This window comes from Pseudomonas sp. BIC9C (assembly GCF_034541995.1).
GTDB classification, from domain to species: domain Bacteria; phylum Pseudomonadota; class Gammaproteobacteria; order Pseudomonadales; family Pseudomonadaceae; genus Aquipseudomonas; species Aquipseudomonas fluorescens_CC.
The window spans coordinates 403351-460412 of sequence record NZ_JAWDGM010000003.1; the positions used below are offsets into that span (position 1 = coordinate 403351).

The window sequence follows — 57062 nt, forward strand, 5'->3', positions numbered from 1 at the left end:
GAGTGCCATGTGCAGCTTTTTGTGCAACGGCTGTGCAGCGCTCAACAGATTGCAGGCGTGTTGCAATGCTCCGACCGGATCGTCGCTCGCCTGTGGGCGATAGCAACCCAGGAGCAACTCCTCCAGGGCCGGGTCGCCCTTGGCCCGGCCAATCAACGCAGCGACTTCGGCAGCGAGTTTGTCTGATGGCCCTTTGTGCCGGCGACCGAACGGGAACACGATCACCCGCAACAGGCAGCCCGCGACTTTGTTCGGGAAGTTGCTCAGCAGTTCATCCATGGCGCGTTCGGCCTGCCCCAGGCTTTCCTCCATGGCCCAGGCCAGCAGCGGCGTCATGTATTGCGGTGAGTCGAGATCGTGGTAGCGCTTGAGTGCGGCGCTGGCCAGGTAAAGGTTGCTCAGCACGTCACCCAGCCGTGCGGACAGACGTTCCCGGCGTTTCAGCTCACCACCGAGCAGCATCATGCTGAGGTCGGCGAGCATGGCGAAAGCAGCGGCCTGACGATTGAGTGCGCGGAAGTAACCCCGGCTGAGTTTGTCGCCCGGGGTGTGTTCCAGGTGGCCGAAACCGAGATTCAACACCAGCGTGCTGGCGGCGTTGCTCACGGCAAAGCCGATGTGCTTGAGCAGCAGGCCATCGAATTCCTTGAGCGCCTGATCCTTGTCTTCACGGCCGGCAAGGGCCATTTCCTCGAGGACGAAGGGGTGGCAGCGAATCGCGCCCTGGCCGAAGATCATCAGATTACGCGAGAGAATGTTCGCGCCTTCCACGGTGATGCAGATCGGCGCTCCCTGCCACATGCGTCCGAGATAATTGTTCGGCCCCATGATGATCGCCTTGCCGCCGTGCACATCCATGGCGTGGCTGATGCACTCGCGACCGCGTTCGGTCAGGTGGTACTTGAGAATCGCCGACAGCACCGACGGTTTCTCGCCGAGGTCCACCGCGTTGGCGGTGAGCATCCGCGCGGCGTCCATCATCCAGGCGTTGCCGCCGATGCGGGCCATGGCTTCCTGAATGCCTTCGAAAGCGGCAATCGGTAGATTGAACTGCTCGCGAACCTGAGCGTATTGGCCCGTCACCAGGCTGGTGAACTTGGCCATGCCGGTGCCCACCGCCGGCAGGGAAATCGAACGCCCGACCGACAGGCAGTTCATCAGCATCATCCAGCCTTTGCCGAGCATTTCCTGGCCGCCGATGAGGAACTCCAGCGGGACGAACACGTCCTTGCCTGAGTTCGGGCCATTCATGAATGCGGCGCCCAACGGCAGATGCCGGCGGCCGATCTCGACACCGGCGGTGTCAGTCGGTATCAATGCCAGGCTGATCCCCAGGTCTTCCTGTTCGCCCAGCAAGTGATCCGGGTCGTAGGCCTTGAAGGCCAGGCCGAGGAGGGTGGCCACCGGGCCGAGGGTGATGTAGCGCTTTTCCCAGTTCAGGCGCAGGCCGAGGACTTCCTGCCCCTCCCATTGCCCTTTGCAGATCACTCCGGAGTCCGGCATGCCGCCGGCGTCGGAGCCGGCCAGCGGACCGGTCAGGGCAAAGCACGGGATGTCGTCGCCGCGTGCCAGGCGTGGCAGGTAATGATTGCGTTGTTCGTCGGTGCCGTAATGCAGCAACAGTTCGGCCGGGCCGAGGGAGTTGGGGACCATCACGGTGGAGGCGAGGTCGCCGCTGTGGCTGGCCAGTTTCATCGCCACTTGCGAGTGGGCATAGGCGGAAAAGCCCTTGCCGCCAAACTCCTTGGGGATGATCAGGGCGAAAAAGCCGTTGTCCTTGATGAATGTCCAGGCTTCGGGCGGCAGGTCCATGGTTTGACCGAGCTGCCATTCATTGACCATGGCGCAGAGTGTTTCGGTCGGCCCGTCGATGAAAGCCTGTTCCTCTTCGTTCAATTGCGCTTTGGGATAGGACAGCAGTTTGCTCCAGTCCGGACGGCCACTGAACAGTTCGCCGTCCCACCAGACCGTGCCGGCGTCGATGGCATCACGTTCGGTTTGTGACATGGGCGGCAGGGTTTTCTGGAACCAGTTGAACATCGGTGCGCTGAACAGTTTGCGGCGCAGGTCGGGCAGCAGCAAGGGCGCGGCGACGGCGGCGATCAAGACCCAGAAGACCAGCAGCAACCAGCCTGGCGCGCGACTGAACGCGCCCATTGCCACGACGTAGACGGCCACGATGGCCAGGGTGGGCAGCGGGGCGATGCGGCGGTGGGCCAAACAAGCCATTCCGACCAGCAGAACCAGTATCCACAACAGCAGCATATTCATTCCTCCGTGAAACCAGGGCGAACCAGCCCTCAGAGCTTAGACGGCATCCGCAAAACAGGCGGGTCACAGCGATGTGATTGGAATCGTGGAAAGCCCCGGATGATTTGCGTGCGACAGACGGGCGGCCGCACACGTGGGAAAAGTGTTTATTGGGCGAGCGGCAAAGCGCCCATGTTTGGCCGAAACGTCGTTATCTCTGTGCTGAAGCTCTCGCTAGACTCGGGGCTTCTCCAGGAGATTATTCTCATGCACGAGTATCTGAGTCCCGGCCGCTTCATCGATAGTGACCATCCGTCCGTGGTGGAGTTCGCCGAAAAACACCGTGGCGCCAGTCGCGATCCGATTGAGCAGGCAATCAGTCTCTATTACGCCGTGCGCGAGGCGGTGCGCTACAACCCGTACACATTCAGTCGCGATCCGCAGACCCTGCGCGGCAGTCATGCATTGGCGACCGGGGAGAGTTACTGCGTTCCCAAGGCCACCTTGCTGGCAGGTGCTGCGCGGCATTGCGGGATTCCCGCGCGGATCGGCCTGGCGGATGTGCGCAATCATTTGTCGACGCCACGGCTGCTTGAATTGCTCAAGAGCGACATGTTCGCCATGCACGGCTACACCGAGTTTTATTTGCAGGATCGCTGGATCAAGGCGACGCCAGCGTTCAACCGGAAACTCTGCGACCTGTTCAATGTGGCGCCGCTGGAATTCGACGGGATCAACGACAGTGTTTTTCATCCCTTCAACCGCGATGGTGCGAAGCTGATGGAGTACCTCGTCGACCACGGCCAGTTCGCCGACGTACCCGAGGCGTTCTTTTTCGAACACCTGGAAAAATGCTATCCGCACCTGTTCGGCGAGCAACAGCAACCGCTGCTGGGTGATATGCAGAGCGATTTGAGTCGCGCCTGATCCGGCGTATGCTGCCTGCCCACTTACTGAAAAAGAGGCGGTCATGCTGAAGATCTGGGGTCGGAAAAACTCATCGAATGTCAGAAAACCATTGTGGGCCGCCGAAGAACTGGGACTGGCCTACGAGGCTATCGATGCCGGTGGCGCCTTTGGTGTCGTCGATACGCCCGAATACCGCGCGATGAACCCCAACGGTCGGGTTCCGGTGATGCAAGACGATGGTTTTGTGTTGTGGGAATCCAACGCCATCGTGCGTTACCTGATGGCCCGTCACGCCGACGGCACGACCTGGTATCCGGCGGATCTGCAAACCCGTGCCAGCGCCGACAAATGGATGGACTGGACCACCTCAAGTTTTGCCGGCCCGTTCCGTACCGTGTTCTGGGGCGTGCTGCGGACCCCGGCAGACCAGCAGGACTGGCCCGCCATCAAGGCTGCGATCAAGGAGTGCGACACGCTGCTGGCGATAGCCGATCAGGCGTTGGCGAACAAGCCCTACCTGTCTGGAGACGAGATCGGCATGGGCGATATTCCCCTGGGCAGTTTCATTTATGCCTGGTTCGAGATGCCGATCGAGCGTGCTCCACTGCCTCATTTGGAGGCCTGGTATGCGCGATTGAAACAGCGTCCGGCGTATCGCAAAGCCGTCATGACCGCGTTGACTTAATGCTCACTATCGACACACTTGACTGTACTTGTGTGGCGGCGACAAGCACCATTGCGCTCATGCGACGTGGTTGCAATGCGCGCCGCCCGCCCTTACCTGACCCTTTCTTCCCTTCTTGGTGCGTAAATCCGATATGAGTTCCGCTCTGTCCATCCGGCAGCTAACCAAAACCTACGGCAACGGTTTCCAGGCCCTGAATGGTATCGATCTGGATGTCGCCGAAGGTGATTTTTTCGCCTTGCTCGGCCCTAACGGCGCCGGCAAATCCACGACCATCGGCATTCTCTCGACCCTGGTGAACAAGACCAGCGGCACAGTGAATATCTTCGGTCACGACCTGGACAGGAATCCTGCGCAGCTCAAACGCTCCATCGGCGTGGTGCCTCAGGAATTCAACTTCAACCAGTTCGAAAAGACCTTCGATATCGTCGTGACCCAGGCCGGGTACTACGGCATTCCCGCGAAAATCGCCAAGGAACGCGCCGAACAGTACCTGACCCAACTCGGCCTGTGGGACAAGAAGGATGTGCCTTCGCGTTCGCTGTCCGGTGGCATGAAGCGTCGCCTGATGATCGCCCGCGCGCTGGTCCATGAACCGCGCCTGCTGATCCTCGACGAGCCGACTGCCGGGGTGGACATCGAGCTGCGTCGCTCGATGTGGAGCTTCCTTACCGAGCTGAACCAGAAAGGCATCACCATCATCCTCACCACCCATTACCTGGAAGAGGCTGAGCAGTTGTGCCGCAACATCGGCATCATCGACCACGGCACCATCGTCGAGAACACCAGCATGCGTCAGTTGCTCAGCCAACTGCATGTCGAAACCTTTCTGCTGGATCTCAAGGGCGTCCTGCCAGCCGCGCCTCAACTGCTCGGCTACCCGTCCCGGCTGATCGACAGCCACACCCTGGAAGTCCAGGTGGACAAGTCCATGGGCATCACCGCGCTGTTCACCCAGTTGGCACAGCAGAACATCGAAGTGCTGAGCCTGCGCAACAAAACCAATCGCCTTGAGGAGTTGTTCGTGTCCCTGGTGGAGAAAAATCTGTCGAAGGTGGCGGTATGAGTTCCGAGCTGCGCCCCAACCTCGTTGCCCTCAACACCATCGTTTACCGGGAAGTCCGGCGTTTCACCCGGATCTGGCCGCAGACCTTGCTGCCGCCGGCCATTACCATGGTCCTGTACTTCGTGATCTTCGGTAATCTGATCGGTCGACAGATCGGCGATATGGGTGGCTTCACTTACATGGAGTACATCGTGCCAGGGCTGATCATGATGTCGGTGATCACCAACTCCTACGGCAACGTGGTGTCGAGTTTCTTCGGCAGCAAGTTCCAGCGGTCCATTGAAGAATTGATGGTCTCGCCGTTGTCGCCGCACACCATTCTGATCGGCTACACCCTGGGCGGCGTGCTGCGTGGCTTGATGGTGGGAATCATCGTGACCCTGCTGTCGCTGTTCTTCACCCATTTGCAGGTGCATCACCTGGGCGTGACCATTCTGGTGGTGGTGCTGACCGCGACGATTTTCTCGCTGTTGGGCTTCATCAACGCCGTGTTTGCGCGCAACTTCGATGACATTTCGATCATTCCGACTTTCGTACTGACGCCACTGACCTACCTGGGCGGGGTCTTCTACTCGATCACCTTGCTGCCGCCGTTCTGGCAGACCGTGTCCCTGGCCAACCCGGTGCTGCACATGGTCAACGCATTCCGTTACGGCATCCTCGGCGTATCGGATATCCGGATCAGTGTGGCCATCGCCTTCATGCTGGTCGCGACCGTGGTGCTGTATTTTGGCTGTGCGCGGTTGCTGGTCAGCGGGCGCGGGATGCGTACCTGAGGGATATCGCGTCGCTTTCAATCGCGCGCAGGCTCGCTCACACAGAGGATCTTCGGAGCACCCGGAGCGAGTGTGGGAGCGAGCCTGCTCGCGATAGCTTTAGTTCTGACGCCACAAAAAAACGGCCTCCCAAGTGGAGGCCGTTTTGCATTCTCACATCCGGCTTTTCTTGCGCCGCTTCCATTGCCTGGCCACCCACCAGCGCCAATACATCATCACAAGGAAGTAGGCCAGTGCACCAAGTGCCAGCCCTGTCACTACCGAGCCCAACAGAAACGGTTGCCACAAGGTCGAGATTTCACCCCTGATCCATTCCCAGGTCAGCGAGTCCGGCAACTGCCGGGCGGGAACGTCCATCAGCCAGGCGCCGGCCTGGTAGGTGCAGAAGAATACGGCGGGCATGGTGATCGGGTTGGTCAGCCAGACCAGGCTCACGGCAATCGGCATGTTGCCGCGCACGATGATGGCGAGGATTGCCGCCAGCAGCATCTGCAGCGGGATCGGCAGGAACGCCGCGAACAGACCCACCGCCATGGCGCGGGCAACGGAGTGGCGGTTGAGGTGCCACAGGTTCGGGTCAAGCAACAACGTGCCGAGAAAGCGTAAGGACTTGTGTTCCCTGATGCTCATCGGGTCTGGCATGTAACGTTTGAATAAGCGCCGGGGCATAAGGCTTCTCGGTCGGTCAGGGTGGCAAGTATGTCTGGATTCTATGAACTGCCCATTCAGACTTTGTGACAATTGATAACGACGCCTGCGCGACGGACGGGCTAAGCCTTGGAGGGGACTCTCAAGGACGGGCTTATGCGCACAGGGATGATGGCGCTGGCGTTGGGTCTGCTGACCTTGCGTTTTTTACCGGCATTGCCGCCGGTCTGGTTATTGCTGGCGATGCCGGTGGCGGGCTTGATGTTGTTGCCGTTCAGGACATATCCGCTGGCGTTTTACGTGTTCGGGTTGAGTTGGGCCTGTGCGAATGCGCAGTGGGCGCTGGATGACCGGTTGCCGCGGGCGCTGGATGGCGAAACCCGTTGGGTCGAAGGGCGGGTCACAGGGTTGCCCCGGTATGACGACGGTGTCGTGCGTTTCGAATTGACCGACATCCAGTCTCGACGTACCCGGCTGCCGCGGCAAATGCGTCTGGCCTGGTATGGCGGGCTGCCGGTGAAAAGCGGTGAGCACTGGCGTCTGGCAGTCAAGCTGAAGCGCCCGGTCGGGCTCCTCAATCCGCAGGCCTTCGACTACCAGGCCTGGTTACTGGCACAACGCATCGGGGCGACCGGAACGGTCAAGGAGGGCGAACGCCTCGCGCCGGCCCAATGGGCCTGGCGCGATGGAATCCGTCAGCGTTTGCTGACGGTGGATGCCCAGGGGCGAAGCGGCGCGTTGACGGCGCTGGTACTCGGGGATGGCGCCGGGCTGAGTCGCGAAGACTGGCAGGTATTGCAGGACACCGGCACGGTACATCTGTTGGTGATTTCCGGGCAGCACATCGGACTGCTGGCGGGAGCTGTGTATCTACTGATCGCCGGCCTGGCCCGCTTTGGGTTATGGCCGAAACGTCTGCCATGGCTGCCATGGGCGTGTGGCCTGGCATTCGCCGCTGCGCTCGGTTACGGGATGCTGGCCGGTTTTGAGGTGCCGGTGCGACGCGCCTGCCTGATGCTTGGTCTGGTGTTGTTGTGGCGTCTGAGGTTCCGCCATCTCGGTGCATGGTGGCCCCTGTTGTTGGCACTCAACGGCATTTTGCTGCTGGAGCCGCTGGCGAGTCTGCAGCCTGGTTTCTGGCTGTCTTTCGCGGCCGTAGCAGTCTTGATATTCACCTTCGGCGGACGGTTGGGGCCCTGGCGGTGGTGGCAAACCTGGACCCGCGCCCAGTGGCTGATTGCAATCGGGCTGTGTCCGCTGTTACTGGCACTGGGGCTGCCCATCAGTCTCAGCGGGCCGCTGACCAATTTGTTCGCCGTGCCCTGGATCAGTCTGGCGGTACTGCCACCGGCGTTGCTCGGGACGCTGTTGCTGCCGGTGCCTTACGTGGGTGAGAAATTGCTGTGGCTGGCTGGCGGCTTGATCGACGGGTGGTTCAGGGGATTGGGGCTCGTCTCCGGTCAGGTCCCCGCGTGGGTGCCCATGGCCGTCCCGCTATGGGCCTGGGCAATCGGTGCCATCGGCGCTTTTTTGCTATTGCTGCCGCGAGGCGTACCGATGCGCCCGTTAGGGTGGCCCTTGCTGTTGATCCTGGTTTTTGCGCCCAGGCCGATGTTGCAGGAAGGCAGGGCTGAAGTCTGGCAACTGGATGTCGGTCAGGGCCTGGCGATCCTGGTGCGCACCCGGCATCACACGTTGCTGTATGACGCCGGACCGCGTTTCGGTGAATTCGACCAGGGGGAGCGGGTGGTGCTGCCGGCGTTGCGCAAACTGGGGGTAAAGGACATCGACCTGATGCTGATCAGCCACGCCCATGCCGATCATGCCGGCGGTGCCCGGGCGATTGCCAAGGGCTTGCCGGTGAAGCAGGTGGTCAGTGGTGAACCGTCAGACTTGCCCGTGGAGTTGCAGGCCGAGCGTTGTGAGAGTGGTCGACAATGGACCTGGGATGAGGTCGACTTCCAGCTTTGGCACTGGCCATTGGCCGGCGACAGCAATCAGAACTCCTGTGTCCTGCTGATCGAGGCCAATGGCGAACGGTTGCTGTTGAGTGGCGACATTGATGCCGCCGCCGAGAGGGCCCTGCTGGACAGTCCGTTGGCCCTGCCCACCGATTGGTTGCAGGCGCCACACCACGGCAGTCGCAGTTCGTCGTCCGGGGCCCTGCTGGATGTCCTGCAACCTAAAGGTGCGCTGATTTCCCGTGGCCAGGGCAATTCGTTTGGCCATCCGCATCCCACGGTGATCGCGCGTTATCAAAAACGTGGAATGGCGATCTACGACAGTGCAGAACACGGTGCCATTCGTCTGCAACTGGGACGCTTCGAGCCGCCGTGGTCAATGCGTCAGGAACGGCGTTTCTGGCGCGATCCGCCGCCCTTGAACCAATAACCGAGCGTTATTAATGCCCGACCGGATGCGACATCACGGTCTTCGGTGCTTCCACCCCCTATGTTAGAGTGGCGCACTTTTTCGAGGGGACTGTCACTGTGTGGGAATTGGTCAAATCCGGCGGCTGGATGATGTTGCCGATCATTCTGAGTTCCATCGCGGCCATGGCGATCGTCGCCGAGCGTCTCTGGACTCTGCGGGCCAGCCGCGTAACCCCGGAGCACTTGCTCGGGCAGGTCTGGGTCTGGATCAAGGACAAACAGCTCAATAAGGAAAAACTCAAGGAACTGCGCGCCAACTCCCCGTTGGGCGAGATACTGGCGGCCGGCCTGACCAACTCCAAACATGGTCGCGAGATCATGAAAGAGTGCATCGAAGAGGCTGCTCAACGGGTCATCCATGAGCTCGAACGCTACGTCAGCGCCCTGGGCACCATTGCCGCCATGGCGCCGTTGCTGGGCCTGCTGGGTACGGTGCTGGGCATGATCGATATTTTCAGTGCGTTCACAGGCTCAGGCATGACCACCAACGCCTCGGTACTGGCCGGTGGTATTTCCAAGGCCCTGATCACCACGGCTGCGGGCCTGATGGTGGGTATCCCTTCGGTGTTCTTCCACCGTTTCCTGCAACGCCGGATCGATGAGCTGGTGGTGGGCATGGAGCAGGAAGCGATCAAGCTGGTCGAGGTGGTGCAGGGCGACCGAGACGTGGACCTGGCCGGGAGCAAAGCGTGAAATTCCGCCGCAAACCACGGGAAACGGTGGACATCAACCTCGCGTCGCTGATCGACGTGGTGTTCATCCTGCTGCTGTTTTTCGTCGTGACCACCACCTTTACCCGTGAGACCCAGCTGCGCGTCGACCTGCCGGAAGCGGTCAGCGGTTCCCCGGCCGAAGACCAGAACAAGCTGCTGGAGATCGCCATCAGCGCCGACGGCGTGTTCTCGGTGAACAACCAGATCCTGCCAAAAAGCGATCTGGCTTCCCTGATGGACGCGCTGCAAAAGGAAGCCAATGGCGACACCAACCGGCCACTGTCGATCAGCGCTGATGGCAAGACGCAGCATCAGTCCGTCATCACCGCCATGGATGCGGCCGGCAAGCTCGGTTTCAGCCATTTGCGCATGACCACTGTCGAAGCGGCACCCCCCGCATCCTGATGGCCATGTCCGAACGATTGTTGGCGGCGTGGTACGCAGGTCATCCTGCCCTGAAACTGTTGCAGCCACTGGAGTGGCTGTACCGGCGCGTGGTCATGAACAAGCGCAAGCGTTTTCTGGCGGGTGAGGGCGAGATCTATCAGCCGCCGGTGCCGTTGATCGTGGTCGGCAACATCACTGTGGGTGGCACCGGCAAGACGCCGTTGATTCTATGGATGATCGAGCACTGCCAGCGCAGCGGCCTGCGGGTCGGCGTGGTCAGCCGTGGCTACGGCGCCAGACCGCCGCAGTTGCCATGGCGAGTCGAGGCCGAGCAGGGTGCCGACGTCGCCGGTGACGAGCCGTTGCTGATCGTCCAGCGCACGGGTGTGCCGCTGATGATCGACCCCAATCGCAGCAATGCTGTTCAAGCGTTGCTGGCCAGTGAGCCGCTGGACCTGATCCTGTCCGACGACGGCATGCAGCATTACCGCCTGGCTCGTGACCTGGAACTGGTGTTGATCGACGCCGCCCGCGGCCTGGGCAACCGCCGTTGCCTGCCTGCCGGGCCATTGCGTGAGCCGGTCGAACGCCTGCAAAGCGTCGATGCGGTCCTCTACAACGGTGCCGCGGCTGACCGCGCTGACGGGTTTGCCTTCCAATTGCAGCCCACCGCGCTGGTCAATCTGCACAGCGGCGAACGGCGTCCCCTCGACCACTTCCCCTGCGGCCAGGCCCTGCACGCGGTGGCTGGCATCGGCAATCCGCAACGTTTCTTCAAAACTCTCGAAACGCTACACTGGAAGCCGATTCCACATGCGTTTGCCGACCACGCCGAGTACAGCGTGGAGGCTTTGAATTTCGCGCCGTCGTTACCCTTGGTGATGACGGAAAAAGACGCGGTGAAATGCCGTGCCTTTGCCGCCATCGATTGGTGGTACCTGGCGGTCGATGCTGTGCCATCGCCGGCCTTCGTGGCCTGGTTCGACACACAGCTGATGCGCCTGTTACCGGCTCGTTTGTTGCCTTAACTCCGTTTTTTCCAGGGAATGCTCATGGACACCAAATTGCTCGACATCCTCGCTTGCCCGGTCTGCAAAGGCCCGCTCAAGCTCAGCGCCGACAAAACCGAGCTGATCAGCAAAGGCGCAGGCCTGGCCTACCCGATTCGCGATGGCATCCCGGTGATGCTCGAATCCGAAGCGCGCACCCTGACCACCGACGAGCGCCTGGATAAATGACCACAGCCTTTACCGTCGTCATTCCATCGCGTTATGCCTCCACCCGCCTGCCGGGCAAACCGCTGCTGCTGATCGCCGGCAAGCCGATGATCCAGCACGTCTGGGAACAGGCGAGCAAAAGCAGTGCCGAGCGGGTGGTGGTGGCCACCGACGACGCGCGCATCGTCGAGGCCTGCAATGGCTTTGGTGCCGAAGTGGTGTTGACCCGTGAAGATCACAACTCCGGCACCGATCGCCTGGCCGAAGTCGCGATGAAGCTGGGCCTGGCGCCTGACGCCATCGTGGTCAACGTCCAGGGCGACGAGCCGCTGATCCCGCCGAGCGTGATCGATCAGGTTGCCGCCAATCTGGCTGCCCACGCCGAAGCGCGCATGGCCACCCTGGCCGAGCGGATCGATGACGTGGACACCCTGTTCAATCCCAATGTGGTCAAGGTCGTCAGCGACCTCAACGGCCTGGCGCTGACGTTCAGTCGTTCCACCTTGCCCTGGGCGCGGGATGCGTTCGCCATGAGCCGTGAGCAGTTGCCGGAAGGTGTGCCGTATCGCCGCCATATCGGCATCTATGCCTATCGCGCCGGTTTCCTGCAGGATTTCGTCAGCTGGGGCCCATGCTGGCTGGAAAACACCGAGAGCCTGGAACAGTTGCGCGCCCTGTGGCACGGCGTGCGGATCCACGTAGCCGACGCACTGATCGCACCGCCAGCCGGTGTCGACACTGTTGAAGACCTTGAGCGCGTTCGTCGCCTGCTGGAGGCGTGATGCGGGTTCTGTTTGTCTGCCTGGGCAACATCTGCCGTTCTCCCACGGCCGAAGGCGTGCTGCGGCATAAGTTGCGTGAGGCGGGGCTGGCTGACCGGGTCGAAGTCGCTTCCGCCGGCACCGGTGACTGGCATGTCGGCAAGGCGCCGGACAAGCGCAGTCAGGCCGCGGCGAAGCTGCGCGGTTATGACTTGTCCGCCCAGCGAGCCCGGCAAGTCACCCGCGCCGATTTCGCCACCTACGATCTGATCCTGGCGATGGACAACAGCAACCTGCGCCATCTCAAGGCCTTGAAGCCGGCCCAGGGCAAGGCCGAACTCGACCTGTTCCTGCGTCGTTACCAGTCGCAAATCGATGAAGTGCCGGACCCGTACTACGACGGCGAACAAGGCTTCGAGCAGGTGCTGGACCTGATCGAGCGCGCCAGTGATCTGCTGGTCATCGAATTGAAGGGACGGTTATGAGTTTGCAGGTTCAATCGCAGGTTTCGCTCAAGCCGTTCAACAGCTTTGGCGTGGATGTCCAGGCCCGGCTGTTTGCCGAGGCCCATAGCGACGCTGATGTGCGTGAAGCCCTCGCCTATGGGCTGGAATACAAGGTCCCGGTGCTGGTGATCGGCGGTGGCAGCAACCTGCTGCTGACGGCGGATATCGATTCACTGGTGCTGCGCATGGCCACTCGCGGGATTCGCGTGCTGAGCGATGACGCCGGCAAAGTGGTGATCGAGGCTGAGGCGGGCGAGCCCTGGCATCCATTTGTGCAACACACACTGGCCCTGGGGTTGTCCGGCCTGGAAAACCTCAGCCTGATTCCCGGTACCGTCGGTGCGGCACCGATGCAGAACATCGGCGCCTATGGGGTCGAGATCAAGGACGTGTTCGCCGGCCTGACCGCCCTCGATCGCCAGACCGGCGAACTGCGCGACTTCAGCCTGGCGGAATGCAACTTCGCTTACCGCGACAGCCTGTTCAAGCAGGAACCGGGGCGTTGGGTGATCCTGCGTGTGCGTTTCGCCCTCGACCGCGCCGCGCATTTGCATCTGGAGTACGGCCCGGTGCGTCAGCGCCTGACCGAGCAAGGCATCGAGCATCCGACCGCCAGTGATGTCAGCCAGGCCATTTGCAGCATCCGCAACGAAAAACTGCCGGACCCGGCCGTGCTCGGTAATGCTGGCAGCTTTTTCAAGAACCCTTTGGTGTCGGCGGCGCTGGCTGCACGGCTCAAGGACGAATACCCGGACCTGGTGGCCTATGCGCAACCCGACGGGCAGATGAAGCTGGCCGCCGGTTGGTTGATCGAGCGGGCAGGGTGGAAAGGTTTCCGCGAAGCCGATGCGGGTGTGCATAAGTTGCAGGCGCTGGTGTTGGTCAACTACGGCAGAGCGACCGGTTTGCAGTTGCTCGACCTGGCGCAGCGTATCCAGAAAGACATTTCAGAGCGTTTCCATGTTGACCTGGAAATGGAGCCGAACCGGTATTGAGCTAAGCTTTCAGGATGGATCAAGAAGCCCTGCACAATGTTTATTGTGCAGGGCTTTTTTGTTAATGCCCGGTTAACTTAGTCAGCTAACGATGCACACACGTGCTCCATCAAAGGCCCGGTGCAGAGCGTTTGTGTCTGCACAAGAGAGCCCATTAGCCTGAGTCGATCTGCGTAATGCCAACCGCCGATGTTCGGGCGGCAGATTGCTCGACCCCATAACCCAATACTATGCGGGCGTGCCCATGATTACCCTGAAGCTCAACGGTCAAGACCATCAACTCGACGTCACCGAGGACATGCCACTGCTCTGGGCCATCCGCGACGTGGCTGGTTACAACGGCACCAAATACGGCTGCGGCATGGGCCTGTGCGGGGCCTGCACCATTCATATCGAAGGGGCTCCGGCGCGCAGTTGCATCACGCCCATCGGATCAGTCGTCGGGCAGAACGTCAGCACCATCGACAACCTGCACGCCGACCCGGTCGGCAAAGTCGTGCAGCAGACCTGGCTCGACACGGCGGTCGCCCAATGCGGTTTCTGCCAGGGCGGGCAAATCATGTCCGCCACTGCGCTGCTCAAAACCAACCCGAACCCGAGCGACGAGCAGATCGAAGAAGCCATGATCGGCAATATCTGCCGCTGCGGCACCTACAACCGCATCAAGATGGCGATCCGCCAGGCCTCCACTCACCTGAAGGAGGCCAAGGCATGAGCCGGTTACCGAGTGATTTCGCCCTGAGCAATCTGAGCCAGCTCAGCCGCCGTGGCTTTCTGAAAGGCGTGGGCGCCACCAGTGCGCTGGTATTGGCGGCGAGTTGGGGCTGGCAAGACGCTTTTGCCGAAGAAAAAGACAAAAAGTTCGGCGCCGACGGCATGCCCCATGGCTGGGTCGACGATCCGAAAGTCTATGTGAGCATCGCCGCCGATGGCACGGTGACCGTGATCTGCAACCGCTCGGAGATGGGCCAGGGCGTGCGTACCAGTTTGACCATGGTGGTGGCCGATGAACTGGAAGCCGACTGGGCGATGGTCAAGGTGCGGCAGGCCCCCGGCGATGAAGTGCGCTTCGGCAACCAGGACACCGACGGCTCGCGCAGCATGCGCCACTGGTACGAACCGATGCGCCGCTGCGGTGCCGCCGCGCGGACTATGCTCGAACAGGCCGCCGCCGCACAATGGAAAGTGCCGGTCGATGAATGTCATGCGCAACTGCACAAGGTAGTCCATGAGCCATCCGGTCGCGAGCTCGGATATGGCGCCCTGGCCTCCGCCGCAGGTGCCTTGCCGGTTCCGGCCCGCGACAGCCTGAAGCTCAAGCAACCAGCGGAGTACCGTTACATCGGCAAGGAAGGCACCAAGGCCATCGATGGTGAAGACATTGTCAATGGTCGCGCCGTGTACGGCGCCGATGTGCATCTCGACGGCATGCTCTACGCGACTATTGCCCGGCCCACGGTGTATGGCGGCAAGGTCAAAAGCTTCGATGGCAGCGCGGCGATGAAAGTCCTAGGCGTGGTCAAAGTGCTGCAGATCGAAAGCCGGCCTTTGCCTTCGGAGTTTCAACCGCTCGGCGGTATCGCCGTGGTGGCGAACAATACCTGGGCGGCGATCAAGGGCCGCGAGGCACTGAAAATCGAGTGGGACGATGGCCCCAACGCCAGCTACGACTCGATCGCCTATCGCAAGGAACTTGAAGCCGCCTCGCTCAAGCCCGGCAAGGTGGTGCGCAGTACCGGCAACATCGATGAGGCGATGAGCAGCGCCGATAGCACGCTGGAAGCGTCCTACTACTTGCCGCATTTGTCGCAGTCGCCGATGGAGCCGATGGTCGCCATTGCACAGTTCAAGGACGGTGCGTGCGAAGCCTGGGGGCCAAGCCAGGCACCGCAGGTCACCCGGGAGCGGATCGCCGAACGCCTGGGCCTGCCGTTCGACAACGTCATATTCAACGTCACCCTGCTCGGTGGTGGATTCGGGCGCAAGTCCAAGCCCGACTTCATCATCGAAGCAGCCATCCTTGCCAAGGAGTTCCCTGGCAAAGCGGTGCGGGTGCAATGGACCCGCGAAGACGACATCCATTGTTCCTACTTCCATACGGTATCGGTCGAATACCTCAAGGCTGGCCTGAACAAGGATGGTCTGCCGTCCGGTTGGTTGCACCGTACGGTGGCGCCGAGCATCACTGCATTGTTTGCGCCGGGCATGAAGCATGAGGCGGCGTTCGAACTGGGCATGGGATTCACCAACATGGCGTATGCGATCCCCAGCATTCGCCTGGAAAACCCCGAGGCAGCGGTGCATACCCGGGTCGGCTGGTATCGCTCGGTGTCGAACATTCCCCATGGCTTCGCGATCCAGAGTTTTATCGATGAACTGGCGCACAAGGCCGGGGAAGACCCGCTGAAATACCAGATCAGATTGCTCGGCCCGGACCGTCAGATCGATCCGCGCACCCTGAGTGAAGAGTGGAACTACGGCGAATCCCCCGAGCGTTATCCGATCGACACCGCGCGACTGCGCACGGTACTGGAGACCGCCGCCAAAGCCGCCGGTTGGGGGCGTGAGTTGCCCAAGGGGCGCGGCCTGGGCCTGGCAGTGCATTACAGCTTCGTGACGTATGTGGCGGCGGTCATCGAGGTGGAGGTAAAAGACGACGGTACGCTGGTGGTGCACAAGGCTGACATCGCTGTCGATTGCGGACCGCAGATCAATCCCGAACGGATTCGCGCGCAGTTCGAAGGCGCCTGCGTCATGGGCCTGGGCAATGCGGTGCTGGGGGAAATCAGCTTCAAGGACGGCAAGGTCCAGCAGGATAACTTCCACATGTACGAAGTGGCACGCATGTCCCTGGCACCGAAAGAGGTGGCCGTGCATCTGGTGACGCCACCGGGCAATGTCCCATTGGGCGGTGTCGGTGAACCGGGCGTGCCACCGATTGCGCCGGCATTGTGCAATGCGATCTTTGCTGCCACCGGCAAACGCATCCGCAACTTGCCGGTTCGTTACCAGCTGTCGGGCTGGCAGCAGGCCGGAGCCTGATGGACAGCGCCGATCTGAACGTCCTGCGCAGCGTGTTGCAATGGCATCGCGCCGGTCAGCGGGTGGTGTTGTACAGCGTGGTCGAAACCTGGGGCACTGCGCCCCGGGCTCCCGGCGCCATGCTGGCCTTGCGTGAAGACGGCATGGTGATTGGTTCGGTCTCGGGCGGGTGCGTCGAAGATGACTTGATCGCCCGGCTGCACGACGGGCGCCTTGCGCTAGACGGGCCACCGGTGCAGTTGATCACGTACGGCGTGACCCGCGAGGAAGCGGCGCGTTTCGGCTTGCCCTGCGGTGGCACCTTGCGCTTGACCGAGGAGCGTATCGACGATGGGGATTGGGTCGAGCAATTGCTCGCTCGTTGCGAGGCCCATGAAATCGTTGCGCGTGAACTGAACCTGGCCACCGGCGAAGTGCTGTTGCAGCCGGCCAGTAAAATTGACGTGTTGACGTTCGACGATCAGACCTTGCGCGCGATCTACGGTCCACGCTGGCGCCTGCTGCTGATCGGCGCGGGGCAGTTGTCGCGCTATGTCGCTGAAATGGCCCGCCTGCTGGATTTCGAGGTGTTGATTTGCGATCCGCGCACCGAGTTCGTCTACGGCTGGGAGGCGCAGCACGGACGATTCGTTTCGGGCATGCCGGATGAGGCGGTATTGGACATCCAGACCGACGAGCGCACGGCCATCGTGGCCTTGACCCATGATCCGCGTCTGGACGACATGGCGCTGCTCACGGCCCTGGATTCCAGGGCTTTTTACGTCGGGGCGCTGGGTTCGCGGGTCAACAGTCAGAAGCGCCGGGAAAACCTGGCTCAATTGGGGTTGGCGCAATCGGCGATTGACCGCTTGCATGGTCCGATCGGTTTGCACATCGGCAGCCATAATCCGGCGGAAATTGCCTTGTCGCTCATGGCGGAAATCGTGGCGGTCAAAAACGGCGTCGAACTGAAGCAGAAAAAAATCCTGCAGGAGAGGGTATGAGCGAGTCCATTGGCGTCATCGTGTTGGCGGCGGGGCAGGGCAGCCGGTTTCGTCAGGTGGCGGGCGTCGAAAAGGATAAATTGCTGGCCGATTGCACCGGTCGTGACGGTGCGGTTCGATCTGTCATTGAACACACATTGGTCAATCTGCCAGTCGCTCTGGACAAGCGCGTACTGGTGACGACCGCTGACCGCCCGCAAGTGATTCGCATGGCTCAGGCCTATGGTTGCGAGATTGTGCTGATCGAGTCGACGGGAATGGGCGACAGCATCGCCGCCGGGGTTGCTGCCTGCAAGCAACTCGGTGGCTGGCTGATGGTGCTGGGGGATATGCCGTTCATCCTGCCGTCCAGTATCGAGCAAGTGGTGGCAGGTATTGGCGGCGACAGTATCAGCGTGCCCGTGCAGGACGGTGAGTACGGGCATCCGGTCGGGTTCGGACGGGACTTCGCGGCGGGGTTGATGGCGCTATCGGGGGATCGTGGCGCCAAACCACTGTTTGCCCAAGGGCGGGTGGTTGAAATGACCGTGGATGATCCCGGCGTGTTGTGGGATGTGGACGTGCCGCAGGCATTGAGCTTCAGCCACTCATAGATCTTCAGATCAACCTGGTTCCCCTGTGGGAGCGAGCCTGCTCGCGAAAGCGGTCTGGCATCCAACAGTGATGCAATCTGATCCGACGCCATCGCGAGCAGGCTCGCTCCCGCATTGGATCGCTGTGAAGTCCAGACATAAAAAAGCCCCGCCTGGATCACCAGGCGGGGCTTTTTAGTGGCCGATGGAATCAGACGAGAGGTTTAGGCTCGTGTTCTTTTTCCTGGGCCTGTTCGTGTTGCTCGACGGCTTCCTGAACGGAGCGTGGTGCTTCGTGGATCACCGACTCGACCGGCTCGGCAGCCACTTCAGCAGCAACCGGTGCAGGTTCGGCAGTAACAACCGCTTCAGCCGGAGCAGCCGCGGCAGCCAGTTCAGCTTCCTTCTGCAGACGCTCGGCTTCACGCTTGCGACGACGCACTTCACGCGGGTCGTTAGGTGCACGACCACTTGGCGTCAGGGCGCTGACAGGTGCGGCCTCGACTACCGGTGCAGGCGCTTCGGCAACGACCGGTGCTTCAACGACTGGCGCTTCAACCACCGGTGCTGGAGTCGGCTCCGCTGCGGCAACTACTGGCTCGGAAACCATGGCTTCAGCCATTTGGGTTTCAGCGGCTGGTGCAGCTGTTTCAGCGACGGCTGGCTCGGCCACCCAGTTGAACGCCGTTTGCTCTTCACGTACTTCGCGAACGGTTTCAGTCACGGTCTCGACGACGGCTTCTGCAACTACGGCTGGTGCTTCAACCACTGGAGCCGGCTCGGCAACTGCTTCAACGGCAGGCTGTGCCTCAGGTGCTGGCGCCAGTTCGATTTCCGGCGACGCGGTGACTTCGACCGGTGTGGTCGCTTCAACGACTGGCGCTTCAACCGGAGCAGATTCCAGGGTCGCGGCAGTGGCGCGTTCGGCTTGCTCGTTGGCCTGTGCTTCGGCTGGAGCACTGATCACGCTGCTGGCAACGGCTGCGGTGACAGCCAGGCCGGCGGCCAGGTCGGCAACGCTTGGTGCTTCAGCGTTTTCGCCGGACTCGGACTCTTCCGAGCCTTCGATCACGTTGCCGTTGGCGTCACGCTGACGCTCGCGACGGTTGCTGCGACGACGCTGGCCACGGGAGCGACGGCGTGGACGATCGCCTTCGGCGGCTTCCTGGCCCTCTTCCTGCAGTTGCTCTTCGTTGGTGGTCAGTTCTTCTTCGGCTGCGGCGGCGGCAGCTTGTTCAGCACGTGGTTGACGTTCTTCACGCGGCGGGCGAGGCGCGCGTTCTTCGCGTGGCTGGCGAGCTGGACGCTCTTCAGCGGTAGCAGCGGCGGCCGGAGCGGCATCCAGAGGCTCGCGCAGTTCACGAACGCGTTCTTCGCGCTCGCCACGAGGCTTGCGGTCTTCACGCGGAGCGCGCGGTGCACGTTCTTCACGAGGCGCGCGTGGTGCGCGTTCTTCGCGGGCGACTGCCGGCGTTTCTTCACGTGCTTCGCGTGGCTCGCGAACTTCGCGTGGCTGACGCTCTTCGCGTGGTGCGCGTTCTTCGCGCGGGGCACGTTCTTCGCGAGGCTTGCGCTCTTCATCGCGGCGACCAGTACGGTTGCGGCTTTGCTGGCGACCGTTGCGACGCTCTTCGTTGCGGGCCGGACGCTCGACGGCAGGTTTTTCAACCACAACCGGCGCGACAGGCTCTTCCTTGGTGGCGAACAGGCTCACCAGCGACTTCACCAGGCCTTTGAACAGGCTTGGCTCTGGCACGGCAACCGGAGCAGGGGCCGGAGCGGCGACTTCGGTCGGAACCGGAGCGTTGGCGCGGGCCGGAGCGGTCTTGACCGCCGCTTCCTGGCGAACCAGTGTGCGGGTTGCAGCGGCTGGCTGGACTTCTTCGACTTCGGCAGCGGCAGCGGCGATTTCGTAGCTGGACTGGTTGGTCGCCGCTTCCGGGCTGTCATCACGCAGGCGCTGCACTTCGAAGTGCGGCGTTTCGAGGTGATCGTTCGGCAGGATGACGATGCGGGCGCGGGTGCGCAGTTCGATCTTGGTGATCGAGTTGCGTTTTTCGTTGAGCAGGAACGCCGCCACCGGGATCGGCACTTGTGCACGAACTTCGGCGGTACGGTCTTTCAGGGCTTCTTCTTCGATCAGGCGCAGGATCGCCAGGGACAGCGATTCAACGTCACGGATGATGCCGGTGCCGTTGCAACGCGGGCAGACGATGCCGCTGCTTTCGCCAAGCGACGGACGCAGGCGCTGACGGGACATTTCCAGCAGGCCGAAGCGCGAGATGCGACCGACTTGCACGCGAGCGCGGTCGGCTTCCAGGCATTCGCGGACTTTCTCTTCCACGGCGCGCTGGTTCTTGGCAGGGGTCATGTCGATGAAGTCGATGACGATCAGGCCGCCGATGTCGCGCAGGCGCAACTGACGGGCGATTTCTTCGGCCGCTTCAAGGTTGGTTTGCAGCGCGGTTTCTTCGATGTCGCTGCCTTTGGTAGCGCGCGCCGAGTTGATGTCGATGGACACCAGGGCTTCGGTCGGATCGATAACGATGGAACCGCCGGAAGGCAGTTCGACAACGCGCTGAAAAGCGGTTTCGATCTGGCTTTCGATCTGGAAACGGTTGAACAGCGGAACGCTGTCTTCGTACAGCTTGATCTTGCTGGCGTACTGCGGCATCACCTGGCGGATGAAGGTCAGGGCTTCGTCCTGGGCTTCAACGCTGTCGATCAGCACTTCGCCGATGTCCTGGCGCAGATAGTCGCGGATCGCGCGGATGATCACGTTGCTTTCCTGGTAGATCAGGAACGGCGCGGCGCGGTCCAGCGAGGCTTCCTTGATGGCGGTCCACAGTTGCAGCAGGTAGTCGAGGTCCCACTGCATTTCTTCGCTGCTGCGGCCCAGGCCGGCAGTGCGCACGATCAGGCCCATGTCGGCCGGGGCAACCAGGCCGTTCAGGGCTTCACGCAGTTCATTGCGCTCTTCGCCTTCGATGCGACGGGAGATACCGCCGGCACGCGGGTTGTTCGGCATCAGCACCAGGTAACGACCGGCCAGGCTGATGAAGGTGGTCAGGGCGGCGCCCTTGTTGCCACGTTCTTCTTTCTCGACCTGAACGATGACTTCCTGGCCTTCGCTCAGGACGTCCTTGATGTTGACGCGACCTTCCGGGGCTTTCTTGAAGTATTCGCGGGAGATTTCTTTGAGGGGCAGGAAGCCATGGCGCTCAGAGCCGAAATCGACAAAGGCAGCCTCAAGGCTTGGTTCGATGCGAGTAATCCGGCCTTTATAGATGTTGGCCTTCTTCTGCTCGCGTGCACCGGATTCGATGTCCAGGTCGTAGAGGCGCTGGCCATCTACCAGTGCAACACGCAACTCTTCGGGTTGAGTTGCGTTAATCAGCATTCTTTTCATGTAGTACCGTCGGTTTCCGGGCTGCCGGAAACGGCGTTCGGCACACACGACTTCTCACGGTCGGTGTCAGGTGCGTCGGGAGTGGTTGGCCATTTCCCGTGTCCAGCGAAGTCCGGCCAATGTGGGCCTTCATCGCGACGTACGCGTCCTGCTTGCTGTGGCTACTTAAGCACTCAGTCAGGAGGAGGAATCAACCAGCGGCTGTGGACGAGATGAAGCGTCTTGAGAAAGCCTGTTGCTACACAGTCCGGCGGTTGTGCATCTCCACCCTACACGTATCCCTGATAATTCGGGTGCTGCCGCGCGCAGAATCCGCAGCGGGTTGGCATTTACCGTGAGCTCCGAAAGGGGAGGTCACGCATCATGGCTAATTTAGGCGTTGTTTCCGATGCCTTCGCTCGGGGTCATTCGCAGTTGACTGCACTTTGTGAACTGGCCGTGAATATGGCTCGCAAAACGAGTGGAAAACTCTGCTTTGTGGCGTGATTCAGGCCTCATGTCACCTGCGCTCGTTACACCTGCAAACTCCACCGTTACGTAGCGAAAGCCCCGTAGGACGGCCTCGCGTCCTGGTGAATTGCGTTGGTCAGGGCCGGTTTTTGACCGTTGGTCCGCTGTCCAGGCCGCTTTTGGCGACGTTCGCGACTATAGCAGCAATGATTAAGTGCTTCAATTCCATAAAAATTGTTATCATCCGCGCCATGACGACGACTACCCCCCCGACTCCAGGCGTACAACTGCTTGAGGTCTCGCCGGAATATGCCGGCCAACGTATTGATAATTTCCTTCTCGCCCGACTCAAAGGCGTGCCCAAGACCTTGATTTACCGCATTTTGCGCAAGGGCGAAGTGCGCGTGAACAAAGGTCGGATCAAGCCAGAGTACAAGCTGCAGGCGGGCGATATCGTGCGCGTGCCGCCGGTGCGTGTGCCTGAGCGCGACGAACCGGTGCCACTGGCACAAGGCCTGCTGCAGCGACTCGAGGCCTCGATTGTCTTCGAAGACAAGGCGCTGATCGTGATCAACAAGCCTGCGGGCATTGCGGTGCACGGCGGTAGTGGGCTGACTTTCGGGGTGATCGAAGCCTTTCGTCAGTTGCGCCCGGATTGCAAAGAGCTCGAACTGGTTCACCGTCTCGACCGTGATACGTCCGGCCTGTTGATGATCGCCAAGAAGCGCAGCATGTTGCGCCACTTGCACACCGCGTTGCGCGGTGATGGCGTCGACAAGCGCTACATGGCGCTGGTCCGCGGTAACTGGGCGAGCTCGATCAAGCAAGTCCGTGCGTCGCTGGGCAAGAGCAATCTACGCTCAGGCGAACGCATGGTCGAGGTTGACGAGGAGGAGGGCAAGGAGTCCGTGACCGTGTTCAAGGTCCTGCGCCGCTTCGGCGACTTTGCCACCCTGATCGAAGCCAAGCCGATTACCGGCCGGACTCACCAGATCCGCGTCCATACCTTGCACGCCGGGCATTGCATCGCTGGCGACACCAAGTATGGCGACGAAGGTTTCAGCAAGGAAATCCGCGATCTGGGCGGCAAGCGCCTGTTCCTGCACGCCTACATGCTGACGGTGCCGCTGCCTGACGGTGGCGAGCTGAAGTTGCAGGCACCGGTCGACGAGATGTGGGCCAAAACCGTGGAGCGATTGAGTGCGCCCATCTGATTACAAGCTGCTGATCTTCGATTGGGACGGCACGCTGGCCGATTCCATTGGTCGGATTGTCGAGGCAATGCATGTTGCCTCGCAGCGTTCCGGGTTTGAACAGCGCGATGATTTTTCCGTCAAAGGTATTATTGGCCTGGGCTTGCCGGAAGCGATCCGCACCCTGTATCCCGAGATTGGTGATGCTGAACTGATCGCGTTCCGCGAGCATTATGCCGAGCATTACATTGCGTCCGAGGCTGTGCCTTCGCCGCTGTTCGAGGGTGTGGTCGAGTCGCTCGAGGCATTCCGTGCCGAGGGTTATCATCTGGCCGTGGCGACCGGCAAGGCCCGTCGCGGGCTGGACCGGGTGTTGAAGTCCCATGGCTGGGAGAATTACTTCGATATCACCCGTGCCGCCGACGAGACCGCCAGCAAGCCCCATCCGCTGATGCTCGAGCAAATTCTCGCTCATTGCGAGGTACGCCCGGAACAGGCGTTGATGGTCGGTGATTCGTCCTTTGATTTGCAGATGGCGCACAACGCCGGCATGGGCTCGGTGGCCGTCAGCTATGGCGCTCAATCGATCGATGCGTTGAAGTTGTATGAGCCGCGACTGGTCATCGACCGCTTTTCAGAATTGCATGCCTGGCTGAGTCAGCAGGCTTAACCGGTTGTTTTTGGGGTGGATGGCATGACCGACGAATGGAAAGCGCCCGCCAAGGCGAGCGCAGAGAACGGTGACGACAAAAGCTGGAAGCTGCTGGAAAAGACGCTGCTGGCCGGCGTGCAGGAGCAGCACCGGTCCCGTCGCTGGGGGATATTCTTCAAGCTTCTGACTTTTGTGTATCTGTTCGGCGCAATTGTTCTGTTTTCGCCGCTGATGGATATGGAAAAGGCGGCTACCCGCAGTGCCCATTACACGGCGCTGATCGATGTGACGGGCATGATCGCCGACAAGGAACCGGCCAGTGCGGACAATATCGTTGGCAGCCTGCGCGCGGCTTTCGAGGATGAGAAGGTCAAGGGTGTCATCCTGCGCATCAACAGCCCGGGCGGCAGTCCGGTGCAGTCAGGTTATGTCTATGACGAGATCCGTCGTCTGCGCGGCCTGCACCCGGACACCAAGCTGTATGCGGTCATTTCCGACCTGGGGGCTTCCGGTGCCTACTACATCGCCAGCGCGGCGGATCAGATCTACGCCGACAAGGCGAGCCTGGTCGGCTCCATCGGCGTGACGGCAGCCGGTTATGGCTTTGTCGGCACCATGGAGAAGCTGGGCGTCGAGCGTCGCACTTATACCTCTGGCGAGCACAAGTCGTTCCTCGATCCGTTCCAGCCACAAAAGCCGGAAGAAACCGCCTTCTGGCAGGGCGTGCTCGATACGACCCACAAGCAGTTCATCAACAGCGTCAAGCAGGGGCGTGGCGATCGCCTGAAGGACAAAGAGCATCCGGAGCTGTTCTCCGGCCTGGTCTGGTCCGGCGAGCAGGCGCTGCCACTGGGGTTGATCGATGGGCTGGGTAATGCCAGTTCGGTTGCGCGGGATGTGATCGGCGAGAAAGAGCTGGTGGACTTTACCGTTCAGGAGTCGGCTTTCGATCGCTTCTCGAAAAAACTCGGTGCCAGCGTGGCTGAGCATCTGGCGATGTGGATGGGGTTCAGCGGTCCGTCGCTGCGTTAAGTGTTTTCGAAGTTGGTTTTTTAGATCAAAAGATCGCAGCCTTCGGCAGCTCCTACACAGATCACCTGTAGAAGCTGCCGAAGGCTGCGATCTTTTGTTTTTCAGGGGATTTGCATGCCTTCGGCCAGCAACATGTCAATCAGGCGGATCAGCGGCAGGCCGATCAGGCTGGTGGCGTCAGGTCCCTCGGTGCTGCGAAACAGGCTGACCCCCAGGCCTTCGGCCTTGAAGCTGCCGGCGCAGTCATAGGGTTGCTCGGCGCGCAGGTAGCGTTCGATGCGGGGTGCGTCGAGTGTGCGCATGTGTACGGTGAACGGCACACAATCGACCTGGCAGTTCCCGGTCTGGCTGTTGAGCAGGGCCAGGCCGGTCAAAAAGGTCACGCTGGCACCACTGGCGGCCAGCAGTTGTTCGCGGGCCTTTTCGAAGGTGTGGGGCTTGCCGATCATCCGGTCTCCCAGCACGGCGACCTGGTCGGAGCCGATTATCAGATGAGCGGTATGGCTGTCGGCCAGAGCGCGCGCTTTCTCTTCGGCGAGGCGCTTGACCAGTTCGATGGCGGATTCACCGGGACGATGGCTTTCGTCGATATCCGGCGAGCTGCATGTGAAAGGCAGCTGCAGGCGAGTCAGTAATTCCCGGCGATAGACCGAGCCGGAAGCGAGTAATAAAGGCAGCATGCGCATCTCCAGAAGGCAGGTGCGAATTCTAGCGAGGCTTCCAAGTGACGGACAGGGCTGAATTTCCTTTGACATGGGCGGGTGCATCCCTATAATGCTGCGCCTATGTTGAATGACCCGATTCCACCTCACGTTGACCCGCGCAAATTGGCTGATCGTGGCACCACCCTTCAAGGTGAAATGCTGCTGGCCGATTTGGAGAGACTCTGCGACCCGCTTTCCGACAATGTCGGTACGGTGCAGGCTAAATTCGTTTTTGAACGAGATGAACGTAAATCTGTGGTCATCCACAGCTTTATCGACACTGAAGTCAAAATGGTTTGCCAGCGTTGTCTTGAGCTGGTCACCCTGCCGATCCATAGCGAATGCAGTTACGCTGTGGTGAAGGAGGGTGCGAATACCCAGTCGTTGCCGAAAGGTTATGACGTGCTGGAACTGGGCGAAGATCCTTTGGATCTGCAGTCACTGATCGAGGAGGAGCTTCTGCTCGCCTTGCCCATTGTGCCTGCTCATCATCCGGAAGAATGCCAGCAGCCGGCGGGAGCAGATGAGCCCGAACCGAGCGAGGACGAGGTAACGCGGTCCAACCCGTTCAGTGTATTGGCGCAGTTAAAGCGTGACCCAAACGTTTAGGAGTTAATCAATTATGGCTGTTCAGCAGAACAAAAAATCCCGCTCTGCCCGTGACATGCGCCGTTCGCACGACGCTCTCGAGGCTAGCACCCTGTCTGTAGAAAAAACCACCGGTGAAGTTCACCTGCGTCACCACGTATCGCCAGAAGGCGTATACCGTGGCCGTAAAGTGATCGACAAGGGCGCTGACGAGTAATCACTTGTCCGCTCAAGTCATCGCGGTTGACGCAATGGGCGGGGACTTCGGTCCCCGCAGCATTGTCCAGGCCAGTATTGCTTGTCTGTCTGCTACGCCCTCGCTACACCTGACCCTCGTCGGTCAACCCTCCCTACTTGAAGAATTGATCGCTGGCCATTCGGCTGTGGATCGCGCGCGCCTGTCGATTGCTCCGGCGAGTGAAGTCATCACCATGGACGAAAAACCCGCCCAGGCCTTGCGTGGCAAGCCGGACTCATCGATGCGCGTGGCCCTTGAGCTGCTGCGCGACGGCAAGGTCCAGGCCTGTGTCAGTGCCGGCAATACCGGTGCGCTGATGGCGTTGTCGCGGTTCGTACTCAAAACCCTGCCGGGCATTGACCGCCCAGCCATGGTGGCGGCGATTCCGACTCAGAAGGGCTATTGCCAATTGCTCGACCTGGGTGCCAACGTCGATTGCAGTGCCGAGCATCTGTTGCAGTTTGCGGTCATGGGCTCGGTTGCGGCCGAGACCCTGGGCATAGCCCGGCCACGGGTAGCGCTGCTGAACATCGGTACTGAAGACATCAAGGGTAATCAGCAGGTCAAACTGGCAGCGACGTTGTTGCAAGCTGCCCGAGGTATCAACTACATCGGCTTCATCGAAGGTGATGGTTTGTATCGCGGTGAGGCGGACGTGGTGGTCTGCGATGGCTTCGTCGGTAATATCCTGCTCAAGTCCAGCGAAGGTCTCGCGACCATGATTGCCACGCGTATCGAAGCCTTGTTCAAGAAGAGCCTCGCTTCCCGCGCTGTCGGTGCCTTGGCGCTGCCTTTGATGAAACGCTTGCAGGCTGATCTGGCGCCGGCGCGACATAATGGCGCAAGCTTCCTCGGCTTGCAGGGCATCGTGGTGAAAAGTCACGGTTCGGCCGGAGTTCAGGGCTTCCAGAGTGCAATTCAGCGCGCATTGATAGAGATTCAGGAGAACTTGCCTGAGCGCCTCCACGGCCGTCTGGAGGATTTGTTGTCTTAGGCGTTTTCGTCGGACAATGCTTAAATGTGACTGCCCGGTTCAAAGGGCCATCCAACTGTCAGTTTCTTGCGTCCCCAAGCGGGGCGTCATTCTCCGACGACAAGATCATTAGGGGCTTGTTACATGTCTGCTTCCCTCGCATTCGTCTTTCCAGGACAGGGTTCGCAGTCCCTCGGCATGCTGGCCGAGCTGGGCGCACAACATCCGCTGATCCTCGAAACATTCAAAGAAGCTTCCGAAGCACTGGGTTACGACCTGTGGGCGCTGACCCAGCAAGGGCCGGAAGAGCAACTCAATCAAACCGATAAAACCCAGCCGGCCATTCTGACCGCTTCGATCGCCCTGTGGCGTTTGTGGCTGGCGGAAGGTGGTGCGCGTCCGGCTTTCGTTGCCGGGCACAGCCTGGGTGAATACAGCGCGCTGGTTGCTGCCGGTAGCCTGACGCTGGCAGACGCGGTGAAGCTCGTTGAGCGCCGCGGTCAACTGATGCAAGAAGCGGTTCCGGCCGGGCAGGGTGGCATGGCTGCCATCCTCGGTCTGGAAGATACTGATGTGCTGGCTGCCTGTGCCGAAGCGGCGCAGGGCGAAGTGGTCAGCGCCGTTAACTTCAACTCCCCGGGTCAGGTGGTGATTGCCGGCGCCAAGGCTGCCGTTGATCGTGCCATCGAAGGCTGCAAGGCCCGTGGTGCCAAGCGCGCCATGCCGCTGCCGGTGAGCGTGCCGTCGCACTGTGAGCTGATGCGTCCGGCTGCCGAGCGTTTCGCCGAATCGATCGCGGCAATCGACTGGCAGGCTCCACAGATTCCTGTGGTCCAGAACGTCAGTGCCGAAGTGCCGGCCGATCTGGAAACCCTCAAGCGCGATCTGCTCGAGCAGCTGTACAAGCCAGTACGCTGGGTCGAATCCGTACAGGCGCTGGCAGCCAAGGGCGCGACCAATCTGGTCGAGTGTGGTCCGGGCAAAGTGCTGGCGGGTCTGAACAAGCGTTGCGCCGAAGGCGTGTCGACATCCAACCTCAATACCCCAGACGCTTTCGCTGCCGCCCGCGCAGCGTTGGCCTGAACTCAGGAGAAGCTTGCATGAGTCTGCAAGGTAAAGTTGCACTGGTCACCGGCGCGAGCCGTGGCATTGGCCAGGCCATCGCTCTGGAACTGGGTCGTCAGGGCGCCATTGTTGTTGGCACCGCGACCTCCGCTTCAGGTGCCGAGCGTATTGCCGCCACCCTGAAGGAAAATGGTATTCAGGGCACTGGCCTGGAACTCAATGTCACCAGCGACGAGTCCGTGGCGGCGGTCCTGGCGAGCATTCAGGAGCAGTTCGGTGCGCCAGCGATTCTGGTCAACAATGCCGGCATCACCCGCGATAATCTGATGATGCGCATGAAAGACGACGAGTGGCATGACGTTGTGGATACCAATCTGAACAGTCTGTTCCGCCTGTCCAAGGGCGTTTTGCGTGGCATGACCAAAGCCCGTTGGGGCCGAATTATCAGTATTGGTTCGGTTGTGGGTGCCATGGGCAACGCAGGCCAAGTAAACTACGCTGCCGCCAAGGCCGGCCTGGAAGGTTTCAGCCGTGCACTGGCGCGTGAAGTCGGTTCGCGTTCGATTACGGTAAACTCGGTGGCCCCTGGGTTCATCGATACCGATATGACCCGTGAACTGCCCGAGGCGCAGCGTGAAGCCTTGCAGACGCAGATTCCGCTGGGTCGTCTGGGGCAAGCTCAAGAGATCGCGTCCGTGGTCGCTTTTCTTGCGTCGGACGGTGCGGCTTACGTTACCGGAGCTACAATCCCGGTGAACGGCGGGATGTACATGTAATTCAAATGTGACGGATTGCTTCAAAAAAATGTCATACGAGCTGTCTAAAATCCGTTATAAAGCTGCAATCTATTTTATAGGCAAAGGGTCACCGGGTTTGAGGAGTGAAGCTTTCAGTTGAAAAGCTGAAAAGCCTTTCTATACACTTACCCACTGGCCAGCTGCCTGAATTTGTCCATTAGGAGTGAAAACAAGGTATGAGCACCATCGAAGAGCGCGTCAAGAAAATCGTTGCTGAGCAACTGGGCGTTAAAGAAGAAGAAGTGGTCAACACTGCTTCCTTCGTAGAAGACCTGGGTGCCGACTCCCTTGACACCGTTGAGCTGGTGATGGCTCTGGAAGAGGAATTCGAGACCGAAATCCCTGACGAAGAAGCCGAGAAGATCACTACTGTACAAGCTGCAATCGACTACGTTACTAGCCACCAGGCGTAATAGTTTGTAATCGTTGCTCGCTGTCATGGAAAAACCGCACTGCCATCATGGCGTGCGGTTTTTTCTTTAGGCCTGATGCAAAGTCGTCATTTGAAAAAGGAGAGTGCTGTGTCGCGTAGACGCGTCGTAGTCACCGGTATGGGTATGTTGTCGCCACTGGGCACGGATGTGCCGAGCAGCTGGCAGGGCATTCTGGCTGGCCGCAGTGGCATTGGTCTGATCGAACACACCGACCTTTCTGCCTATTCCACCCGTTTTGGCGGCTCGGTAAAGGGCTTCAATGTCGAGGAATACCTGTCGCTCAAGGAAGCCCGCAAGCTCGACCTGTTCATTCAGTACGGCCTGGCCGCAGGTTTTCAGGCGGTACGCAACGCAGGTCTGGAAGTTACTGATGCCAACCGTGAGCGTATCGGCGTGGCCATGGGCTCGGGTATTGGCGGTCTGACCAATATCGAAGAAACCGCCCGCACGCTGCACGAGACCGGCCCACGACGGATTTCCCCGTTCTTCGTGCCAGGCTCGATCATCAATATGATTTCCGGTTTCCTGTCGATCCATCTGGGGGCACAGGGACCTAACTACGCCATCGCCACGGCCTGTACCACCGGTACCCACTGCATTGGCATGGCGGCCCGCAACATCATGTACGACGAAGCCGACGTGATGATTGCCGGCGGCGCCGAGATGGCGGCCTGCGGTCTGGGCATGGGCGGCTTCGGTGCCTCCCGCGCGCTGTCGACCCGCAACGACGAGCCGACCCGTGCCAGTCGTCCATGGGACAAGGGTCGCGATGGCTTCGTATTGTCCAATGGCGCCGGTGCGCTGGTGCTGGAAGAGCTCGAGCACGCCAAGGCGCGTGGCGCGACCATCTATGCCGAGCTGATCGGCTTCGGCACCAGTGGCGACGCTTACCACATGACGTCGCCGCCAGCCGATGGCGCGGGTGCTGCGCGCTGCATTACCAATGCGCTGCGCGATGCCAGAATCAATGGCGATCAAGTGCAGTACATCAACGCCCACGGCACCTCGACTCCCGCAGGCGACCTGGCTGAAGTCAATGCGATCAAGTCGGTGTTCGGCGAGCACGCCTACAAGCTGGCCGTCAGTTCCACCAAGTCCATGACCGGTCACCTGCTGGGTGCGGCGGGCGCGGTCGAGGCGATCTTCAGTGTGCTGGCAATCAACAGCCAGGTAGCGCCGCCGACCATCAACCTCGATGAGCCGGACGAAGGCTGCGACCTCGATTTCGTGCCGCACACGGCGCGCAACATGGATATCGATGTGGTCGTTTCCAACTCCTTCGGTTTTGGCGGCACCAACGGCTCGCTGGTGTTCCGCCGGTTCGCAGGCTGATGGACAGCTGGGTCGACGGTCAGCCGGCTGACGCTTTGTCGCTGAAGGATCGCGGCCTGGCTTATGGCGATGGTCTGTTCGAGACCATCGCCGTGCGCAACGGGCAGCCAGTGTTGCTGGACCGGCATCTGTCGCGTCTGACGGAAGGCTGTTCGCGTTTGGCAATAACAGCCGAGCATGAGCTGATCCGCAGCGAATTGCTGGCCTACGCCGCAGCACTGGGTGATGGGGTGCTCAAGCTGATCCTCACCCGTGGCGACGGTCTGCGCGGTTACGCCCCCGATCCTTCGGCTCAGGCCCGACGCATTCTGCAAGGCAATCCACCTGCGGCTTACCCTGCCGCGCATGGTGAGCAGGGTGTTCGTTTGTTCCCTTGCGCCACGCGATTGTCCAGGCAGCCATTACTGGCCGGCCTCAAGCACCTGAATCGTCTTGAACAAGTCCTCGCCCGCGCGGAATGGCAGGACACCGAGCATGCCGAAGGCTTGATGCTCGATCAGGCCGGGCGCGTGATTGAAGGTGTGTTCAGCAATCTGTTCCTGGTGCGTGATGGCGTGCTCATCACTGCTGACCTCAAGCGCTGCGGCGTGGCAGGCGTGATGCGCGCCGAAATATTGTTTCAGGCCAAGTCGCTGGGAATCCCCACGCAAATCACCGATATCCCCCTCGAACAGCTGCAATGGGCTGACGAAGTCTTTGTCTGCAACAGCGTGTATGGTATCTGGCCGGTGCGCGCCTATGCTGCTCTTCACTGGCCGGTTGGGCCGCTCACCCGTAAACTTCAAACCATTGCCCGTGTGCTACTGGATGCTTGATACGTGAGACGTAAACTCTTGCTGCTGCTGGAAACTGGAGTGGTTCTGGCGGGGCTGCTGATGGGTGCTTCAGCCTGGAAAATTCATTCGGCGCTGGTACAGCCGCTGAACATTGCCCAGGAACAATTGCTGAATGTGCCCAAGGGCACCACGCCGACCCGCACCTTCTATCGACTCGAAGCCAATGGCGTCATCAAGGACGCATTCTGGCTGCGCGTGTATTGGCGCTTCAATCTCGCCAAACAACCCCTGCACAGCGGCGAATATCGCATGCAACCGGGCATGACCGTCGAAGGCCTGATCGACCTGTGGAAACGCGGGGAAATGGTTCAGTACAGCCTGACCCTGGTCGAAGGCTGGAATTTTCGCCAGGTCCGCGCAGCGCTGGCCAAGGAAGAGAAGCTCGACCATAGCCTCAACGGTTTGAGCGATAGCCAGGTCATGGACAAGCTTGGCCACACCGGAATTTTTCCGGAAGGGCGCTTCTTCCCTGACACCTATCGTTACGTGCGCGGCATGTCCGACATCGAGCTGCTGAAAACCGCTTACGACCGCCTCGACGAAGTGCTCGCCAAGGAATGGGAGCAGCGTGCCGCGGATGCGCCGTACACTGAACCCTATCAAGCGCTGATCATGGCCTCGCTGGTCGAGAAGGAAACCGGCGTACCCCAGGAGCGCGGGCAGATTGCCGGCGTGTTTGTACGGCGCATGGCAATAGGCATGTTGTTGCAGACCGATCCGACGGTGATCTACGGCCTCGGCGAGCGCTACAGCGGCAAACTGACCCGGGCTCACCTCAAGGAAGCGACGCCCTATAACACCTACATGAATGCAGGCCTGCCGCCGACGCCGATTTCGATGGTCGGTCGCGAAGCCATCCATGCGGCACTCAATCCGGTGGAGGGCAGCAGCCTTTACTTCGTGGCGCGCGGTGATGGCACGCACGTGTTCTCCGATGACCTGGATGCCCACAACAATGCCGTGAAGGAGTTCCAGCTCAAGCGTCGCGCCGATTACCGTTCGAGCCCGGCGCCAGCTACCGCACCCGAGACGCCGCCAACCGGAACTGAACAAACCGGTACGCAGGAGGCCAAGGCTTCGCAGGAGCTGGCGCAGACTCCGGCCGCTTCACCGAGCACGGCTCCCGAGGCGCAGCCGCAAGATCCTGCACCGCCCCCTGAAACGCCGGAGCCCGATGCAAGCGCACCGAAAAGCCCGCAATGACTCTGACTAAGGACTGCCTGTGACTGGCTTGTTTATTACTCTGGAAGGCCCGGAAGGCGCCGGCAAGAGCACCAATCGCGAATACCTGGCCGAGCGCTTGCGCGCTGCCGGCATCGAGGTGGTGCTGACCCGCGAGCCGGGCGGCACGCCGTTGGCCGAGCGCATCCGTGAGGTTCTGTTGGCTCCCGTCGACGAAGTCATGAACCCGGATACCGAGTTGCTGTTGGTGTTCGCCGCGCGTGCCCAGCACCTGGCTGAAGTGATTCGCCCGGCGCTGGCCCGTGGTGCCGTGGTCTTGTGTGATCGTTTTACCGATTCGACATACGCCTACCAGGGCGGTGGTCGCGGCTTGTCGCTGGAGCGCATCGCGACTCTGGAAACCTTCGTTCAAGGCGATCTGCGCCCGGACCTCACGCTGATTTTCGATCTACCTGTCGAGGTGGGTCTGGCCCGCGCCAGCGCTCGCGGTCGTCTGGATCGCTTCGAGCTCGAAGGCCGGGCCTTTTTCGATGCCGTGCGCAATGCCTTCCTCAAGCGGGCCGAGGCGGATCCGGCGCGTTATATGCTGGTCGATGCTGCCCAACCCTTGGTGCAGGTTCAGCAATCGCTAGATGCCTTGTTGCCGCGCCTGCTGGAGTTGAGCCGTGGCTGAGGCCTATCCGTGGCAGGAAACCCTTTGGCAGCACCTGGCGGGTCGCGCCCAGCATGCGCACGCCTACCTGCTGCATGGCCCGACCGGAATCGGCAAGCGGGCACTGGCCGAGCGCCTGATGGCCAGCTTGCTGTGCCAGCGTCCGATCGCGCTGGATGCCTGCGGCGAATGCAAATCCTGCCTGCTGCTCAAGGCTGGCAGCCACCCGGATAACTACATCCTGGAGCCGGAAGAAGCCGACAAGGCGATCAAGGTCGATCAGGTTCGCGATCTGGTCAGCTTCGTGGTGCAGACCGCGCAGTTGGGCGGGCGCAAGGTGGTGCTGATCGAGCCGGTCGAGTCGATGAACATCAACGCCTCCAACGCCTTGCTCAAGAGCCTTGAAGAACCGTCCGGCGATACGGTTCTGTTGCTGGTCAGTCACCAGCCGAGCCGCTTGTTGCCAACCATCAAGAGTCGTTGCGTTCAACAGGCCTGTCCGCTGCCGGGCGAGGCCATGAGCTTGAAGTGGCTGGCTCAGGCGTTGCCTGAGTGTTCCGAAGAAGAGCGCGTCGAACTGCTGACGCTGGCTGCCGGTTCGCCACTGGCGGCGGTCAATCTTCAGGCCCAGGGCGTGCGTGAACAGCGCACGCAAGTGGTCGAAGGGGTGAAAAAACTCCTCAAGCAACAGCAGTCGCCGACGCAACTGGCCGAAGAATGGAAGAACATTCCGATGTTGCGCCTGTTCGATTGGTTCTGCGATTGGTCGAGCCTGATCCTGCGTTATCAGTTGACCCAGGACGAAGCCGGCCTCGGCCTGGCCGACATGCGCAAAGTCGTGCAATACCTGGCGCAGAAAAGCGCCCAGGGCAAAGTCCTCGATATTCAGGACTGGATCCTCGCCCAGCGCCAGAAAGTCTTGAGCAAGGCCAACCTCAATCCGGCCTTGCTGCTGGAGGCATTGCTGGTGCAATGGGCGTCGTTGCCTGCCCAAAGATGACTGCCTGCGCCTAGACTCTGAATATCAGAATACCCGACCGTCCCACCCATTCGATGTAAGTTGCAGCCCCCTATGCTCGTAGATTCCCATTGTCACCTCGATCGCCTTGACCTGGCCGCCCACGACGGCTCCCTGGATGCTGCCCTGGAGGCTGCCCGGCAACGCGGGGTAGGGCACTTTCTGTGTATTGGTGTCAGCGCGGACAACGCGGCCGACGTCAAGGCCCTGGCCGAACGCTATGACGACGTCGACTGCTCGGTGGGCGTACACCCTCTGGATGTGCAGCCGGGTGCCGCGCCAGCGCTGGACTGGCTGTTGCAGGAGCTCAATCACCCGCGTGTGGTCGCCATCGGCGAAACCGGCCTCGATTACCATTACGAGCCGGAAGCGGCGCAGTTGCAGCAGGAATCCTTTCGCCTGCACCTGCAAGCGGCGCAGCAGACCGGCAAGCCGGTGATCATCCACACCCGTGGCGCCCGCACCGATACCCTGGACTTGCTGCGTGAGGCGGCGCTGCCCCAGGCGGGCGTATTGCATTGCTTTACCGAAGACTGGGAAATGGCGAAGGCCGCGCTGGACATGGGCTATTACATTTCCCTGTCCGGGATTGTCACTTTCCGCAATGCCGATGCGTTGCGCGATGTGGCCAGCAAGGTGCCGGCCGACCGATTGCTGGTAGAAACCGACTCGCCATACCTGGCACCGATTCCCCATCGAGGTAAGCCAAACCTGCCGCAGTACGTGCGTGAAGTAGCGGAATTTCTGGCAATGTTGCGCGGTGAATCCTACGAGCGGTTTGCCGAGCAGACCACTGAGAACTTCAAGCGGTTGTTTCCGTTGGCGCATGTGAAATCAGCTTAGGGTTCGAAGCCGCTTTCGCAAGCAGGCTCGCTCCCACAAGGTTAAATCGCAGGCAAAAAAAACCCGGGTTCTGGGGGGTGAATCCGGGTTAAGACCATTAGGAGTAAAACAATGGCACGCGGTCCGTTGGTACCAATATCAGCGTGACACTTGGGGGAGATGCCCCGCCGACAGTTCAAGTATTGATCAGGATTGCGCCTAGTCCAGTTTGGTGGCACGGGTTTTTAAACAAATTTGGAATACGTGCGCTTCGGAAGAGTTCTCATCAAGCTGTAAGCGTGCGCGGAATGACCAGAAAGCGCAGATATGGTCGGATGATCCGTGCATTTTTGCGCAAGTTAGGCATAATACGCGGCTTCGAATTTTGACCCCGACAGACCTTTTCTTATGCATAAAGAACCTCGTAAGGTCCGTGAGTTTCGTCGCCGCGAGCAGGAAATTCTCGATACCGCGCTCAAGCTGTTCCTCGAACAAGGTGAAGACAGTGTCACCGTCGAGATGATTGCTGATGCCGTCGGTATCGGCAAAGGCACGATCTACAAGCACTTCAAATCCAAGGCGGAAATCTATCTGCGCCTGATGCTCGACTACGAGCGCGATTTGAACGCATTGCTGCATTCGGCCGATGTCGACAAGGACAAGGAAGCCCTGTCCCGTGCGTACTTCGAATTCCGCATGCGCGATCCTCAACGCTATCGCCTGTTCGACCGCCTCGAAGAGAAAGTGGTCAAGGGCAACCAGGTGCCGGAGATGATCGAGGAACTGCACAAGATCCGTGCCTCGAACTTCGACCGCCTGACTCTGCTGATCAAGGGCCGGATCAGCGAAGGCAAGCTTGAAGACGTGCCACCTTACTTCCATTACTGCGCGTCCTGGGCGCTGGTGCACGGTGCCGTCGCGCTGTATCACTCGCCGTTCTGGAGCAACGTGCTGGAAGACCAGGAGGGTTTCTTCCAGTTCCTCATGGACATCGGCGTGCGCATGGGCAACAAGCGCAAGCGCGACACCGACACGCCGAGCAGCTGAGCCATTCAGTTGCCTTATTGCGCCATGATTTCGCTACTTGGCGCGGTACCGCAGGAATATACTCAGGTAGAGGACTTGCTAAAACTTGATTTCTGAGTCAAGTTTTAGCGGCCCGATATTCTTCCGCCGGAGTGACCATGATCGTTGACCGTCAAGGCAGGCGTTTTCGCAACTTGCGAATCAGTCTGACCTCCGCCTGCAATTACGCCTGTACCTACTGCGTGCCCAACGGCAAGCGGCTGGTGGCTGCGCAGGATGAATTGTCGGCCGACGCCATGGCGCGCGGTGTGGCTTATCTGATTGAGGCGGCGGGGATCGAGCGTCTGCGCATTACCGGCGGCGAACCGCTGGTCAGCCCGAAACTCGAGGCGTTCATGACGGCAGTCGGGAAGATGGGCCTGGAAGACATCAGCCTGACCACCAATGGTCAGTTGCTGGCGAAGAAACTGCCGCTGCTGGTGGACGCCGGCATCCGGCGCCTCAACGTCTCTCTCGATACCCTCGACGCCAGTGCATTCCGTGGCATTGCCCGGGGCGGCGACCTGGCCACTGTGCTCAATGGCATGAGCGAGGCCAGTGCGGCCGGCATGAAGATCAAGGTCAACATGGTGCCGCTGCGCGGGCAGAACCTCGATCAAGTGATGCCGTTGCTCGACTACTGTCTGGAGCGCGGTTATGAGCTGCGCTTCATCGAGCTGATGCGCATGGGCCACCTGGCCAATGATTCCAATGCCTTTGTGCAACAGTTCGTCAGCCTCCAGCAACTGCTGAGCCTGATCGGCGAGCGCTACGAATACCTGCAGGCCGATGCCCCGATCGATGCGACGGCCGTTCGCTATGAAATTCCCGGCCAGGGTTATTTTGGCGTGATCGCTAACGAAAGTGTGCCTTTCTGCCGTACCTGCTCGCGACTGCGTCTGTCCTCTACCGGGTGGCTGCATGGCTGCCTGTCGTCGAGCAATCGCCATTACATCGGCGACCTGATGGACAAGCCCCGTCACCAGGCGCTGCCGGCCTTGCAACGCCTTCTGGTGAAGGCCTTGGGCGACAAGCAGGAAGTGGCGTTCTCTGGTGGAGCGACTGTCATGAAGATTATCGGCGGTTGAACCGGACTTTGTACCCGGGTGCTTTTGTGGCGAGGGAGCTTGCTCCCGCTGGGTTGCGAAGCAACCCCAAACCATTCCCAAGTTAAAACAGACATATCGCATTCAGCAGTTTTACGACTGCTGCGCAGCCGAGCGGGAGCAAGCTCCCTCGCCACACATCATCATTCTCAATCCCGATGTCTGAACGGGCTCAAGGACTGGCGCGGAAGCTGCATCCTGCGACCATTCGCCGGTTTTCCGACACTGGCCTCTGGAGGATAGGATGCGTAGCCTGGTTTTGCTGCTGGCCGTTTTGGCGCTTGGTGGCTGCATGAGCGTCAGCGATATGGCCGAAGGGACTCGATACCATATGAGCGATGCGGGGTTGCTCGATCACAGCGACAGCCGTCGCGTAAACAACCTGCGCATTCAGCCGGACTCATTCGTCTACATCGCCCAGGGCGCTTTCTTGCCGCCGGGCAGCGCCCTTTACCCACGGCCCAACGTGATTGCCGAAGTCGCGTTCGATGGCTTCGTCGAATACTTCCCGATGGTCCGTCGTGCCCGCACACCGGAAGGCCTCGACCAGGCCATGGGCGAAGCCCGTGCCGCCGGTGCGCACTATCTGCTCTACACCCGATTTGCCAAGTCTGACGACCGTATCGGCAACTCTGACGAGTGGCTGGATCAGGAAGCGCTGGACCGCCTCGGCATCGACAGCGGTATGATTCAGATCATGTTGATCGAGACCAGCACCCAGTATTTGATTGATACTGCAACCATCAAGAGTCGTGGCGGTTTACTGACGTTCCACGATAAAAAACCCGAAGACCTGATGGGCCCGCCGCTGGAACAATATGCGCGCAGCCTGCTGGGGCTCAGCGACCAGTAATGCCAAGGAGAACGCCATGAGTGGCCCGCAAAAAGCCAACGACCTGCTGGGGCAAATCCCCAAGACCAAAGGCTTGCCGCCGGTGCACCTGTGGAATCCCGATTTCTGCGGCGACATCGACATGCGCATCGCCCGGGACGGCACCTGGTATTACCTGGGCACGCCGATCGGGCGCAAGCCGATGGTCAAATTGTTCTCCACCATCATTCGCCGAGATGGCGATGATTATTTCCTGATCACGCCGGTCGAAAAAGTCGGCATCAAGGTCGACGATGCGCCGTTCGTGGCGATTGCGGTGGACGTGGAAGGCGAGGGCGAGGCGCAGGTGTTGCGCTTTACCACCAACGTCGATGAAACCACCGAGGCCGGTGCCGGGCACCCGATGCGGGTGGTCATCGACGCGGTAACGCAGGAGCCAGCGCCTTACGTGCATGTGCGCAGCAATCTTGAAGCATTGATTCACCGCAATGTGTTCTATCAACTCGTGGAGCTGGCGGTGAGTCGCGAAATCGACGGCCAGCGCTGGCTCGGTGTCTGGAGTGGCGGCGAGTTTTTCCCCATCGGTCTCGAACCCTGAAAAGATCTCAGCCTGCGGCAGCTCCTACAGGAGTCCACATTCCCCTGTAGGAGCTGCCGCAGGCTGCGATCTTTTTTAATTGACATCCAATCGTATGATGATTAGCGTGGACTTCCATTGCGAACGGCTTTGAGGTGTCCATGTCCAGCAGCTTTCACACGTCGACGGTTGACTGGCTGGGATGCTGGCTTGCCACGGGGCAGGTCAAGCCGGGTGAGTCGCTCAAGGTCGAAGCCGATCTCGGCGAACAACTTGGCGTGAGCCGCACGGTCATCCGCGAAGCGATCAAGACCCTGGTTGCCAAAGGCATGCTCGAGGTCGGTCCGAAAGTCGGCACGCGGGTGTTGCCGGTGCGGCGCTGGAACCTCTTCGATCCCCAAGTCGTCGGCTGGTTGTCGCGCAGCGGCTTGCCGGAAAACTTCGTCGACGATCTGCTCGACCTGCGCCGCACCATCGAGCCGATGGCCGTGCGCTGGGCTTGCGAGCGCGCAACGGGCGAGCAGGTGGACGCTATCCTGATGGCCTGCAACGCGCTGGAGCGGGCGGTGGACAGCGGCATTGACTACAACCGTGCCGACCAGTTCTTTCACGAGTGCATCCTCGCTGCCAGCCACAATCAATTCATCGAACAAATGGTTCCCGCCCTCGGCGCATTACTGGCGGTGGCCTTCGAAGTGTCCGCCGCCGACCCGGATGAACTGCGTCGTACGTTGCCGATTCACCGGGACCTGGCCGACGCCATCGCGGCCCGTGATACCGCCCGAGGTGTCTGGGCCTGCATGACCCTGATCGATAACGCTGCCCTGGCGATCAAGCGTTACTACCCGCAAGTCATGGCCGATAGAAAAGCGAGCTGACAGCTAGCTCCTACACCATAAAAACAAGAACAATGCAGGAGGTTTCATGACGTTGACGGCGGTTACCGGGCATCGGGCGAAACTGGGCGAGGGCCCGTTCTGGGATGCGCCGACCCAGGCCCTGTATTGGGTGGATATTGCCGGTAAACAGGCGTTGCGGCTGATCGGCGCCAATGTGCAGATCTGGCAGATGCCGGAGCATGTATCGGCGTTCATCCCCTGCGCCAGCGGCGACGCCCTGGTGACGCTGAGCAGTGGCGTGTATCGGCTGGACCTGGACTCACCCGGCCTGGACCCGCGCCTGACATTGTTCTGCGTCGCCGATCCGCAACCGGGCAACCGCCCCAACGAAGCCCGCTGCGATGCCCAGGGCCGGCTCTGGCTCGGCACCATGCAAAACAACATCGACGAGCGGGGTGAAGACTTGCCCGTCGAACGGCGCTCCGGTGGGTTGTTCCGCATTGATCGGGACGCTCGAGTCATGCGGCTGCTCCGAGGGCTGGGCATCCCCAATACGCTGTTGTGGAGCGATGACGGCACCCGCGTTTATTTCGGTGACAGCCTCGATGGCACCTTGTACCGACATTTCATTCGCACCGACGGCAATCTCGAACCCGCGCAACCCTGGTTTGGCCCGCACAGACGCGGCGTCCCGGACGGTTCGGCGATGGATACCGAAGGTTTTATCTGGAATGCCCGTTGGGACGGCCACTGCCTGCTCAGGTTGAGCCCTGACGGCAAAGTCGATCGGATCATCGAACTGCCGATCAGCCGTCCCACCAGTTGCGTGTTCGGCGGTGCGGGCCTGAAAACCCTGTACATCACCAGCGCGGCAAGTCCGCTGGGCCATCCGTTGGACGGGGCTGTGTTGGCGATTGCAGTGGATGTGCCTGGAAAGAGTTGCACGCGTTTTGCTGGGTTGGTCCCATAATATGGGATGTAAATATATATATTGAGATTTTAAACGGGCTGGGTTTATAGTCAGCCTCACCAGTGACATGCACTCACACTTAAAAAAACAAAACAGGTGAAGTGATGCAGCGAAGTTCCCCCGTGCTCCCTTGCGGAGCCTGTGCCTCAGAACGTTTCCGGGCTGAAACGTTTTCGCACTCACCTGTTTCCTACCCAGCGCCTTTTGACCGGACATCGACAGATGCCCGGTTTTCGTCGTGATTTCGAACAGGAGTCCTGATCCATGGCTGAACCGTTGTCATTGCCACCGGTGCCCGAACCACCGAAGGGCGAACGCCTGAAAAACAAGGTCGTATTGCTGACCGGTGCCGCCCAGGGGATTGGCGAAGCGATTGTGGCGACCTTTGCGTCCCAGCAAGCCAGGCTGATCATCTGCGACATTCAGGCCGAGAAAGTCGAGAAGGTCGCGGCGCACTGGCGCGGTCAAGGCGCCGATGTGGTGGCGATCAAGGCCGACGTGTCGCGACAGCAGGATCTGCAGGCCATGGCCAGGCTGGCAATCGACCTGCACGGCCGGATCGATGTGCTGGTCAACTGCGCCGGGGTCAACGTGTTCCGTGATCCGCTGGAAATGACCGAGGAAGACTGGCGCCGCTGCTTTGCCATTGACCTGGACGGTGCCTGGTACGGCTGCAAGGCGGTGTTGCCGCAGATGATCGAGCAGGGCATCGGCAGCATCATCAACATCGCCTCCACCCATTCCTCCCACATCATTCCGGGCTGCTTCCCGTACCCGGTGGCCAAGCACGGCCTGCTCGGCCTGACCCGCGCGCTGGGCATCGAATATGCGTCCAGGGGCATCCGCGTCAATGCCATCGCACCGGGCTACATCGAAACCCAGATCAACATCGATTACTGGAACGGTTTCGCCGACCCCCACGCCGAACGCCAGCGCGCGTTTGACCTGCACCCGCCGCGCCGCATCGGGCAGCCGATCGAAGTGGCAATGACCGCGGTGTTCCTGGCCAGTGATGAAGCGCCGTTCATCAACGCCTCATGCATCACCATCGATGGTGGGCGCTCGGTGATGTACCACGACTGAGTGATCGGTTTTTTGGGCGCTTTACTACGTCTAAAATACAATCATCATATGATATGACTATTGGTGGTGCGGTTTTACCGGCCATTGGATTGCAAAGAACGCTCAAGAACAATAACAAGGAGTCTGCTTATGAATCGTCGTCATGCTATCCGTTCCCTGTGCTGTGCCGCTTTGGCGGTCTCGGCGGTCAGCCTGAGCAGCACGCTGCTGGCGGCCGAGGAAGTGAAAATCGGTTTCCTGGTCAAGCAAGCGGAGGAGCCCTGGTTCCAGACCGAATGGGCATTTGCCGAAAAGGCCGGGAAAGAGAAGGGTTTCACCCTGATCAAGATCGCCGTGCCGGACGGTGAGAAAACCCTCTCCGCAATCGACAGCCTCGCGGCCAATGGCGCCAAGGGGTTCGTGATCTGCCCGCCGGACGTGTCCCTCGGCCCGGCGATCATGGCCAAGGCCAAACTCAACGGGTTGAAGGTGATTGCCGTCGACGACCGTTTCGTCGATGCCAGCGGCAAATTCATGGAAGACGTGCCGTACCTCGGCATGGCCGCGTTCGAAGTCGGCCAGAAGCAGGGCAGTGCCATGGCCACTGAGGCGAAGAAACGCGGCTGGAACTGGAAAGACACCTATGCGGTGATCAACACCTACAACGAACTCGACACCGGCAAGAAGCGCACCGACGGCTCGGTCAAGGCCCTGGAAGATGCCGGCATGCCGAAGGATCACATCCTGTTCGCGGCCCTGAAAACCCTCGATGTGCCGGGCAGCATGGACGCCACCAACTCGGCCCTGGTGAAACTGCCGGGTGCGGCGAAGAACCTGATCATCGGCGGCATGAACGACAACACCGTACTCGGCGGCGTGCGTGCCACCGAGAGCGCCGGCTTCGCTGCGGCCAACGTGATCGGCATCGGCATCAACGGTACCGACGCCATCGGCGAGCTGAAGAAACCCGACAGCGGCTTCTACGGCTCGATGCTGCCGAGCCCGCACATCGAGGGCTACAACACCGCGAGCATGATGTACGAGTGGGTCACCACCGGCACTGAACCGGCGAAGTTCACGGCCATGGACGACGTGACACTGATCACCCGCGACAACTTCAAGCAGGAACTGGAAAAGATCGGCCTGTGGAACTGACGGCCGTTTGATTTCCGCGACGGTCTCGGCGACGGGGCTGCCTGATCGGTTTGAAGAGGTGGGTTATGCAGGTGCAAACAAATACACAACAACACAGCGGCAGCTTGCGCTTCAACGGGATCGGCAAGACCTTTCCCGGGGTGAAGGCGCTGGACAACATCAGCTTCACTGCCCATCCGGGTCAGGTTCATGCCTTGATGGGCGAGAACGGCGCCGGCAAGTCGACGCTGCTGAAAATCCTCGGCGGGGCCTACACGCCCAGCAGCGGTGCCTTGCAGATCGGTGAGCGGACGATGGACTTCAAGTCCACCGCCGACAGCATCGGCAGTGGCGTCGCGGTGATTCACCAAGAGCTGCATCTGGTGCCGGAAATGAGCGTGGCGGAGAACCTGTTTCTCGGGCATCTGCCAGCCAGTTTCGGCCTGATCAATCGCACTGCCCTGCGCCAAAAGGCTCTGGCCTGTCTCAAAGGCCTGGCCGATGAAATCGACCCGCAGGAGAAAGTCGGGCGTCTGTCCCTCGGTCAGCGACAGCTGGTGGAAATCGCCAAGGCGTTGTCCCGTGGTGCCCATGTGATTGCCTTCGACGAACCCACCAGCAGCCTTTCGGCGCGGGAGATCGAGCGCCTGATGGCGATCATCGGCCGGCTGCGGGACGAGGGCAAAGTGGTGCTCTACGTGTCCCATCGTATGGAAGAGGTGTTCCGCATCTGTGATGCAGTGACGGTGTTCAAGGACGGGCGATACGTGCGCACGTTCGACGACATGGACCAACTGACCCACGATCAACTGGTCACCTGCATGGTCGGGCGCGACATCCAGGACATCTACGATTACCGCCCCCGTCAACGCGGCGCGGTGGCACTCAAGGTCGACGGTTTGCTTGGGCCCGGGTTACGCGAGCCGGTGAGTTTCGAGGTACACAAAGGCGAAATCCTCGGTCTGTTCGGGTTGGTTGGCGCCGGTCGCACCGAGCTGCTGCGTCTGCTCAGCGGCCTGGCGCGCAACAGCGCCGGACGCCTGGAACTGCGTGGCCATGAACTGCAGCTGCGTTCACCCCGGGACGCCATTGCCGCTGGAATCCTGTTGTGCCCCGAGGACCGCAAGAAGGAGGGCATCCTGCCGCTGGCCAGCGTCGCCGAGAACATCAACATCAGCGCACGCGGCGCCCATTCCACCTTCGGCTGCCTGTTGCGCAGCCTGTGGGAAAAGGACAACGCCGACCGGCAGATCAAGGCGCTCAAGGTGAAAACGCCACACGCCGGGCAGCCGATCAAGTTTCTTTCCGGCGGTAATCAGCAGAAGGCCATTCTCGGCCGCTGGCTGTCGATGCCGATGAAGGTGCTGCTGCTTGACGAACCCACCCGCGGCATCGACATCGGTGCCAAGGCCGAGATCTACCAGATCATCCATAACCTGGCGAAGGAGGGGATCGCGGTGATCGTGGTGTCCAGTGACTTGATGGAAGTCATGGGCATTTCCGACCGTATCCTGGTGCTCTGTGAAGGCGCGCTGCGTGGCGAACTGAGCCGCGACCAGGCCAACGAATCCAACCTGCTGCAACTGGCTTTGCCGCGCCAACGCGCCGACGGCGTGGCGAACTGAGAGGTGACTATGATGACAACCCAAAACAATACCCTGCCGACCACGCGCAGACCGCTGGACCTGCGGCGCTTCCTCGATGACTGGGTGATGCTGCTGGCAGCCGTTGGCATCTTTGTCGCCTGCACCTTGCTGATCGACAACTTCCTTTCACCACTGAACATGCGCGGCCTGGGCCTGGCGATTTCCACCACCGGCATTGCTGCCTGCACCATGTTGTATTGCCTGGCGTCCGGGCATTTCGACTTGTCGGTGGGCTCGGTGATCGCCTGTGCCGGGGTGGTCGCAGCGGTGGTGATGCGCGACACCAACAGCGTGTTTCTCGGAGTCTGTGCGGCGCTGGTGATGGGGCTGATCGTCGGGCTGATCAACGGCATTGTCATCGCCAAACTACGGGTCAATGCGTTGATCACCACGTTGGCGACCATGCAGATCGTCCGTGGCCTGGCTTACATCTTTGCCAATGGCAAAGCGGTGGGTGTGTCCCAGGAATCGTTTTTCGTCTTCGGTAACGGCCAGATGTTCGGCGTACCGGTGCCGATCCTGATCACCATCGTCTGCTTCCTGTTTTTCGGCTGGCTGCTGAACTACACCACCTACGGGCGCAACACCATGGCGATTGGCGGCAACCAGGAAGCGGCGCTGCTGGCCGGGGTGAATGTCGACCGGACCAAGATCATCATCTTCGCCGTGCATGGCGTGATCGGTGCGCTGGCCGGGGTCATCCTGGCGTCGCGCATGACCTCGGGACAGCCGATGATCGGCCAGGGTTTCGAGCTGACGGTGATCTCGGCCTGCGTGCTGGGCGGGGTGTCGTTGAGTGGCGGGATCGGGATGATCCGGCACGTGATTGCCGGAGTGTTGATCCTGGCGATCATCGAGAATGCGATGAACCTGAAGAACATCGATACGTTTTATCAGTATGTGATTCGGGGTTCGATTTTGCTGCTGGCCGTCGTGATCGACCGTCTGAAGCAGCGCTGACACTCATTGCACCCACAGGGTTCTGCGCTCACACATCGTATTGTGGTCCGGCACAGATCCTGTGGGAGCAACTGTCTTCAGCATGCCATTTGTCAGCGCCTCGACCAATTCCGTTGTCCTCAAACCGGAAGTTATTGGCTGTCGCTGTCGTCGTCACCCGCGTCACCGCTAGTGGTCGAGCCAAGTCCGCCACTGCTGGGCGTTTTGCTGCCTGGCAAACTCATACCACGCTGACGCCCTGCATCATTGCCTTGAACCCGCGGGTCGGTGCCGGTGGACGGTGGCAGCTTGTGGTCGATCGTGGTGCCATCGGTGTTCATGCCGGGGGCACTCTGGATGGCCGGCGCCCTGGGCTTTTCCACCGGATTGGTCGGGCCGGTGCCCGAGCCAATGGCCCCGGCGAACGAGGCAGAGGACAGCAGGGTGGTGAGGGCAAGGGCGGTCAGCCTGGACAGGATCATGGTGTTGTCTCCAACGGGTAGAGTCCTTACCTGATTAGTCCCCCTATGCTCTCAAAGGGTGCCTGATGTGCGACGAACGGCTCAGGCCTGTTGCAGCGCCATGCCGGTGGTAGCCCGGCGCCAGATCAACCGGCCCACGGTGATCATCCAGTTGAGCGAAGCGACCGCCAGCACCGTGAGCAACAGCGTGGCCATGCCTTGCTCGACGATGATCTTCCCGGCCAGCAAGGGAAAGCCGAACACGCCGATGAAGTACGACAGGCTGAACAGCAGCAAGGATTGTGCGGTGGTGCCGTTCGGCGCTTCATTGGCGGCCAGGCCGTTGATCACCGAGTAGGTCAGGCCGTAACCGATCCCGAGCATCACCGCCGCCAGCACGTAGCTGAAGCTGCTGTCGACGACAAAACCGAACATCACGATCGATGCCAGCATCAGCCCCGAAAGCAGGCACGATGCACGCAATGGATCGCGCCTGACCACGAAACCGGCAACCAGCATGCGCCCGCTGATCGCTGCGCTCATGAAGCCGAGGAAGAACAGCGAATAGTCAAGCGAGCGCGCGGCGGCATAACTGGTTTGAAAGCTCGACAGACCGCCGAACACGCAGCCGCCGAGACCGACCATGATGATCGGGAAAACGGCCCTGGACGACAGCACCTGACCCGCTGCACGCCAGGAAATCCGCGACTCGCTGCTCGATTGCGCGGGCGCCGGTTGCAGCTGTCGATCCAGACGCCAGAACAGCAATACGCCGATCAGGCTGGCCAGCGCCGCCAGGTAAAACGCCGCGGTCACCGGATAGCCCAGCGCACTCGCCGCGCGGCCGAGCAACGGGCCGCTGCCGATCCCGGTCATCATGCTGCCCGACAGCAGGGCGAAGTACCTGGCACGCTGTGCGGGTGTCACAAGGCCCGCCACGATGATCGGCCCGAGGGTGTAGAACACGCCCCAGCCCAGGCCCAGCAGCAGCCCGAAAAACAACAGCAGATGGCCAAAGCCCGGGGTCAGGGCGAAGCCCAGGCTGGCCGCTACCAGCAATACACCGAACAGTGCCACCGATCGGGCGGCACCGAGCAAGTCGGACAAATGACCGGAAACAATCACCGCCGCAAAGGTGCTGAACATCGCCGCCGAAATCACACTTCCTGCGTCGTGTTCGTTACCGCCGCGAGAACCAATCAGCAGCGACAGCAAAAACGTCGAGCCGTAGGACAACGACAACAGGTAGCTGGCGAGGCAAAACAGGCCGAACAACTTGCTTGAGACAGGGGGTGTTGCGGTAGGCATGACGCGGTTCCTTGACCGGGTAAATGAGCGACGCCTCTATCTAACCACGCAGTACCCGAATGTCAGGTCCGAGTTTATCGATTCCAGGGTTAGTGCCGGCCGGAGTAAAGCATCTGCACTGTTGTGGCGATCCAGCTTTATGTGGCGAGGGAGATTGCTCCCGCTGGCCTGCGAAGCAGGCCCTGTCGCAACCGCTCTGTTTTTTCAGATAGATCGCATTGCCTGCTTTTGGGGTTGCGATGCAACCCAGCGGGAGCAAGCTCCCTCGCCACAGGCCACGCGCCGACTTAGTATGGCGTTTTCCATTTTTGACAAGGCACGTCCATGACGATCGAAATCCGCCCGGCGACCCCCAGTGACGCACCGCAAATCCTCGCGTTCATCACTGAACTGGCCGACTACGAACGTGCCCGCCATGAAGTCGTCGCCAGCGTTGCCGACATCGAGCGCAGTCTGTTCAGCGAAGGCGCCACTGCCCATGGCCTGATCTGCCTGCGCGACGGTGCACCCATCGGTTTCGCGGTGTTCTTCTTCAGCTATTCCACCTGGCTGGGCAGCAATTGCCTGTACCTCGAAGACCTCTACATCACCCCGGAACAACGTGGCGGCGGTGCGGGCAAGACCCTGCTGCGGCATCTGGCGAAAATCGCCTGCGCCAACGACTGCGGCCGTTTCGAATGGAGCGTGCTGGAGTGGAATACCCCGGCCATCGAATTCTACAAATCCCTGGGTGCGCAGCCGCAGGAGGAGTGGGTTCGGTATCGGATGGATGGGGCCGTCTTGAGGGATTTTGCTGCGGGTAATTGATCGCCCTTAAAAGATCGCAGCCTTCGGCAGCTCCTACGGGGACGGTGTGTGAACCCGATTTTGTAGGAGCTGCCGAAGGCTGCGATCTTTTTTTGCTCATGTCTCAATATATGGGATATGTATTTATATATTGAGATTTTCCGGCATCCAGGTTTATAGTCCCGCTCACTCACTGCCAAAAACCAAAACAGGTGAAGCGATGCAGGCGCAATTGATCGCGCTCGACTGGGGGACGACCTCATTACGTGCTTACAAACTGGCTGAAGGCGGCCAGGTGCTCGAACAGCGCACGCTGTCGTCGGGGGTCATGCAGCTGCCGAAGGCGCCGCGAATCATTGGCGGCCGGGAATGCACCGATGGTTTCGAATTGGCCTTCGACGAGGCTTGCGGCGACTGGCTCGATGCGCAGCCGCAATTACCGGTGATTGCCTGCGGTATGGTCGGCAGCGCCCAGGGGTGGCGCGAAGCGGCTTACCGCGACACGCCGGCGAACGTCGCCAACCTTGGTACTTCCTTGCAAACAGTGCGCAGCCTGCGGGGTGTCGATGTGCACATAGTGCCCGGCGTCATCCAGCGTGCGCGTTTGCCGAACGTGATGCGCGGCGAAGAAACCCAGGTGCTCGGTGTGCTGCAAAACCTGGCGGGTGAGACGGGCGCCGACCTGTTGATCGGCCTCCCGGGCAGTCATTCGAAGTGGGTGGAAGTGGCCGATGGCTGCATCGTGCATTTCGATACGTTCATGACTGGCGAAGTCTTCGCCGTGCTCAGCGAGCACAGCATTCTCGGACGCACCCAGCAGCGTGGCGGGTCTTTCGATGGCGACGCATTTGATCGCGGCGTGCAGGTCGCGTTGTCGGCGGACGGTGAAACCGGTCCGCTGTCGACGATGTTCAGCGCCCGTAGCCTGGGCCTGACCGGCGAATTGAGCGCCACCGCCCAGGCGGACTACCTGTCCGGCCTGTTGATCGGCCACGAGTTGGCGGCCCTGGCCATTGCCCAGCGGCGTCGACGCAACAGCGTGCATCTGCCGTCGATCATCCTCATCGGCAATACCCAACTCTGTGCCCGCTACAGCCGTGCGCTCGACGCCTGCGGTTTTACCCGGGTGAGCCTGGCCGAACAGGCCACCGAACGCGGATTGTGGCAACTGGCGCTCGCCGCCGGCCTGGTCACGTCCACCGCATCCCGTTAATTCTGCCTGGAGGTCTGACATGCTCAAACAAGCGCTGGCGCAGAACGGCCTGATCGCGATCCTGCGCGGCCTGCACCCGCAAGAAGCGGCCGCTATCGGCGAAGTCCTGTACGCCGCCGGATTTCGCGTCATCGAAGTGCCGCTCAATTCTCCTGAACCGTACGACAGTATCCGCATCCTGCGCAGTACCCTGCCTGCCGATTGCCTGATCGGTGCGGGCACGGTGTTGACGCCGGAGCAGGTCGAGCAAGTGAAGGCGGCGGGTGGTCAGGTGATCGTCATGCCCCACAGCGATCCGAAGGTACTGCGAGCGGCGAAAGCGGCCGGCCTGTACCTGTCACCCGGTGTCGCCACGCCCACCGAAGCCTTCGCGGCACTGGCCGAAGGCGCGGATGTGCTGAAGATGTTTCCGGCCGAGCAGATGGGGCCGGCAGTCGTCAAAGCCTGGCTCGCGGTGCTACCGGCGGGAACCATTCTGGTGCCTGTCGGCGGCATCACTGCGGACAACATGCAGATGTTCATGGACGCAGGTGTGAAAGGCTTCGGCCTCGGTTCGGGCCTGTTCAAGCCGGGTATGACGCCCCAGGACGTGGCCGTGAACGCCAAGGCCTATGTCGCTGCATGGAACGCTCTGCGTTAAGACTTTTCCGGCGCCGAGCGCGCTGCAAATAACAAGAGAGACAACCTGATGAAAATCACCAAACTGACCACCTTCATCGTTCCGCCGCGTTGGTGCTTCCTCAAGGTCGAAACCGACGAAGGCGTCACCGGCTGGGGCGAGCCCGTGGTCGAAGGTCGTGCCCACACCGTTGCCGCTGCCGTTGAAGAATTGTCCGACTACCTGATCGGCAAAGACCCCCGCAACATCGAAGACATCTGGACCGTGCTCTATCGCGGCGGCTTCTACCGTGGTGGCGCTATCCACATGAGCGCCCTGGCGGGTATCGACCAGGCCTTGTGGGACATCAAGGGCAAGGCGCTGGGTGTGTCGGTCAGTGATCTGCTGGGTGGTCAGGTACGGGACAAGATTCGTGTGTATTCGTGGATCGGCGGCGACCGCCCGGCAGACACGGCGCGTGCGGCGAAAGAAGCGGTCGAGCGTGGCTTCACTGCGGTGAAAATGAACGGCACCGAAGAGCTGCAGTTCCTCGACACGTTCGACAAAGTCGACCAGGCCCTGGCCAATGTCGCTGCCGTACGCGATGCGGTCGGCCCGAACGTGGGTATCGGCGTGGACTTCCATGGCCGGGTGCACAAGCCCATGGCCAAGGTACTGATGAAGGAACTCGATCCGTACAAGCTGATGTTCATCGAAGAGCCGGTACTCAGCGAAAACTACGAAGCGCTGAAGGAACTGGCGCCGCTGACCAGCACGCCGATTGCCTTGGGTGAGCGGCTGTTCTCGCGCTGGGATTTCAAGCGCGTTCTCAGCGAAGGCTATGTCGACATCATCCAGCCGGATGCCTCCCACGCCGGCGGCATCACCGAGACGCGCAAGATCGCCAACATGGCCGAAGCCTACGACGTGGCGCTGGCGCTGCATTGCCCGCTGGGCCCGATTGCCCTGGCTGCCTGCCTGCAGCTGGACGCGGCCTGCTACAACGCATTCATCCAGGAACAGAGCCTGGGCATCCATTACAACGAGAGCAACGACCTGCTCGACTACGTGAAAGACCCACGGGTGTTCGACTACGACCAGGGCTTCGTGAAGATCCCGAACGGCCCGGGCCTGGGTATCGAGATCAATGAAGAATACGTGATCGAACGTTCTGCCATCGGTCACCGCTGGCGCAACCCGATCTGGCGCCATGCCGATGGCAGTTTCGCCGAGTGGTAATCACTCCCTGACCCACCACAAATCCAGATGTGGGAGCGGGCTTGCTCGCGAAGACGGCATCACATTCAACAGTGATGTCGTCTGACACACCGCTTTCGCGAGCAAGCCCGCTCCCACAATTGATCTCCATTGGCAGGGAGATCTCCGGTTCAGACGCAATCCTTCACACCGACCTCAATAACCATAAGAAGAGGCACCTTCCATGCAACCGCAAACCCTCACCGGGCAGGCGTCGTTGGTGACGCCCAGCCGCAAGCGTTTTTTCATCATGGTGCTGTTGTTCATCACCGTGGTGATCAACTACCTGGACCGCAGTAACCTGTCGATTGCCGCCCCGGCATTGACCAGTGAATTGGGCATCGATCCGATTCACGTCGGCCTGATTTTCTCCGCGTTCGGCTGGACCTACGCCGCGATGCAAATCCCCGGTGGCTGGCTGGTGGACCGTGTGCCGCCTCGGATTCTGTACAGCCTCGCGTTGCTGCTGTGGTCGGTGGCCACGGTGATGCTCGGTTTCGCCGGCAGCTTCATCGCGCTGTTCGTGTTGCGCATGGCGGTCGGCGCCCTGGAAGCGCCGGCCTATCCGATCAACAGCCGCGTGGTCACTACCTGGTTCCCCGAGCGCGAGCGCGCCACGGCCATCGGTTTCTACACCTCCGGGCAATTTGTCGGCCTGGCATTCCTGACGCCGGTGCTGGCCTGGCTCCAGCACGAATTCGGCTGGCACATGGTGTTCGTCACCACCGGCGCGGTGGGCATTGTGTGGGCGGTGATCTGGTACGCGGTGTATCGCGAGCCGCGGGATTTCAAAGGCGCCAATGACGCGGAAATTGACTTGATCCGCGAGGGGGGGTGGATTGGTGGACATCCAGGCCGAGCAGGCCAAGGTCAAGGCCAAGTTCAGTTGGACCGACCTGGGGATTGTCCTGACTAAACGCAAGCTCTGGGGCATCTACCTCGGGCAGTTCTGCCTCAACTCGACGCTGTGGTTCTTCCTCACATGGTTTCCGACCTACCTGGTGAAATATCGCGGCATGGACTTCATCAAATCCGGCCTGCTGGCGTCGCTGCCGTTTCTCGCCGCGTTCATCGGTGTGCTGTGTTCCGGCTTCTTCTCGGACTTTTTGATCCGTCGCGGCTACACGGTGGGTTTCGCCCGCAAGTTGCCGATCATCAGCGGCTTGCTGATTTCCACCTCGATCATCGGCGCCAACTTTGTCGAGTCGACGCCGCTGGTGATTGCCTTCCTCGCGCTCGCCTTCTTCGGCAACGGTCTGGCTTCGATTACCTGGTCGCTGGTGTCGACACTTGCTCCGGCGCGCTTGCTCGGGTTGACCGGCGGGGTGTTCAACTTCATCGGCAACCTGTCGGCGATTGCCACGCCTATCGTGATCGGCTTTCTCGCGACGGGTGATTCCTTTGCCCCGGCGATCACCTACATCTCGGTGCTGGCATTGATTGGCGCACTGTCCTACATCCTGCTGGTGGGCAAGGTCGAGCGTATCAAGTTGTAGTCGTGGCATTCGGGCGACCATAATGCCGCCCGTTCACTCGCTCAACGGTAAAGGCTGGATATGCAGGAAGACGCCCCAAAAATCGCCAAGGACGCCGCGCCGACCGGCACCCAGACCCTGCTTCGCGGGTTGGGTGTGGTCCAGGCCGTGGCCAGCGGCGCCCGCGATCTCAAGGAAATCGCCCGGCTGATCGGCACCACGCGCAGCACCACCCATCGCCTGGCCAGTTGCCTGGTCGACGAGCGTTATCTGCGGGTGGTGCCGCAAGTCGGTTATCTGCTGGGGTCGAAACTGATCGAATTGGGCTTTCAGGCCCGTGAAGAGCTGCCGCTGGTTACCCTGGCCGGGCCGTATCTGGATGAGTTGTCGGCGTTGACCGGCGACACCGTGCACCTGGGCATTCGCGAAGGCGACGAGGTTTTGTACCTGCTGAAGAATCCGGGGCGCAATGGCCCGGAAATGCGTTCGCGGGTCGGCCATCGCATGCCGTTGGCACGCACCGGGATTGGCAAGGCGTTGATGCTCGATGATTCGCCGCAGGATTGGCAGCGGCTGTACGACATCAGCCTGCCAGCGGGTGGGAAAAGTCAGTTCTGGCCCCAGCATCCTCAGCAGTCTTGGGAACAGCTTGAGCAGCGCATGACCGAGTACGTGGCCGGTGGCTACGCGTTCGATCTGGAAGACAATGAACCGTCGATCCGCTGCGTGGCGGCGCCAATTCGTGATGCGAGCAAGCGCATTGTGGCGGCGATCAGTATTGCCAGCACCGTACCCTACATGCCGCTGGAAAAAATGGCCGAGCTGATTCCGTTGATCAAAGGCGTGACAAAGCGTCTTTCTGCGGAACTCGGTCTCAAGGTCTGAACCCCAAACCCTGTAGGAGCGAGCTTGCTCGCGAAGGCCGATAACGCTAACGCGTATTGTCTGAATGCACACGGTGTATTGGAGTTTTTCGCGAGCAAGCTCGCTCCTACAGGCAATGATGTAATGCCCGGAATTTCAGGCAACAAAAAGGCCCCCATTCGGGAGCCTCGTTGTTCAGGCGTTCGGCTTACATGTTCGGGTAAGTCGGGCCGCCGGCACCTTCCGGCGCCACCCAGGTGATGTTCTGTGCAGGGTCCTTGATGTCGCAGGTCTTGCAGTGAACGCAGTTCTGGGCGTTGATCTGGAAGCGCTTTTCGCCGTCTTCCTTGGTCACCACTTCATACACGCCGGCCGGGCAGTAGCGCTGGGCAGGTTCGTCGTACAGCGGCAGGTTCTTGCTGATCGGGATGCTCGCGTCGGCCAGCTTCAGGTGGCACGGCTGCTCTTCTTCATGGTTGGTACCGGAGATGAACACCGAGCTCAATTTGTCGAAGCTGATCTTGCCGTCCGGTTTCGGGTAGTCGATCTTCTTGCAGTCGGCCGCCAGTTTCAGGCACGCGTAATCCGGCTTGGTGTCATGCAGGGTGAACGGCAGTTTGCCGCCGAAGATGTTCTGGTCCAGCCAGTTGAAACCGCCACCGACGATGGCGCCGAATTTGTGGATCGCCGGGCCGAAGTTGCGGCTGGCGAACAGTTCGTCGTAGAGCCAGCTCTTCTTGAACGCGTCAACGTAGGTGGTTAGTTCTTCGGTGCCGTCCTTCTCTGCGAACAGCGCGTCAGCCACGGATTCTGCGGCGAGCATGCCGGACTTCATCGCGGTGTGGCTGCCCTTGATCTTGGCGAAGTTCAGGGTGCCGAGGTCGCAACCAATCAGCGCGCCGCCCTTGAAGACCATCTTCGGCAGCGAGTTCAGGCCGCCCTTGCAGATGGCGCGGGCGCCGTAACTGATGCGCTTGCCGCCTTCCAGGTACTGCTTGAGCACCGGGTGATGCTTGAGGCGCTGGAACTCGTCGAACGGCGACAGGTAGGTGTTGCTGTAGGACAGGTCGACGATCAGGCCGACTACCACCTGGTTGTTCTCCAGGTGATAGAGGAACGAGCCGCCGGTGTTCTCGGTGCCCATGATGTCCATCGGCCAGCCGGCGGTGTGCACCACCAGGCCTGGCTGGTGCTTGGCCGGGTCGACTTCCCAGATTTCTTTCAGGCCGATGCCGTAATGCTGGGCGTCGGCATCGCTGTCGAGGTTGAAACGCTTGATCAGTTGCTTGCCGATATGGCCACGGCAACCTTCGGCGAACAGCGTGTATTTGCCACGCAGTTCCATGCCCGGAGTGTACAGGCCTTCCTTTGGATGGCCTTCGCGGTCGACGCCCAGGTCACCGGTGATGATCCCGCGCACCACGCCGTTCTCGTCGAACAGCGCTTCCTGAGCGGCGAAGCCCGGGTAGATCTCCACGCCCAGGTTCTCGGCCTGTTGGGCCAGCCAGCGGCACAGGTTACCCAGGGAGATGATGTAGTTGCCTTCGTTGTGCATGGTCTTGGGCACAAAGAAGTCTGGAACTTTCTGCGCGCTTTCAGCGTTCTTCAGAACGAAGATGTCGTCGCGGGTGACGGGGGTGTTCAGCGGCGCGCCGAGTTCCTTCCAGTCCGGGAACAGTTCGTTCAGGGCCCGTGGTTCGAACACGGCACCGGACAGAATGTGAGCACCGACTTCGGAGCCTTTTTCGACCACGCAGACGCTGATTTCCTTACCGGCTTCGGCGGCCTTCTGCTTCAAGCGGCAGGCGGCGGAAAGACCAGCGGGGCCGGCACCGACGATGACCACGTCGAATTCCATGTATTCGCGTTCCACAGGTTATCTCCTACTCAAGGCTCAACAGTTTTTTTTCTAATTTGGAGGTTGGTTGTCGCATCCATGAATCCCGGCGCAACGCCGGAAGCGGACAATCGATTGACCACCTTTCTCTTTGGGTGGCGCATTATATCTACACCACTCTCAGCGTCCAATACAAACGTTTGTTTGAATTGGCTCAAAGCCAGAGAAATCAAAGTCACGCGCCTTATGAACGGCTGTTTTGGCGTATTGACCGGAATAGGCGTTCCGGTCAAGATACGGGCGGTTTTGCGCTCGCCGTAGGCTGACTGTTGGTTTCAAGAGCACCTCTAAAGACAGGGCGATGGCAGTAGAGAGTGAAGCGCCGTGCGGGTCTGGTGTGCAGTTTACACGCCGTGATGTTGAATGACTCGCCAGTCACCACTGACGAACGGTCATCCACAGCATGAGCGATGGTCACTTGACACGTTTGCCGGCGTTTTTAGAGGTGCCCTTGCGCCCGATGAGCATCAACCGCCAGGTTCGCCTAGGCGACTTTCTTTTCACCGGAGAGTAACGAGGAATCCATGAAGGTTCTTGTAGCTGTCAAACGCGTTGTGGATTACAACGTCAAGGTCCGCGTCAAGGCGGACAATTCCGGCGTCGATCTTGCCAACGTCAAGATGTCGATGAACCCGTTCTGCGAGATCGCCGTGGAAGAGGCCGTACGCCTGAAAGAGAAGGGTGTTGCGACTGAAATCGTCGTCGTTTCCGTCGGCCCGTCCACCGCTCAAGAGCAACTGCGCACCGCGCTGGCTCTGGGTGCCGACCGCGCCATCCTCGTCGAGTCCGCCGAAGACCTGACTTCCCTGGCCGTTGCCAAGCTGCTGAAGGCCGTTGTCGACAAGGAACAGCCTCAGCTGGTGATCCTTGGCAAACAAGCCATCGACAGCGACAACAACCAGACCGGCCAGATGCTCGCTGCATTGAGCGGCTACGGTCAGGGCACGTTCGCTTCGAAAGTCGAAATCAGTGGCGACAGCGTGGCTGTAACCCGCGAAATCGACGGCGGCGCGCAGACAGTTTCCCTGAAACTGCCAGCCATCGTCACCACCGACCTGCGTTTGAACGAGCCGCGCTACGCGTCTCTGCCAAACATCATGAAAGCCAAGAAGAAGCCTCTCGAGACGCTGACTCCGGACGCTTTGGGCGTTTCCACCGCCTCCACCAACAAGACCGTGAAAGTCGAAGCGCCTGCTGCACGCAGCGCGGGTATCAAGGTCAAGTCGGTGGCTGAACTGGTCGAGAAACTGAAAAACGAAGCGAAGGTAATCTAAATGACTATCTTGGTTATTGCTGAACACGACAACAAAGTGCTGGCCCCGGCCACGCTGAACACCGTTGCTGCTGCCGCCAAAATCGGTGGCGACATCCACGTTCTGGTTGCAGGTCAGGGCGCTGGCGCCGTGGCTGAAGCCGCTGCGAAAGTCGCTGGCGTGGCTAAAGTGCTGGTGGCCGACAACGCCGCCTACGCTCACCAGCTGCCGGAAAACGTTGCTCCGCTGGTTGCAGAGTTGGGCAAGGGCTACAGCCACATCCTGGCTGCCGCCACTTCCAACGGCAAAAACATCCTGCCGCGCGTTGCCGCTGCACTGGACGTTGACCAGATCTCCGAGATCATCTCGGTAGAAAGCGCTGATACCTTCAAGCGTCCGATCTACGCCGGTAACGCCATCGCTACCGTTCAGTCGAACGCTGCGGTCAAAGTGATCACCGT

55 protein-coding genes and 1 pseudogene (2 of these 56 only partly in view) are annotated in these 57062 nt (G+C 60.6%); 49 read left to right on the forward strand and 7 right to left on the reverse strand.

Annotation, left to right across the window (positions count from 1 at the left end; all coding sequences use genetic code 11):
- Nucleotides 1–2265, reverse strand: the 5' portion of a protein-coding gene (locus RS887_RS16475) for an acyl-CoA dehydrogenase (protein ID WP_322616163.1). 183 nt of this gene lie to the left of the window's left edge; only the first 2265 of its 2448 coding nucleotides appear in the window; the start codon lies at nt 2263–2265; its stop codon lies beyond the left edge, outside the window.
- Nucleotides 2266–2517: 252 nt separating this feature from the next.
- On the opposite strand from RS887_RS16475, the gene RS887_RS16480 reads away from it, so the two are divergent.
- The 4 genes from RS887_RS16480 (at nt 2518) to RS887_RS16495 (ending at nt 5686) form a co-directional block, all read left to right on the forward strand.
- Nucleotides 2518–3177: a transglutaminase-like domain-containing protein gene (locus RS887_RS16480; protein WP_085715494.1), complete on the forward strand. Its 660-nt coding sequence runs from the start codon at nt 2518–2520 to the stop codon at nt 3175–3177.
- 43 nt (nt 3178–3220) lie between these two features.
- Complete coding sequence (locus RS887_RS16485; protein WP_322616164.1) at nt 3221–3844, forward strand: glutathione S-transferase; 624 nt, start codon at nt 3221–3223, stop codon at nt 3842–3844.
- Nucleotides 3845–3977: 133 nt separating this feature from the next.
- Nucleotides 3978–4910: an ABC transporter ATP-binding protein gene (locus RS887_RS16490; protein ID WP_007996639.1), complete on the forward strand. Its 933-nt coding sequence runs from the start codon at nt 3978–3980 to the stop codon at nt 4908–4910.
- Entirely contained in the window at nt 4907–5686 is a 780-nt protein-coding gene (locus RS887_RS16495; RefSeq protein WP_007991638.1) for an ABC transporter permease, read from the forward strand. The genes RS887_RS16490 and RS887_RS16495 overlap by 4 nt, the downstream gene beginning before the upstream one ends.
- A 153-nt stretch (nt 5687–5839) precedes the next feature.
- On the opposite strand, the gene RS887_RS16500 is transcribed toward RS887_RS16495, so the two are convergent.
- On the reverse strand, nt 5840–6355 hold the full coding sequence (locus RS887_RS16500; RefSeq protein WP_322616165.1) for a DUF2062 domain-containing protein: 516 nt from the start codon (nt 6353–6355) through the stop codon (nt 5840–5842).
- Between the two features lie 135 nt (nt 6356–6490).
- Between RS887_RS16500 and RS887_RS16505 the strand changes: the two genes are divergently transcribed.
- The 12 genes from RS887_RS16505 (at nt 6491) to RS887_RS16560 (ending at nt 17963) form a co-directional block, all read left to right on the forward strand.
- The gene (locus RS887_RS16505; RefSeq protein WP_322616166.1) at nt 6491–8725 is read left to right on the forward strand and encodes a DNA internalization-related competence protein ComEC/Rec2; all 2235 of its coding nucleotides are present in this window, start codon (nt 6491–6493) and stop codon (nt 8723–8725) included.
- A 98-nt stretch (nt 8726–8823) separates the two neighbouring features.
- Nucleotides 8824–9459 (forward strand): MotA/TolQ/ExbB proton channel family protein, encoded by a 636-nt coding sequence (locus RS887_RS16510; RefSeq protein ID WP_322616167.1) that lies wholly within the window; start codon nt 8824–8826, stop codon nt 9457–9459.
- A complete protein-coding gene (locus tag RS887_RS16515; RefSeq protein WP_322616168.1) occupies nt 9456–9884 on the forward strand; it encodes a biopolymer transporter ExbD in 429 nt (142 codons plus the stop codon). The genes RS887_RS16510 and RS887_RS16515 overlap by 4 nt, the downstream gene beginning before the upstream one ends.
- On the forward strand, nt 9884–10894 hold the full coding sequence (lpxK, locus tag RS887_RS16520; protein ID WP_322616169.1) for a tetraacyldisaccharide 4'-kinase: 1011 nt from the start codon (nt 9884–9886) through the stop codon (nt 10892–10894). Before RS887_RS16515 ends, lpxK begins: the two co-directional genes overlap by 1 nt.
- Nucleotides 10895–10918: 24 nt before the next feature.
- Nucleotides 10919–11104: a Trm112 family protein gene (locus RS887_RS16525; protein ID WP_003179363.1), complete on the forward strand. Its 186-nt coding sequence runs from the start codon at nt 10919–10921 to the stop codon at nt 11102–11104.
- The gene (gene kdsB / locus RS887_RS16530) at nt 11101–11865 is read left to right on the forward strand and encodes a 3-deoxy-manno-octulosonate cytidylyltransferase (RefSeq protein ID WP_322616170.1); all 765 of its coding nucleotides are present in this window, start codon (nt 11101–11103) and stop codon (nt 11863–11865) included. The genes RS887_RS16525 and kdsB overlap by 4 nt, the downstream gene beginning before the upstream one ends.
- Complete coding sequence (locus RS887_RS16535) at nt 11865–12329, forward strand: low molecular weight protein-tyrosine-phosphatase (RefSeq protein ID WP_322616171.1); 465 nt, start codon at nt 11865–11867, stop codon at nt 12327–12329. The genes kdsB and RS887_RS16535 overlap by 1 nt, the downstream gene beginning before the upstream one ends.
- Nucleotides 12326–13345: a UDP-N-acetylmuramate dehydrogenase gene (gene murB, locus RS887_RS16540; protein WP_322616172.1), complete on the forward strand. Its 1020-nt coding sequence runs from the start codon at nt 12326–12328 to the stop codon at nt 13343–13345. Before RS887_RS16535 ends, murB begins: the two co-directional genes overlap by 4 nt.
- A 244-nt stretch (nt 13346–13589) precedes the next feature.
- Nucleotides 13590–14060: a (2Fe-2S)-binding protein gene (locus RS887_RS16545; RefSeq protein WP_322616173.1), complete on the forward strand. Its 471-nt coding sequence runs from the start codon at nt 13590–13592 to the stop codon at nt 14058–14060.
- Nucleotides 14057–16387, forward strand: coding sequence for a xanthine dehydrogenase family protein molybdopterin-binding subunit (locus RS887_RS16550; RefSeq protein WP_322616174.1), 2331 nt, complete (start codon nt 14057–14059; stop codon nt 16385–16387). Before RS887_RS16545 ends, RS887_RS16550 begins: the two co-directional genes overlap by 4 nt.
- Nucleotides 16387–17370: an XdhC family protein gene (locus RS887_RS16555; protein ID WP_322616175.1), complete on the forward strand. Its 984-nt coding sequence runs from the start codon at nt 16387–16389 to the stop codon at nt 17368–17370. Before RS887_RS16550 ends, RS887_RS16555 begins: the two co-directional genes overlap by 1 nt.
- Complete coding sequence (locus tag RS887_RS16560) at nt 17367–17963, forward strand: nucleotidyltransferase family protein (protein ID WP_322616176.1); 597 nt, start codon at nt 17367–17369, stop codon at nt 17961–17963. The genes RS887_RS16555 and RS887_RS16560 overlap by 4 nt, the downstream gene beginning before the upstream one ends.
- Before the next feature lie 190 nt (nt 17964–18153).
- On the opposite strand, the gene rne is transcribed toward RS887_RS16560, so the two are convergent.
- A complete protein-coding gene (gene rne / locus RS887_RS16565) occupies nt 18154–21351 on the reverse strand; it encodes a ribonuclease E (RefSeq protein WP_322616177.1) in 3198 nt (1065 codons plus the stop codon).
- Between the two features lie 701 nt (nt 21352–22052).
- Here rne and rluC point away from each other — a divergent pair.
- The 3 genes from rluC to RS887_RS16580 are packed head-to-tail and all read left to right on the forward strand — an operon-like array spanning nt 22053 to nt 24678.
- Nucleotides 22053–23015 (forward strand): 23S rRNA pseudouridine(955/2504/2580) synthase RluC, encoded by a 963-nt coding sequence (gene rluC, locus RS887_RS16570; RefSeq protein WP_007977058.1) that lies wholly within the window; start codon nt 22053–22055, stop codon nt 23013–23015.
- Nucleotides 23002–23664 carry an HAD-IA family hydrolase gene (locus RS887_RS16575; RefSeq protein WP_322616178.1) on the forward strand — a complete coding sequence of 221 codons (663 nt, stop codon included), beginning with the start codon at nt 23002–23004 and terminating at the stop codon, nt 23662–23664. Before rluC ends, RS887_RS16575 begins: the two co-directional genes overlap by 14 nt.
- A 24-nt stretch (nt 23665–23688) precedes the next feature.
- The gene (locus RS887_RS16580) at nt 23689–24678 is read left to right on the forward strand and encodes a S49 family peptidase (RefSeq protein WP_322616179.1); all 990 of its coding nucleotides are present in this window, start codon (nt 23689–23691) and stop codon (nt 24676–24678) included.
- Nucleotides 24679–24779: 101 nt separating this feature from the next.
- Here RS887_RS16580 and RS887_RS16585 read toward each other — a convergent pair whose 3' ends face one another.
- On the reverse strand, nt 24780–25358 hold the full coding sequence (locus RS887_RS16585; RefSeq protein WP_322616180.1) for a nucleoside triphosphate pyrophosphatase: 579 nt from the start codon (nt 25356–25358) through the stop codon (nt 24780–24782).
- 105 nt (nt 25359–25463) lie between these two features.
- Here RS887_RS16585 and RS887_RS16590 point away from each other — a divergent pair, with 105 nt between their 5' ends.
- From RS887_RS16590 to araH, 22 genes are all read left to right on the forward strand, one after another.
- Nucleotides 25464–25991, forward strand: coding sequence for a YceD family protein (locus tag RS887_RS16590; RefSeq protein WP_007942001.1), 528 nt, complete (start codon nt 25464–25466; stop codon nt 25989–25991).
- Between the two features lie 13 nt (nt 25992–26004).
- The gene (gene rpmF / locus RS887_RS16595) at nt 26005–26187 is read left to right on the forward strand and encodes a 50S ribosomal protein L32 (RefSeq protein WP_003179396.1); all 183 of its coding nucleotides are present in this window, start codon (nt 26005–26007) and stop codon (nt 26185–26187) included.
- A 4-nt stretch (nt 26188–26191) separates the two neighbouring features.
- Nucleotides 26192–27202, forward strand: a complete 1011-nt coding sequence (plsX, locus tag RS887_RS16600) for a phosphate acyltransferase PlsX (protein ID WP_322616181.1) — start codon at nt 26192–26194, stop codon at nt 27200–27202.
- Between the two features lie 123 nt (nt 27203–27325).
- Nucleotides 27326–28264 (forward strand): ACP S-malonyltransferase, encoded by a 939-nt coding sequence (gene fabD / locus RS887_RS16605; RefSeq protein ID WP_322616182.1) that lies wholly within the window; start codon nt 27326–27328, stop codon nt 28262–28264.
- A 17-nt stretch (nt 28265–28281) separates the two neighbouring features.
- Nucleotides 28282–29022 carry a 3-oxoacyl-ACP reductase FabG gene (gene fabG, locus RS887_RS16610; RefSeq protein ID WP_007997043.1) on the forward strand — a complete coding sequence of 247 codons (741 nt, stop codon included), beginning with the start codon at nt 28282–28284 and terminating at the stop codon, nt 29020–29022.
- A gap of 197 nt (nt 29023–29219) precedes the next feature.
- Entirely contained in the window at nt 29220–29456 is a 237-nt protein-coding gene (acpP, locus tag RS887_RS16615; RefSeq protein ID WP_003175607.1) for an acyl carrier protein, read from the forward strand.
- A 108-nt stretch (nt 29457–29564) separates the two neighbouring features.
- A complete protein-coding gene (gene fabF / locus RS887_RS16620; RefSeq protein ID WP_322616183.1) occupies nt 29565–30809 on the forward strand; it encodes a beta-ketoacyl-ACP synthase II in 1245 nt (414 codons plus the stop codon).
- Nucleotides 30809–31624 (forward strand): aminodeoxychorismate lyase, encoded by an 816-nt coding sequence (gene pabC, locus RS887_RS16625; RefSeq protein ID WP_322616184.1) that lies wholly within the window; start codon nt 30809–30811, stop codon nt 31622–31624. Before fabF ends, pabC begins: the two co-directional genes overlap by 1 nt.
- Nucleotides 31625–31627: 3 nt before the next feature.
- Nucleotides 31628–32848 carry an endolytic transglycosylase MltG gene (gene mltG / locus RS887_RS16630; protein WP_322616185.1) on the forward strand — a complete coding sequence of 407 codons (1221 nt, stop codon included), beginning with the start codon at nt 31628–31630 and terminating at the stop codon, nt 32846–32848.
- 19 nt (nt 32849–32867) lie between these two features.
- On the forward strand, nt 32868–33500 hold the full coding sequence (tmk, locus tag RS887_RS16635; protein ID WP_322616186.1) for a dTMP kinase: 633 nt from the start codon (nt 32868–32870) through the stop codon (nt 33498–33500).
- Complete coding sequence (locus tag RS887_RS16640; RefSeq protein ID WP_322616187.1) at nt 33493–34479, forward strand: DNA polymerase III subunit delta'; 987 nt, start codon at nt 33493–33495, stop codon at nt 34477–34479. Before tmk ends, RS887_RS16640 begins: the two co-directional genes overlap by 8 nt.
- 72 nt (nt 34480–34551) lie before the next feature.
- Nucleotides 34552–35340 carry a TatD family hydrolase gene (locus RS887_RS16645; protein ID WP_322616188.1) on the forward strand — a complete coding sequence of 263 codons (789 nt, stop codon included), beginning with the start codon at nt 34552–34554 and terminating at the stop codon, nt 35338–35340.
- Between the two features lie 387 nt (nt 35341–35727).
- A complete protein-coding gene (locus tag RS887_RS16650) occupies nt 35728–36366 on the forward strand; it encodes a TetR/AcrR family transcriptional regulator (RefSeq protein ID WP_111281713.1) in 639 nt (212 codons plus the stop codon).
- Between the two features lie 137 nt (nt 36367–36503).
- Nucleotides 36504–37472 (forward strand): GTP 3',8-cyclase MoaA, encoded by a 969-nt coding sequence (locus tag RS887_RS16655; RefSeq protein WP_322616189.1) that lies wholly within the window; start codon nt 36504–36506, stop codon nt 37470–37472.
- A 262-nt stretch (nt 37473–37734) separates the two neighbouring features.
- On the forward strand, nt 37735–38343 hold the full coding sequence (locus RS887_RS16660) for a DUF4823 domain-containing protein (RefSeq protein ID WP_322616190.1): 609 nt from the start codon (nt 37735–37737) through the stop codon (nt 38341–38343).
- Between the two features lie 16 nt (nt 38344–38359).
- Nucleotides 38360–38920, forward strand: coding sequence for a DUF1285 domain-containing protein (locus RS887_RS16665; RefSeq protein ID WP_322616191.1), 561 nt, complete (start codon nt 38360–38362; stop codon nt 38918–38920).
- Between the two features lie 140 nt (nt 38921–39060).
- A complete protein-coding gene (locus tag RS887_RS16670; RefSeq protein ID WP_322616192.1) occupies nt 39061–39777 on the forward strand; it encodes a FadR/GntR family transcriptional regulator in 717 nt (238 codons plus the stop codon).
- Nucleotides 39778–39823: 46 nt separating this feature from the next.
- Nucleotides 39824–40708 carry an SMP-30/gluconolactonase/LRE family protein gene (locus RS887_RS16675; protein ID WP_322616193.1) on the forward strand — a complete coding sequence of 295 codons (885 nt, stop codon included), beginning with the start codon at nt 39824–39826 and terminating at the stop codon, nt 40706–40708.
- 264 nt (nt 40709–40972) lie between these two features.
- A complete protein-coding gene (locus RS887_RS16680) occupies nt 40973–41791 on the forward strand; it encodes an SDR family oxidoreductase (RefSeq protein WP_322616194.1) in 819 nt (272 codons plus the stop codon).
- 129 nt (nt 41792–41920) lie between these two features.
- Entirely contained in the window at nt 41921–42925 is a 1005-nt protein-coding gene (locus tag RS887_RS16685; RefSeq protein WP_322616195.1) for a substrate-binding domain-containing protein, read from the forward strand.
- Nucleotides 42926–42990: 65 nt separating this feature from the next.
- Nucleotides 42991–44529, forward strand: a complete 1539-nt coding sequence (araG, locus tag RS887_RS16690) for an L-arabinose ABC transporter ATP-binding protein AraG (RefSeq protein WP_322616196.1) — start codon at nt 42991–42993, stop codon at nt 44527–44529.
- Between the two features lie 12 nt (nt 44530–44541).
- Nucleotides 44542–45510 (forward strand): L-arabinose ABC transporter permease AraH, encoded by a 969-nt coding sequence (gene araH, locus RS887_RS16695; RefSeq protein WP_322616197.1) that lies wholly within the window; start codon nt 44542–44544, stop codon nt 45508–45510.
- Between the two features lie 131 nt (nt 45511–45641).
- Here araH and RS887_RS16700 read toward each other — a convergent pair whose 3' ends face one another.
- Together RS887_RS16700 and RS887_RS16705 are read right to left on the reverse strand one after the other, a co-directional pair.
- Nucleotides 45642–45971 carry a hypothetical protein gene (locus RS887_RS16700; protein WP_322616198.1) on the reverse strand — a complete coding sequence of 110 codons (330 nt, stop codon included), beginning with the start codon at nt 45969–45971 and terminating at the stop codon, nt 45642–45644.
- 81 nt (nt 45972–46052) lie between these two features.
- Nucleotides 46053–47258: an MFS transporter gene (locus RS887_RS16705; protein ID WP_322616199.1), complete on the reverse strand. Its 1206-nt coding sequence runs from the start codon at nt 47256–47258 to the stop codon at nt 46053–46055.
- Nucleotides 47259–47582: 324 nt separating this feature from the next.
- Here RS887_RS16705 and RS887_RS16710 point away from each other — a divergent pair, with 324 nt between their 5' ends.
- The 6 genes and pseudogenes from RS887_RS16710 (at nt 47583) to RS887_RS16735 (ending at nt 53472) form a co-directional block, all read left to right on the forward strand.
- Nucleotides 47583–48065 carry a GNAT family N-acetyltransferase gene (locus tag RS887_RS16710; protein WP_322616200.1) on the forward strand — a complete coding sequence of 161 codons (483 nt, stop codon included), beginning with the start codon at nt 47583–47585 and terminating at the stop codon, nt 48063–48065.
- A gap of 199 nt (nt 48066–48264) precedes the next feature.
- A complete protein-coding gene (locus RS887_RS16715; protein ID WP_322616201.1) occupies nt 48265–49257 on the forward strand; it encodes a 2-dehydro-3-deoxygalactonokinase in 993 nt (330 codons plus the stop codon).
- Nucleotides 49258–49276: 19 nt separating this feature from the next.
- A complete protein-coding gene (locus tag RS887_RS16720) occupies nt 49277–49897 on the forward strand; it encodes a 2-dehydro-3-deoxy-6-phosphogalactonate aldolase (protein ID WP_322616202.1) in 621 nt (206 codons plus the stop codon).
- Nucleotides 49898–49945: 48 nt separating this feature from the next.
- Nucleotides 49946–51094, forward strand: coding sequence for a galactonate dehydratase (gene dgoD, locus RS887_RS16725; protein WP_322616203.1), 1149 nt, complete (start codon nt 49946–49948; stop codon nt 51092–51094).
- Nucleotides 51095–51296: 202 nt separating this feature from the next.
- A pseudogene (locus RS887_RS16730) lies at nt 51297–52608 on the forward strand (MFS transporter).
- Nucleotides 52609–52668: 60 nt separating this feature from the next.
- Entirely contained in the window at nt 52669–53472 is an 804-nt protein-coding gene (locus RS887_RS16735; protein ID WP_322616204.1) for an IclR family transcriptional regulator, read from the forward strand.
- A 187-nt stretch (nt 53473–53659) separates the two neighbouring features.
- Here RS887_RS16735 and RS887_RS16740 read toward each other — a convergent pair whose 3' ends face one another.
- The gene (locus RS887_RS16740; RefSeq protein ID WP_322616205.1) at nt 53660–55324 is read right to left on the reverse strand and encodes an electron transfer flavoprotein-ubiquinone oxidoreductase; all 1665 of its coding nucleotides are present in this window, start codon (nt 55322–55324) and stop codon (nt 53660–53662) included.
- Nucleotides 55325–55872: 548 nt separating this feature from the next.
- On the opposite strand from RS887_RS16740, the gene RS887_RS16745 reads away from it, so the two are divergent.
- Nucleotides 55873–56622, forward strand: a complete 750-nt coding sequence (locus RS887_RS16745; RefSeq protein ID WP_008017740.1) for an electron transfer flavoprotein subunit beta/FixA family protein — start codon at nt 55873–55875, stop codon at nt 56620–56622.
- A protein-coding gene (locus tag RS887_RS16750) for an electron transfer flavoprotein subunit alpha/FixB family protein (RefSeq protein WP_008004325.1) crosses the window boundary here: on the forward strand, nt 56623–57062 show its start. 490 nt of this gene lie beyond the right edge of the window; the window shows 440 of its 930 coding nt (coding positions 1–440); the start codon lies at nt 56623–56625; its stop codon lies off the right edge, out of view.

Coding starts and splice junctions, on each gene's coding strand:
- RS887_RS16480 (WP_085715494.1), top strand. CDS start 2,518: ATGCACGAGTATCTGAGTCCCGGCCGCTTCATCGATAGTGACCATCCG.
- RS887_RS16485 (WP_322616164.1), top strand. CDS start 3,221: ATGCTGAAGATCTGGGGTCGGAAAAACTCATCGAATGTCAGAAAACCA.
- RS887_RS16490 (WP_007996639.1), top strand. CDS start 3,978: ATGAGTTCCGCTCTGTCCATCCGGCAGCTAACCAAAACCTACGGCAAC.
- RS887_RS16495 (WP_007991638.1), top strand. CDS start 4,907: ATGAGTTCCGAGCTGCGCCCCAACCTCGTTGCCCTCAACACCATCGTT.
- RS887_RS16500 (WP_322616165.1), bottom strand. CDS start 6,355: ATGCCCCGGCGCTTATTCAAACGTTACATGCCAGACCCGATGAGCATC.
- RS887_RS16505 (WP_322616166.1), top strand. CDS start 6,491: ATGCGCACAGGGATGATGGCGCTGGCGTTGGGTCTGCTGACCTTGCGT.
- lpxK (WP_322616169.1), top strand. CDS start 9,884: ATGGCCATGTCCGAACGATTGTTGGCGGCGTGGTACGCAGGTCATCCT.
- RS887_RS16525 (WP_003179363.1), top strand. CDS start 10,919: ATGGACACCAAATTGCTCGACATCCTCGCTTGCCCGGTCTGCAAAGGC.
- kdsB (WP_322616170.1), top strand. CDS start 11,101: ATGACCACAGCCTTTACCGTCGTCATTCCATCGCGTTATGCCTCCACC.
- RS887_RS16535 (WP_322616171.1), top strand. CDS start 11,865: ATGCGGGTTCTGTTTGTCTGCCTGGGCAACATCTGCCGTTCTCCCACG.
- murB (WP_322616172.1), top strand. CDS start 12,326: ATGAGTTTGCAGGTTCAATCGCAGGTTTCGCTCAAGCCGTTCAACAGC.
- RS887_RS16545 (WP_322616173.1), top strand. CDS start 13,590: ATGATTACCCTGAAGCTCAACGGTCAAGACCATCAACTCGACGTCACC.
- RS887_RS16550 (WP_322616174.1), top strand. CDS start 14,057: ATGAGCCGGTTACCGAGTGATTTCGCCCTGAGCAATCTGAGCCAGCTC.
- RS887_RS16555 (WP_322616175.1), top strand. CDS start 16,387: ATGGACAGCGCCGATCTGAACGTCCTGCGCAGCGTGTTGCAATGGCAT.
- RS887_RS16560 (WP_322616176.1), top strand. CDS start 17,367: ATGAGCGAGTCCATTGGCGTCATCGTGTTGGCGGCGGGGCAGGGCAGC.
- rne (WP_322616177.1), bottom strand. CDS start 21,351: ATGAAAAGAATGCTGATTAACGCAACTCAACCCGAAGAGTTGCGTGTT.
- rluC (WP_007977058.1), top strand. CDS start 22,053: ATGACGACGACTACCCCCCCGACTCCAGGCGTACAACTGCTTGAGGTC.
- RS887_RS16580 (WP_322616179.1), top strand. CDS start 23,689: ATGACCGACGAATGGAAAGCGCCCGCCAAGGCGAGCGCAGAGAACGGT.
- RS887_RS16585 (WP_322616180.1), bottom strand. CDS start 25,358: ATGCTGCCTTTATTACTCGCTTCCGGCTCGGTCTATCGCCGGGAATTA.
- RS887_RS16590 (WP_007942001.1), top strand. CDS start 25,464: ATGTTGAATGACCCGATTCCACCTCACGTTGACCCGCGCAAATTGGCT.
- rpmF (WP_003179396.1), top strand. CDS start 26,005: ATGGCTGTTCAGCAGAACAAAAAATCCCGCTCTGCCCGTGACATGCGC.
- fabD (WP_322616182.1), top strand. CDS start 27,326: ATGTCTGCTTCCCTCGCATTCGTCTTTCCAGGACAGGGTTCGCAGTCC.
- fabG (WP_007997043.1), top strand. CDS start 28,282: ATGAGTCTGCAAGGTAAAGTTGCACTGGTCACCGGCGCGAGCCGTGGC.
- acpP (WP_003175607.1), top strand. CDS start 29,220: ATGAGCACCATCGAAGAGCGCGTCAAGAAAATCGTTGCTGAGCAACTG.
- pabC (WP_322616184.1), top strand. CDS start 30,809: ATGGACAGCTGGGTCGACGGTCAGCCGGCTGACGCTTTGTCGCTGAAG.
- RS887_RS16645 (WP_322616188.1), top strand. CDS start 34,552: ATGCTCGTAGATTCCCATTGTCACCTCGATCGCCTTGACCTGGCCGCC.
- RS887_RS16650 (WP_111281713.1), top strand. CDS start 35,728: ATGCATAAAGAACCTCGTAAGGTCCGTGAGTTTCGTCGCCGCGAGCAG.
- RS887_RS16655 (WP_322616189.1), top strand. CDS start 36,504: ATGATCGTTGACCGTCAAGGCAGGCGTTTTCGCAACTTGCGAATCAGT.
- RS887_RS16660 (WP_322616190.1), top strand. CDS start 37,735: ATGCGTAGCCTGGTTTTGCTGCTGGCCGTTTTGGCGCTTGGTGGCTGC.
- RS887_RS16665 (WP_322616191.1), top strand. CDS start 38,360: ATGAGTGGCCCGCAAAAAGCCAACGACCTGCTGGGGCAAATCCCCAAG.
- RS887_RS16670 (WP_322616192.1), top strand. CDS start 39,061: ATGTCCAGCAGCTTTCACACGTCGACGGTTGACTGGCTGGGATGCTGG.
- RS887_RS16675 (WP_322616193.1), top strand. CDS start 39,824: ATGACGTTGACGGCGGTTACCGGGCATCGGGCGAAACTGGGCGAGGGC.
- RS887_RS16680 (WP_322616194.1), top strand. CDS start 40,973: ATGGCTGAACCGTTGTCATTGCCACCGGTGCCCGAACCACCGAAGGGC.
- RS887_RS16685 (WP_322616195.1), top strand. CDS start 41,921: ATGAATCGTCGTCATGCTATCCGTTCCCTGTGCTGTGCCGCTTTGGCG.
- araG (WP_322616196.1), top strand. CDS start 42,991: ATGCAGGTGCAAACAAATACACAACAACACAGCGGCAGCTTGCGCTTC.
- araH (WP_322616197.1), top strand. CDS start 44,542: ATGACAACCCAAAACAATACCCTGCCGACCACGCGCAGACCGCTGGAC.
- RS887_RS16700 (WP_322616198.1), bottom strand. CDS start 45,971: ATGATCCTGTCCAGGCTGACCGCCCTTGCCCTCACCACCCTGCTGTCC.
- RS887_RS16705 (WP_322616199.1), bottom strand. CDS start 47,258: ATGCCTACCGCAACACCCCCTGTCTCAAGCAAGTTGTTCGGCCTGTTT.
- RS887_RS16710 (WP_322616200.1), top strand. CDS start 47,583: ATGACGATCGAAATCCGCCCGGCGACCCCCAGTGACGCACCGCAAATC.
- RS887_RS16715 (WP_322616201.1), top strand. CDS start 48,265: ATGCAGGCGCAATTGATCGCGCTCGACTGGGGGACGACCTCATTACGT.
- RS887_RS16720 (WP_322616202.1), top strand. CDS start 49,277: ATGCTCAAACAAGCGCTGGCGCAGAACGGCCTGATCGCGATCCTGCGC.
- dgoD (WP_322616203.1), top strand. CDS start 49,946: ATGAAAATCACCAAACTGACCACCTTCATCGTTCCGCCGCGTTGGTGC.
- RS887_RS16735 (WP_322616204.1), top strand. CDS start 52,669: ATGCAGGAAGACGCCCCAAAAATCGCCAAGGACGCCGCGCCGACCGGC.
- RS887_RS16745 (WP_008017740.1), top strand. CDS start 55,873: ATGAAGGTTCTTGTAGCTGTCAAACGCGTTGTGGATTACAACGTCAAG.